The organism is Vibrio natriegens NBRC 15636 = ATCC 14048 = DSM 759, from assembly GCF_035621455.1.
GTDB lineage: Bacteria > Pseudomonadota > Gammaproteobacteria > Enterobacterales > Vibrionaceae > Vibrio > Vibrio natriegens.
The window spans coordinates 173,015-230,685 of sequence record NZ_CP141823.1; the positions used below are offsets into that span (position 1 = coordinate 173,015).

Sequence of the window (57,671 nt, forward strand, 5' to 3'; positions counted from 1 at the left end):
AGACTTTCATTTCTCAACGAAACCCGAGTTCAATCGACTCAATTGCGGCCAAGTCTTGGGTGATGACAATTTCGAACAGAATATCAACCTACCTACATTTACGATCTTAGGATATGACCTGCTTGCAAGACCTATTTTAACCAATTTATGTCAAGAGCCTAAACTCATGGAAGATTTTGGTGATATTGAGTATAGATGGATTAATGTAAATGACCTTTCACCTCAGGATATCTATCAACAAAAAGTCGACCTGATGTGGAGTAGAGACTACTTTTTAGCTGGTTTAACCCCTGACTATAAGCACTACTATCGCGAAATAGTATCAATGCCAAGTTACGATATCTTTTGGTTTAGCCATGAAGCCCTACCTGTGGATGACATTGACTCTTTCTTTACAACTCATCGCGTTGGATTATTGAGTAACAACTTTAGCCGTTCTGCATATCAAGCGCCTCTAGAATGGTTGAAATCACGACAAATAAACATAGAGTCAGTTGAGATTAAGTATTACCCGACTCGCCAAGCTTTTCGACAGGCTCTGCTTGAAAAAGAAGTCGATATAGTTGCGGATAGTAATCATAGCCCTCTTTTAGATCAGATACCCCTTCTGTCACAAACGTTAATAGTCAGTAATCAGAGTGCCGGGGGCTGGTATTTACGTAGTGACTTAGTGGAAACCCTGCCTTTAGCTTTAATCAAAGACAAAATAATGACGGTGTTCACCCTTAAAGCAAAGGAACACCAGTTATGATCCTTCCGAACAATTACCATAAAGTACTCATTTTTTCGCTGAAACTACTTGTGGTTGTACTTGCTTTGTTAAGTATCAGTCTATTCTCAGGTCGGTACTGGACAATAAAACAATACGATGATTTTGCGAAAAGCTCATTCCCTTATAAGCAATTAGTGGAGTACACGAAAAATAATCCATCTTCTGCGCAAGTAGAAAAAAGACAAATATTTTTGGCTCAGTTGCAACACCATACTTCTAACGTTGTAGAAAACAACAAATGGCAACTTTATCAAAATTGCCAACTATTTTTGTCCGAAGGTAACCGAGACATTGTGTTGCTAGATCTTTACTTTCCACTGCTTAAAGACGACGTTAAGCACACTGATTTGTACGTAGGATGCAGTTTAAAAACTTCAAGTTGGTTCTTAAGTGTTTTTATTGCTAGCCTTTTAATCTTTCTACTTTGGATAACCGCACCACGCCCCCTAAACCAGCAAAACTTGATGCTGTTTCAATTGTTGACGCTTGATGAAAATTGTCGTCTTAGTCAATTTGAGATAAAAAGTGTGCTTTTACGCTTTACGACGAACGTACACATCAATTCACAAGACTTATGTTATCTACATTCACGATTAGATAAGCAAGCCATCACAACCCCGAAGGCACTGGAATTATTGTTACAAGACGTAGTATCGCCGTTAGAGCTCAAATTCTCTGTAAAAAATGATGAAATCCAAGTCTCTTTATCGAATTTGAACATCGAAATAGCTAGCACTCCCGCTATCTATTGGCTTTGGTACGCCAACTACAGAAAGCTGCATAAGTCTGAAGGGTGGATAACTAATCCTCCTTCTAACAGACCTGACACGCAACTTGCTCAAGAGCTTATCTCACTAATGAAGCAATACGGTGGACATGCACGAGCGTTAAAAGAGCTGGAGCAACATGGCTTGAGAGCAAAGACACTCGATAAAAACCGGAATAGAATTAAAGAAGCACTGAATAATCACCTGCCACCAGAGCTAGCTGGGCTTTGCGGCTTCGAAACAATTAAGAGACCTGACTCTAATCAATCTGCATACAGACTTCGAATGGAAGCCAAAAGTCTAATCCTCTTGTAATTCAAAAAACAAAATTTATATATTTTAGGCTTCTAGCAAGATGCACCATATTTGTGCAATGCTGCCTGCTAATTAATAGGCATTTGATTTACCCAATTTGAGAAACTGTTCACATCGCCAAATTTTACCAAAATAAACAACGACATAATTTATTTTCATATTTAACGTTATATAGGCACGAATCTAGCTTTCCTGTTTCACGATTGTTATGTACTACAAAAGGTGAATAGATATGTTGTCGGAAATGCTAACGAGTGATTATTCTGTCTGTAAGCCTAAACCGGCTGAGTTAATCACCCTAACCACCGATATCGACGACCATGCACATGATCATCTGCAAATTGTGATTGGAATACACGGGACCGTAGAGTTTGATATAAGTGGCAACGGTAATCGTATATTGCCTGGACAGGGCTGTATCATCACAGAAAGCTCTGACCACGCGTTTGGTGGAGTTAAGTCACCTTCAGATATATTTGTGCTCAATTTAATTGCACAAACTGAAACGAATAAGGCGGTCCTGCAAGAAATAAACGAACTTGCACACAATAATTACTACTTTCAGATAGACAGCCAGCTACGCCAGTTAATCAAACTACTAACAGCGGAAATCGCGTCCCACCCTGACGACTACCTGCTTGGTCAGAGCTGCAACAACACTATCATTGCGCTATTAAATAGACACATTCAGATCTTTCAGTCGCAGAAACGCTCACGTCGACTAGATATTGAGGCTATTGACCGCTATATCGAGCAACATATAAACAGCATGATATCGGTAAGCCAGTTGGCAGGCAGCGTATTTCTGAGTGAAAGCCAGTTCCATCATCAGTTTAAAGAAAGTATCGGCTTAACGCCCCATCAGTATGTTCTTCAGAAACGAATCGAATATGCTAAGAGCTTAATGGAGCATGGCTCTTTTAGTCTCAGCCACGTAGCCCACCTATCCGGGTTCTCAGGCCATAGCACCTTTACTCACGCTTTCTCAAAACAAGTGGGTGTTTCACCATCCCAATACAGAAAAAGCTATTTATCGTAATGAATAATACTTCGTAGGTGGTTGCTAAACGGCAGCCACTTATGGTTATCCCTCCCCTTCTAGCCCTTCGTTTAACACCCTTTTTCGCTAGCTTTTTACAAACCTTCAAGAGTTTTCTGCAAGTTTTTATCTTTGGCATTCATACACTGGTTACTAAGTTCAAAAGAACATGGATGAGGTAACTAAAATGTTAAAAACAAACGAACTGCTGGGCGCAGGGATGACAGAAAAGCCCCTTGATGAATTGGAAGCGATTATTTCATCGCTTTATATGCCTAATGAAACCAAAATTTTGCAGGAACTCATTCCTCTGGCGACGCCGTCAAAATCAGAAAAGACTGAAATGGAGCAACAAGCGAATCAGCTGATCCTTGCAATTCGTGCCGATAAAACATCAATTCAAATGATTGATGCTCTGCTACTGGAATACAGCTTAGATACTCAAGAAGGTATCTTACTGATGTGTCTCGCCGAAGCTTTGATGCGAATCCCGGATGCAGAAACAGCCGATGCGTTAATTCGTGATAAGTTAGCCGTTGCCGACTGGAAGTCCCACCTAAAACGCAGTAACTCTTCTTTCGTTAACGCTTCTACATGGGGGCTCATTCTCACAGGCAAAATCTGTAGCTTAGAACAGGTAGAATCGACTCCCCCGGTTAAAGCGCTTTCAAGACTTGTCAATAAACTGTCTGAGCCGATGATTCGTCATGCGATGAACCAAGCGATGGCGATTCTAGGCCGACAGTTTGTTCTGGGTCGCACTATCCCGGAAGCGCAGAAAAATGGGAAACCACAGCAAGAAATGGGCTTTGATTTTTCTTTTGATATGCTAGGTGAAGCAGCCTTGACAAGTAACGATGCAAAAAAATACTTTCAGGATTACATGTCGGCAATCGAAACAATCGGTAAACAGGAAAAGCATAAAGGCCACCTGCCTTCTATCTCAATGAAGTTGTCTGCGCTACACCCTCGTTACGAAGTGGCAAACGAAGAGCGAGTCATGGACGAACTTTTCTCGACCCTGCTTACGTTGGCCAAAAGAGCCCGAGAACTTGAAGTACCTCTGACTATTGACGCAGAAGAGATGGACCGTCTTGAATTGTCCTTACGACTTTTCAAAAAGCTTTACCAACACCCGGTAATAAAAGGCTGGGGACAGTTTGGTCTTGTTGTACAAACATACGCTAAACGTGCACTTCCGGTATTCGCCTGGCTAAATAAACTAGCGGAAGATCAGGGCGATATGATTCCTGTACGGTTGGTGAAAGGCGCGTATTGGGACAGCGAGATAAAATTGGCACAACAAGGCGGCTATGATAATTATTCGGTGTTTACCCATAAGGAAGGAACTGATGTCTCTTATCTGGCTTGCGCTCGATTTGTTCTGAGTAAAGAAGTTAACCGCAATATTTACCCTCAGTTTGCCAGTCACAATGCTCAAACGGTTACCGCAATTGCCGTTATGGGTAAAGAGAGCCACTATGAATTCCAGCGCTTACATGGTATGGGCGAAGCGCTATATAACCATGTAATGACAAAGTACGGCTCTAATGTACGTATTTACGCTCCGGTAGGAAGCCACAAAGATCTCCTTCCTTATTTGGTACGCCGCCTGCTAGAAAACGGAGCAAACAGTTCTTTTGTGCACCGTCTTGTTGACCCAAGCTGCCCACCAGAGCTGCTCACTCAACACCCTGTGGAACAATTACTTAAAAAGCCGTCTTTTGACAATAAAGCGATCCCTCTACCCCCTGATATTTTCCCTGATAGAAAGAACTCGACCGGAATCAATATCGATATTGATAGCGAACGCGAGCCTTTTGAAACCGATGTCGCGGTACATATGGAAAAAGAGTGGACGGCCGCCCCAATTATCGGTGGCAAATCCTTGTATGAAAAGTTAGTTGCATCAGGTTCAGACGAAGTTACTGTTACCGCGCCCTATGATCGAACAATTAAAGCAGGCAGTGTCATCTATGCGAGCAAAGCGCATGTTGAACAAGCGATTGAGTCAGCATCAGCGGCATTTCCAGCCTGGCAGCGTACCCCGGTAGAGGAAAGAGCAAGTCACTTAAACTTATTGGCGGATTTACTTGAGCTCAATATGGCAGAACTGGTTGCTATCTGTCATAAAGAAGCAGGTAAAACTATCCATGATGCAATAGATGAAGTTCGTGAAGCCGTCGATTTTTGCCGCTTTTATGCGAATCAAAAGCACGTATTTTTGACGTCAAATACTGCCGGTTTCAACGGCGAGATTCAAACCGTGAGCCGTCATGGTCGTGGCGTGTTCGCGTGTATCAGTCCATGGAACTTCCCTCTGGCGATTTTCCTGGGGCAAGTAACTGCTGCGCTAATGGCAGGTAATAGCGTCATTGCGAAGCCAGCGGAACAAACCTCGCTTATTGCTGCGAAAGCGACTGAACTGATCAAACAGGCAGGCTTCCCTGACGGTGTTTTCCAGCTGTTACCCGGAACAGGAGCAGAAGTAGGCAACACCCTGACTTCTGATACAAGAATCGCAGGCGTAGCCTTTACGGGATCAACACAGACTGCGATGCGAATAAATCAGTCACTGTGCAAAAGATCTGTGGAACCCGTACCTCTGATTGCTGAGACGGGCGGACAAAATGCCATGATCGTCGACAGTACTGCCCTGCCCGAACAGGTTGTAAGAGACGTACTTCGCTCGGCATTTGCATCCGCAGGTCAACGCTGCTCTGCATTGCGTGTTTTATGTATTCAGGAAGATATCGCGGACCACATCATCGAAGTGATATCAGGTGCGATGGATGAACTGTCGGTTGGGCTACCCTACCTACACGAAACAGACGTGGGCCCTGTAATTGATAGCCAAGCCAAAAATATACTACTGAGCCACATCGACCAGATGAACAAAACACAACGCCTGGTTAAACAGCTTCCACTGAATGCTCAATGTGAAAAAGGCGATTTCGTCACTCCAACCGCGTTCGAAATCTCCAACTTATCCATCCTGAAAGAGGAGAACTTCGGCCCTATTCTGCATATCGTTCGCTTCAAGGCGAATCAACTTCCCCAACTGGTGGAAGAGATTAACGCGATGGGTTACGGGCTGACACTTGGCATACACAGCCGAAATGAGACCACTTACAGATGGATTGAGAAACATGCCAGGGTTGGCAACTGTTATATCAACCGCGACCAGGTGGGTGCGGTAGTCGGCGTTCAGCCTTTCGGAGGCCAAGGCCTATCCGGTACAGGACCTAAAGCTGGAGGCCCCAACTATCTATATAGATTCACACAAGTGAAGTATGACCCTATTAGCTCATCATCAAGCCAGCAAGGAGAGTGAAGATGAAACCACTATTAGATATTTATAACGCCTCTTCTTCTGCATTTGGGCAATGGAGTTTAACGGATTTTACGCTAAGAAAAGAGCAACTGGTTGGTTTAGGAAGTCAGCTGCCAAAAGCACTACAAAACGTATTGCAGTACCACCTCACTCACGCCGAATTATCCATTGCTCCGACGCAGTCATTGGTGAGTCCAACTGGAGAGACGAATGAACTCTATACCCAAGGCCGGGGAGTAAGCGTTTTACTGATCGATTCGGATGCACCAAATTGCCAACTGGCATTTATGGCAATGATGACAGCCCTTGTAGCGACAGGTAACAGCGTAATCATCTGCAGTAACAACCCATGGGTAGAAGATGTCATGAAAACGCATCAATATGAGCAACTCTTGCCGGAAGGCTTAGTTAGCCTCATCCCTAAGGATGGCTATCATGAGTTAATGACCCACGATATACGAAACTTCGTTTTCATCGGCAACGCTTCTAAGACGGTTGAAATAAATGAAGCGCTATCAATGCGTCCAAATGCGATTACTAGTCTGGTCGCGGAAACCGACCTTGAAGCGCTTATTCACGCTAAAGATCCAATGCTTGTGTTGCGTTTCATCACCGAAAAAGTACGTTCCATTAATATCACTGCCATCGGTGGGAATGCTACTTTGCTCGAACTTGGCAACACCACCCATTAATCAGTTCAGCGCTCTCAGAGAATCTCACTCAGAGAGCGCTTATACACTATCATGGAGGATAGTATTATGACCGACGACGCCTTCGCTATAACGTCCACATTTATTAGTTATCTACTTGTGATGCTTGCTATTGGGTTTATGGCGTACTTACGTACATCAAATTCCAGCGATTATTTCCTCGGCGGGCGCACATTAGGTCCCTGGCCTGCTGCTCTTTCTGCCGGCGCCTCTGACATGAGTGGTTGGTTGCTTCTAGGCTTGCCAGGTTATGCCTACGCAGCAGGGATTGAATCCATCTGGCTCGCGGCAGGACTGCTGGGAGGCACATGGATAAACTGGCTAATTAGCTCGAAACGGTTAAGAACGTACAGTATTACAACGGAATCATTAACCATCCCCGACTACCTCTCCCGCCGTTTTCACGACAAATCTAAATTGATTCAGACCATTTCTGCCTTTTTCATCCTACTGTTCTTCCTCTTTTACACCAGCTCTGGCCTTGTCGCAGGAGGAAAATTGTTCGAAACGGTCTTTGGACTAGACTATACATACGCGGTAACGCTCGGCGCTATTTGCGTCATTTCATACACGCTTTTTGGTGGTTTTCTTGCCGTTTCATGGACAGACTTGGTTCAGGGGCTCCTTATGGCGGCGGCATTGATGATTGTTCCAATTGCGGCGATGAACGGCAGCTTTTCAAAAATGGAATACGATCTTGCCGCTATCAACCCTGAACTGCTCACCTTGTGGAACAACACCTCCGGGGAGCCTTTAAGCGCTATTACCATTATTTCGCTGATGGCCTGGGGGTTAGGTTACTTTGGTCAGCCGCATATTCTGGCACGCTTTAAAGCAGCCCGTTCAAATAAGGATCTGACTACCGCTCGCCGCATTGCAGTCACCTGGACCTTTTTCTCAATGGTCGGTGCAATCCTTGTCGGCTTAGTCGGGCTACTCTATCAGGCCAACACCGTTGGCACACCTTTAGCGGATAGTGAAAAAATATTCATGGTGCTGGTCAACGTAACCTTCCATCCTGTGATGGCGGGCATCCTTCTGGCTGCAATTTTAGCCGCAGTGATGAGTACAGCCGATTCACAACTATTGGTGTCCTCTTCTGCATTGGCAGAGGACTTCTACAAACAGATATTTAAGCCCGATGCGACATCAGATGACGTTGTGAAAATTGGTCGGTTTGCTGTCGTAGGAATTTCAATATTGGCGCTATTATTAGCGCTTAGTCCAGACAGCTCTGTGCTTGGTCTCGTTTCTTACGCGTGGGCAGGTTTTGGTGCGGCATTTGGCCCTGTTATCGTACTCAGTTTGTATTGGCCACGTATGAACAGAAACGGCGCACTTGCCGGCATTATTGTCGGCGGCGTAACTGTCGTCATTTGGAAACAACTGACTGGCGGTTGGTTTGATGTCTATGAAATTGTACCAGGATTTATCTTATCTACGTTAGCCTGCGTATCTATGAGCATACTAACAAAACAACCTCATGAAGCCGTCGTTGAGCAGCATGAAACCTATAAGCGACTACTCGTAGAACTAGATTAATATCGCGCAAAAACATCCAAATAATGTTCATTATTTTTAATGCCGCTTGTATTTAAACAAGCGGCATTTTTTATTTCCTAATCCCCATATTTCTACAAATACACAAGAGTTTTCTGCAAGTTTTTATCCCCGCCATCAATAGAATTAAGGCTCAGCTCAACAGTAAATTCTAACGACACAATTACATTTTTAGGTAAAGAATATGATGAAAGGAAGCAGTACAGTTCGACAAGAAGAAGACTTGCTCGGAGTCAGGGACATTCCCAATGACGCTTATTATGGTATTCACACATTAAGAGCATCTGAAAACTTCAAAATATCAGCCGAAAAAATATCAGACATGCCAGAACTGATATATGGCCTTGTTTGCGCCAAAAAAGCGTCTGCAATCGCTAATATGGAACTAGGCTCGTTACCGAAGCCATTAGGTGAATGCATCGTTAAAGCCTGCGATTTAATCTTAGGCGATGATAGTTGGTTAGATCACTTCATCACAGATGCATACCAAGGTGGTGCTGGTACCTCCATTAATATGAATATTAATGAAGTTATCGCCAACGTAGCACTCGAGTTGATGGGAAGCTGCAAAGGCGCTTACCATCAACTAAGCCCTAATGATCATGTAAATATGGGTCAGTCAACCAATTGTGCTTATCCTACCGGGTTGAGAATTGCAATTTATAAAAGGGTAGAAACACTTATCAACACGGTAGAGTGTTTAAAAGGTGAATTTAAAGAAAAAAGTCTTAGATACTATGACGTAATAAAAATGGGCCGAACTCAGCTTCAGGATGCAGTGCCGATGACTGTAGGGCAGGAGTTTATGGCTTTTGGCACCTTACTAGATGAAGAAATTAAAAACCTGCGTTACTCCAGCAAACTACTACTTGAAGTCAATTTAGGTGGTACTGCAATAGGTACGGGTTTAAATACCGCTGATGGATTTCAGGAACTCGCAGTAAAACACTTAGCTGAGCTTACTGGCTATGAATGTACACTTGCAGAAAACCTAATTGAAGCAACCTCTGATTGCGGTGCATATGTAACCGTTCATGGCGCATTAAAACGATTAGCAGTAAAACTATCTAAAATATGTAATGACCTCAGACTCCTCTCTTCTGGCCCAAGAGCGGGATTAAATGAAATCAACTTACCTCAAGTACAAGCTGGTTCATCGATAATGCCAGCCAAAGTCAATCCTGTCATTCCAGAAGTGGTAAACCAAGTATGCTTTAAAGTCATAGGCAACGATACGACCGTCACTCTAGCGGCCGAAGCAGGACAGCTTCAACTGAATGTCATGGAACCCGTGATCTGCCAATCCCTGTTTGAATCAATGAGCCTACTAGATAACGCGTGTATCTCTCTTGCAAACAAATGCGTGAAAGGCATTACGGTCAATAAACAAGTTTGTGAAAGTTATGTACTCAACTCCGTCGGCTTGGTGACCTACTTAAATCCATACATTGGCCATCATTTAGGTGATTCTGTAGGTAAAGTCTGTATTGAAACCGGACGTAATGTAAAAGAGGTGGTCCTTGAGAAAAACTTATTAACTGAGGATCAAGTCAATGAAATATTTTCCATGAATAACCTCATTTACCCGAAATATAAAGCAACCATTACCCAATCGTGATCAATCTTTGTAAGTATTTAGAATTACAATAGCATTTCATACGTTAATTGGTTCATAGACATCCTATTTACTATGTTGGATGTCTGTGAATACACCTGTTCCATCAAGCACTCAAGTGGTTCAGCCGATGTCCTGTTGTTCTCGATCACTCATCTATAGTCTGGATTTATCGTAAGAAGTTTAAAGTGAGCTCAATCAAGAGGCACTGAATAACTTTAGAGACGGCTTTCTCGGGGCATAGATTTGGTACAAGGACTACGGCAAGGTGAATCGCAGTCCAATAGTCGACCTAACACCTTATCGGCTGAAGCAATTTTAACAATAAGAACAAACACGTAATACTTTTTAGAGTCAATTACGTACCCGTCACTTTCAACTACTTGTTATTTTAGAGAGATTACACCCCAATGAACAACGCAACTGGTATAAATCAATTTAACCAGCTCAGTTCTAACAGAGAAAAAATGGTTGATATTGTCTTAATCGGAGGAGGTATCATGAGCGGGACGCTCGGTACATTCATCCAACAACTAGAGCCCAACTGGACAATAGAAATGTTTGAGCGCCTTGATGATGTCGCTCAAGAAAGTTCCAACGCATGGAATAACGCCGGAACGGGGCATGCCTCTCTTGCGGAATCTAATTATACGCCAGAGATGCCGAATGGCCAGGTCACGATAGGTAAAGCTGTTGATATTTATGAACAATTTCAATTGTCTCGTCAGTTTTGGTCCTATCTGGTAAAGGAAGGCACAATTAGTAACCCTGGTAGCTTTATCAAAAGTGCTCCTCATATGAGTTTCGTCACTGGCGAAAACAATGTCGAGTTTCTGCGTAAACGCTTCAAATTGCTTCGAACTATTCCTCTTTTTGATGGCATGGTTTATTCAGAAGATGAACAACAGATCCGCTCTTGGGCTCCATTACTGATGGAAAACCGCGATCCAAGCCAGCCTGTTGCGGCCACCCGTTCTCGTTTTGGTACTGATGTGAACTTTGGCGCTTTGACACATCACATGGTTGACGCGCTGGGAACAAATCACAACTTCAAACTCAACTTGCAACACGAAGTCCGTTCACTGAAACACCAGACTGATGGTACCTGGAAATTAAAAGTGAAGGATTTTAGTAGCAACAAAACGCGTACTGTTCATACCAAATATGTATTTATAGGCGCAGGAGGCGCATCCCTTACGCTCCTGCAAAAGTCAGGAATTAAAGAAGCCAAAAGCTATGGTGGCTTTCCTGTCGGTGGTCAATTCTTAGTGACCGAAAAACCGGACATTGTTAGTGCCCATAAAGCAAAGGTATATGGCAAAGCGCCCGTCGGTGCCCCGCCCATGTCAGTGCCACATATGGATACCCGAGTCATAGACGGAAAAGAAGTGGTTCTATTTGGCCCCTTTGCAACCTTCTCGAGTAAGTTTCTGAAAAGCGGGTCCTTATTAGACTTATTTAAATCTGTACGCCCATCAAACTTACTGCCAATGACACAAGTTGGGCTGAAGAGCTTCGATCTTATTAAATACCTCATCGGCCAGTTAACACAAAGTAATGAAGACAGAATGAATGCACTGCGAGAATTTTTTCCGTCGGCAGAGATCAGTGATTGGTCTTTATTACAAGCAGGTCAGCGGGTACAGATCATCAAGCATGTACCCGGTAAAGGAGGTGAATTACACCTCGGCTCTGAACTTGTTCATGCAGAAGATGGTAGCCTCACCGCCTTACTAGGCGCATCACCAGGTGCATCTGTTTCAACTTCTATAATGCTTCAATTACTTGAACGTTGTTTTAGTGACGAGATGGCTTCAGATAAGTGGAAGCATAAGATTAAAGAAATGATTCCTTCATATGGGTTGTCATTAATCGAACACCCTCAATTGAATCAAGAAATTTTACGTAAAACGAGCGAAACACTGCACTTAGAGCAGGATTTACTTGAAATTCGCTCAAGTAAGGAAAGTATAGTGGAGCAAAACGAACCAGTTTTTGCCTACCGAGCTTAACGCCTTACGGTTTTGGTCGTTATACCCCCAACGTTAGCGAGAACGCGAAGTGGCAAGGTTAAATGTTAGGCTATTTCTCTAATGTGAAAGAAACTACCGCTTTCTATAAAACAGTAGCTTAATAGGTTCAAAAGCAAAGCTGCAAACGTATCAAGAGCAACGACGTTGCAGCTTTGTTTTAGGGGGATTAGCTTAAATCGCTACCGTTAGACGCGATAACTTTTTTGTACCAAAAGAAGCTTTTCTTGCGTTTTCTGTCACGAGTCCCATTACCGTTATCATCCTGATCGATATAGATAAAACCATAACGTTTTGAAACTTGGTTTGTACTCGCGCTGACGATGTCCATTGGTCCCCACCATGTATAACCAAACAGGTTAACACCATCGTTAATTGCTTCTCGCATCTGCTCGATGTGCTGACGAAGATAATCAATACGATAGTCGTCCTGAATTGAGCCGTCTTCTGACACTTTATCTGACGTACCTAAGCCATTTTCTGCGATAAAAATAGGCTTTTGGTAACGGTCATGGAGTTGATTTAGAGCCAAACGCAAGCCTTTCGGATCGATTTGCCATCCCCATTCGCTGCTTGGTAAATAAGGATTTTTAATACCACCCGTGATGAGGTTACCTTGAGCACCTTCTAGTTGTTCAGGGTTAGCACTAACAGTACTCGACATGTAATAACTAAACGAAATGAAATCGACGGTATACGCCGCAAGAATCTCATCATCACCAACATGTTTTTTAAGTATGACGCCTTTTTCTTTCAGCATGCGCTCTGCGTATGGAGGGTACGCACCACGGGCTAATACATCAGAGAAGAACAACGATACTCGTTGTTGCTCTTCACAAGCCTGCACGTCTTCCGGGCGACAAGTGTTTGGATACAACATTTGATAACTAATCATGTAGCCAATCTGAACCCCAGAAATAGTTTCTCGACACGCTTTAGCCGCTAATGCACTTGCTACAAACTGATGGTGGGCACCTTGGTATTTCGCTTGTTCAATATTTGGATGACCTTCTTCAATTATTCCCACGCTCACATAAGGGTGATGTTTGACACAGTTTATCTCATTAAACATCATCCAGTGCTTAACTTTATCTTTGTATCGCTCGAATACTGTGGTTGCAAACTTTAGATAAAGATCAATTACTTCGCGATTAGTCCAGCCTTCGTGGTTTACGGCCAAATTTAGCGGCATTTCATAATGAGAAAGTGAAACGATAGGAATGATATTGTGTTTTTCTAAACATTCAAAAACACGGTCATAAAACTCCAACCCAGCTTGGTTTGGCTCTGCTTCATCTCCATTCGGAAAAATACGAGTCCAAGCAAGAGACATACGGAAGCACTTAAAACCCATTTCGGCAAAGAGAGCAATGTCTTCTTCATAACGGTTATAAAAGTCAACACCATGACGCTTTGGATAGTACTTTGTTGAATTAGGGTCCATCGCCTCCTTTACTTGATCATGGGTCATCATAAACCATTGGTTAGACCAAGTTTCTTTTGGTGCTTTGTCGTCAAAAATGTAGACGTCAGAAACAGATAAGCCTTTACCGTCCTGATCTGATCCGCCTTCAATCTGGTTTGCAGCGGTCGCACCGCCCCATAGAAAATTATCTGGGAAACCTTTTAATGTGTTCATTGCTATTCCTTAATCTGTTGGTGCCTTAAGCAAAACTTGGTTGAGCGGCCAGTTTAATGACGTGTTCATCTTCTCGGATGCTCTCGTTAAGAGTGAACTCTTGATAGTCGGACGTATTGGTTACGACCATGATGACACTGGTATCAATCCCTTCTCTTTCAAGTGACTCTAGTTCAAATTCGACTAGTGGCTGACCGAGGGTAATAGTGTCTCCATCCTCAATATTGGAAGAAAAGTACCTTCCGTTGAGTTTCACCGTATCAATGCCAATATGGATTAGAATTTCTGCCCCATTGTCACTAGTAATTGCAATTGCATGTTTCGTTGGGAATATAGAAGTCACCACACCATTAACAGGAGAAGTTACAAGTCCTTCATATGGTTTAATGGCCAGTCCTTTACCAAAAGTTTCCGTCGCAAAGACCGGGTCGCTGACATTCTCTAACTTGACAAACTCACCTTTAACTGGAGGGAAGATAGTTTCTTGAGCAAGAGCTTTTACTGCTTCTTTTGCTTGCGTTACAACAGAAGCCGGAGTTTTGTTCACCGATGCTTCTTTCTCCGTGGAACTAGGTTTATCCTCAAAACCAACCACATAAGTAATCGCAGCTGCAGCGACAAAACTAATCAACATACTACCGATGGCATAGAAGAATGTAGGACCAGCTAATGCCGGTAGCCCTGGTAAACCACTCATTGTGAAGGCGTATGCTTTTACACCAGCTGTGACTGCGAAAGACCCACCTAGAGCTCCACCAATTAGTGCAGCAAAGAACGGTCTTTTCAAACGGATATTGACACCATACATTGCAGGTTCAGTAATACCCATTGCTGCTGTAAGACTCACTGAAAGAGCAAGCGATTTCATTTTTTTATCTTTTGTTTTTAAAAAGACGCCGAATGCAGCACCCGCTTGACCAAGGTTGGCCACAAAGAATAATGGCTTAATTGGATCAAATCCCATCGTACTGACGTTATTTACCATAACAGGCACAAGGGTGTAATGCATGCCGGTAATGATTAATACTGACATCGTACCGCCCAAGATCAACCCGGCAAGCCATCCCATGTTTTCCAATAACCACAATACACCGCCAGTAAGATTCCCACCTAAGAACAAACCAATTGGCCCTAATACGCTTAATGTAATTGGCGTAACAATAATAAGTGTGAATAACGGGACAAACATGGTTTTCAACGAGCCTGGCATAAATTTGTCTATGAACTTTTCAACATAAGACATGAGCCAAATAGCTAAAATAATTGGGATAACCGAAGATGCGTAAGATGCTGGCGTGATAGGCAGACCAAAGAAGCTAATGTCTATACCGCTTTGTTTACTTGCCGCAAAGAGTCCAGATAGGCTTGGATGAAACAAAGCGGCAGCAATTGCCATTGCTACATAAGAATTACATTTAAAACGTACTGAGCAACTGTGAGCCAACACAATTGGTAGCAGATAAAAAACACCATCACTGATAGCATTCAGTATCTGGTAGTTTTGACTGTCTTTTGGAAGAATATCGAATGTTAGCAATAACGCCAGTATACCTTTAAGGATACCAGCACCGGCAATCGCAGGGATAATCGGCGAGAAAATACCACTGATTGTTTCCATCAGGAAAGCTAGTTTCCCAGATTTCTCCGCAGTTTCGTTTTCAGCAGAGCCTTCTTGTGATGATTTACGTAAGCGTGGAATTGTTGTGTATATTTCATCACAAACTTTGCTGACTCTATCACCAAGAATAACTTGAAATTGATCGCCTGAAAGATTGGTACCAAATACACCATCGAGATCAGCGATAGCGTCTTTATTTGCCTTCGACAAGTCCTTTAAATTGAATCTTAATCGAGTAATGCAGTGAAAAAGAACGGTGATGTTATCGTCACCACCCACTAACCGTACAATTTGATTAGCTAACTCTTTATTTGACATGGTATGTCTCCAGAAAGAAATGAAAATTGGCTGCTAGAGCAGCAAATAATCCCTCTGGTGTTTGCCTGATTTAACAGTAACAAGCCTCGTGGACATAAATGTAACTATCTAACGTCGTTAAGGACTCTATCAATATGAATCACTAAATACAGTTTTTCAGAGTCACTCATTGGATGATCATATGTTTTCCTGACAAATTCGGAAATCGTATCAACACACTGATGAGTTTTAGTTAACTCTTTTATCAACAGGTCCGACAGTAAAGAATCGTGATTTGTAATAACCTCCTTTTTACCAATGCGCTGGGCAAAAAATTTAAGATGTGTAACGAATCGATGATAATTCGGTGAATTTTCATCAAGTTCTACATTAAAAACATACTTAACAATATTGAGTATTTGATAAACAATTTTTGTTAGAGACTTAAAATCGTTTAGATTACTGTTATCCGCATTAATAATATGCAAGGCAATACTACAGGCCTCAGATCTTTCTAACAGAACACCCCAATTTAAAAGTATCTTTTGAATAATGCCTTCGGCAAATTTAAATTCTTGATCGTAAAAACTGCGGATTTCCCATTCAAAAGGGTTCGGTATGCTTAGACCGTCTTTAGAGCGTTTAATGGCAAAATCCAAGTGATCGGACAACGACACGAACAAGCCGTTACCAAACTTTTTATTCAATGATTTTTCTGCTTCATTACAGATAAATTCTGTAATTTCAACAACTTCAAGAGGCAAACTCTCCATCAATACTTTGAGCCGTTCGGATGTGGCGTCGCCTTGATTTAATCTGAATACCTTCTCAGCAACACTAGGATCAATTTCCCCTCCAGGTAGAGCCTTAAAGCCAAGCCCTTTCCCCGTCAGTATCAACTCCTGTCCTTTCTCATCGGCGGCGCTGACCACGTTATTGTTTAGCACTTGTATTATTGTAAACATGCCTTTGTGCTCTCGTTATTGAAACTAAAAAAACAAAAAAGGCGAACCTGATATACAAAACACAAAGCTATACCTAGCTTATCTTGTGTGATGCATACAGTTTCGCCCTATTGGTAACAATCTGTATTACGTTTTAGATGATACATGGAATAATAAGGCAACGTCTATTCATTCCAATGATATCTGTGATTTGTATCCGATTTTTCTACCGGCTACATGTTTCTTTATTGCTAGTTCTGTACAAACGTTGTTTGCAGCGTTTTTCTGACCGATCTTAAGCGAACATACTAGTCCCCTATTGCAGTTGAAAGGTATACACTAACAAAGCAAGTGTTATAGGAGAAAATAGAGTAGAAAGCAAAATCACATCAGACGTTAAAGAACATTCACGTCCATAGTATTCTGCTACCATAAACGGCCCTGTCCCTGTTGGAAGCGCTGATAGCAACAAGACACAAAGTAACGCAGGCTCAGATAATGGAAATAGAGAGCTGACCAAAATGAAAACTAAGGTTGGGTGAACAATCAACTTTGTGAATACAAACAGCATCGTTCTCTTTGTCAAAAATGAACTGGCACTACTAACCTCTCTGCCTCCAAGAAACAACCCAATCGTGACTAATGCACAAGGTGCTGCTGAGCCGCCAAGGAGATCTAACGATGAACTAATAAAATGAGGTATATGTAAGCCCAGAACTGGAATAAAGGAAGCGACTACAGGAGCAACAATAATAGGATTACTAGACACTTTTTTAAGAACTGTCATTGCAATATCTTTCTGTTGTCGACCACGATTACTACCGCACTCAACAAGGATAATACTGATGGCAAAAAGTACACATACCGTAATGATTGTCGCACTTAGTGCATAAGTTTGAGACTCGTCCCCCACAATAGCAAGTAATAATGGAAACCCCATAAATCCAGTATTTGCATAACTACTATTAAGAGCATCGATTGAAGCATCCGCTAGCGCTCTTCCTCTTTTCATCTGAAATAGCAGAATTAACGTAAACAGTACAAAAGTCGCCAATAGAAAAGCAGCGATAAATTCGGGGCGCCATAGTTGGTGCCATTCAGAAGTGGCAACAATATCGAATAACAGAGCTGGCAGAGCAAGAAAAACCACATACTTGTTTAACTCAGTTGTCGCTTGATCGCCCACCCAACCCTTGTATCTAAGTAGCCAACCACAGAAGATTAGAGCAAAAATAGGAAAAATAATAAGAAATGTAGATACCACAGCAGAACCATTAATCTGAAGAAAGATTAGACTCTATCCAAACAACACTATTTAATCTAATATCATTTATAACACTACTTGATACCTTTTTTGTATGAATGTTGATATTAAACAACTTAAATATTTTATCGCTGTCGCTGAGATTGGGAACATAGGTCGGGCTGCAAAAATGCTTCATTTAACCCAACCTCCCCTGAGCAGACAAATTAGCCTTCTTGAGAATGAGTTAGAAGCCACCCTTTTTGTTAGACATCCAAAAGGCGTCACATTAACCCCTGCCGGAGAACGCTTTTACATGGACTCAAAGCGAATTCTGGCCGCTATATCTGATGCCTATCAAAACGTGCAAGACATAATAAAAGGCAAAGCTGGGCAACTATCGATTGGTTTCATGATGCACGCGGCATACAACATCATTCCACAGCTTACAAAAAAGTATTTGGCTCTCTACCCAGATGTGTCTTTACATCTAGAAGAAGTGATACCAACAGAACTCGTCAAGCTTATTCAATCAGGAAAGTTCGACGCCGCCGTAATGCTAAAAACACCATATGATGTAGGCCTGAATTCGTTAAAACTTAAAGAAGAGAAGCTATGCCTTGCATTACCTACATCTCATGCTCTGGCAAAAATGGATACGATATCAGGTTCGGATCTAGCCAACGAATCATTTATTGCAACTCCGTGGAGTGTCGCACCAGAGCTGCGGAATGCCATAAAAGTTTATGCAAATCAGTTCGGTTTTGAGCCAAAAGTAATTTTAGAAACTCAACTTCAGCAAACAATCATCAACATGGTTGCTGAAGAGTTGGGAGTAGCATTAGTACCAGAACCTTTAAAGAAAGTTCAAACCCCTAATGTCACTTTTCGAGATATAGCTAATGCACCGACGGTTGAATATGTCATCGTCTGGAGGAAAGATAGCCTTAACCCCGCGTTAGAAAAATTGATTGATGGTTTAAAAAATCTACAAATATAATTCAGAAATAGATTCCAGTATAAGCGCTCACAAGAAAACAGCGACTATCCTTAAATTTTAACTAAATTGGTATCCCTCAACAGCTCGACATTGGGCATACCACTCTCTGCTATTGACAGCGAACGATGCACATAAAAAACAAGTAATCACTTAGTTGTTTTTTATGTACGTAAGCAACGAACGTAAAGACGCACTCATTGTATTCCTTTTGTATATCATTGAGATATCAATAGCGATATCCCCTATGCCTTTTAATGGGATATAAACAATTCCCGCATGATTAAGCGTAGTTCGCATCACTTCAGGAACAACGGAAATACCTAACCCGCTAGAAACGATAGCCAACACAGACATTAAATTGGATGTTCTCTGGACAATATTCGGCTCAAAATTGTGAAGAGCCCTGAGCGCTTTGCCATCATCCCTATCGGAATTTGAGTACACAACAAAGCTTTCATGAACAAGATCAGACATCAGTACTTCGGTTCTTGTTGCTAATCGGTGCGTAGAAGGAACAACAATACATGGCGGCCAACTCACCAGCTTTTCAGCACACAGTTCTTCAGAAACCTCCAACCCAAACGTGGTGCAAAATCCAAGATCAAGCTTCTCGTTCTTCAGGGATTCCAATTGCGAGAGAGGGTTCACTTCGGTTAAGTGGATATCAATATCCGGCATGTGCTTCCTGAAAGGTTGAATGTATTGACCGAGTAATCCCGAATAAGCAACGCTCCCCGAATAACCAATATTCAATCGTCCCATCGTGCCATTCAATACAGAACGGGCGACCAACTCAGCCTTTTCGAGTTGCCTGACTGCAAAGTAGGATTCATGTAAGAAATGAGTTCCCGCCGAAGTCAATCGCACGTCACGACTAGTCCTCTCAAACAAACGTCCTCCGAGCTTTTCTTCCAACGTTTTTATCTGAATGCTAAGTGCTGGCTGGGCGATGTGTAAACGTTCTGCTGCTTTTCCAAAGTGCAGTTCTTCGGCGACAGCAATAAAGTAACGTAGTTGCTTAATCTCTAACATTGATTCAATTTTTATTATCAATAATGTCGTTATTATATATTGGTGATTATCAATAATCACTCGTAAAATGTGATTTAACGCAATTTATAGTCAGGGGTCACAATGCCATCAAACTCAAATACTATGAATCTACCCATCGAAAAACGTGGATTCCTTACCTTGGTACTTGCAGCGCTTTCTATATTCGCTCCGTTTGCCACCGATATGTACTTATCTGGTTTTACTTCTATTGCTGCAGATTTGAATACGGATATCTCCAATGTCCAATTTAGCCTTTCGACTTTTTTTATTGGTATGGCATTAGGGCAACTCCTTTATGGTCCTCTCGCGGATAAGTACGGGCGACGCATACCATTAGTCATAGGAATAGTAATATTTATTGTTTCTTCTCTTGCTATAGCTTTAGCGCCAAACATTCAGATGTTTAATGGGTTTCGCTTTATACAAGCGATAGGAGGATGCTCTGGAATGGTGATAAGCCGTGCGATTATTCAAGACGTCTATGATCAGAAAGAATCTGCGCAAGCGTTATCACTAATGATGGTTATTCAAGGAGTTGGACCTATCGTTGCTCCTGTTCTAGGCGCTTATTTACTGCTTAACGGTAGTTGGAACGTCATTTTTTACTTTCTGGCAGGCTTTGGATTACTTTGTCTGGCTCTTACCTATAAATACGTACCTGAATCATTACCAAAAGAACAACGACAAACGCAAAATATGGCGGGCATTTATCAGGGGTTTAAAGCGTTATTAACCGACAAGTCATTCATTTTACCTTCATTGTCAGGTGGGTTGGCCCTCTCTGTTATGTTTTGCTTCATCACAGGTTCTCCAAATATCTTGATGAACATTTATGGTTTATCCCAGCAACACTATAGTTGGGCATTCAGCGGCACTGCGTTATTCATGGTTTTTATGAGCCAATTAAATCGTATGTTGCTGGCAAGGTTTTCACCGCAAGCTATTTTTAATAGCTCTGTATTCATCAGCTCACTAGTCGCTTTGATACTGCTTTTGCTTCGAGATACTGCAAACATTTTTGTGTTTCTGGTTCCGTTAGCGGTATGTGTTGGACTCGTCCCTGTCGTCAGCGCCAACGCCATGGCATTGGCGATGTCTTCTCGAACAAAAGATGCGGGTAGCGCATCATCTCTTATCGGGGTAGTTCAATTCGGGTTAGCCGGAGGCATCAGTGCATTGGTCAGCGTCATGGATAACGGTACCGCTCTCCCCATGACAGCAATGATTCTTACATGCTCTGCTTGTGCGTTCGTTCTAAACCGTCTGCGCTAGAGGAGAAAACAAATATGTGAATACCGATCGATATAGCTCGTCTTGCTCTGCGGGCTATCGAAGTCTCTTAACTGTTTATCAGCAAAAATAACTATATCAAATAGACTTTAAATACACCCTTAATTGCAATTGCCGGAGAAAAATATGGTCAGATCTTTCAAGATCTTTTGGGTTTGTACATTCGCAGCCACGCTTAACTGGCTCTCAATTGGGAACGCCTTAGCGCAGGAGGCGCCCCAGAACGATAATGCGATGGAAGTCGGTGCTCTTACCCTTAAGCGTCAGCTCGTCCCTACTGTGTATAGTCTTCCTGGTAGGACTGTCGCTTATGAGCAAGTCGAAATACGTCCCAGAGTCGATGGTGTAGTTACGAAAGTTGTCTACCAACCTGGCCAAACGTTAAAAATCGGTGAACCTCTTTTTGAATTAGATGATGCAGCTTATGTGGCATCGGTTGAATCATATAAAGCCGATCTTGCGGCTGCCGAAGCAGATTTGCCAGTTAAAAAAGCGGCATATCAAAGGTCTTTAAAACTAAAAGGAAAAGGGTTCACTGCCGCTGAGGTGGAAAGTGCCCAATCGGAACTTGCAGCCGCTCAAGCAACTTATGACTCAGCGAAGAGCAACTTGAAATACGCAACAACTCAGCTTTCCTGGACAAAAATAACCAGCCCGATTCAAGGGAAAGCAGAGGTATCGGAGGTGTCTGCGGGTGATTTGGTCACGGCAGGTCAATCTGACTCTATGACCACGATAACTCGATTAAATCCTATCTACATGGATATGCTAGAAACCTCGTCTAGAATTCTCTCAATAAGACGCAAAATAGACCGTGGAACGTTAATCCCAAACGAAAAAATAAAAGCGAGCCTCATCCTTGATGATGGAGAGGTTTATCAAGGGATAGGTTCTCTAGTTACTGCGAGCGCTACGACGTCTACTTCAACTGGGACCGTCACCATTCGATTTGCATTCGATAACCCTGAAGAGCTGCTACTACCTGGGATGTTTGTTCGAGCATCGGTCGAACTAGGCAAAACAAACGCTTTTTTAATTCCTCAACGTGCGGCGCAGAGAAACAGTGCCGGTGAACTGATGGTATATGTCATTGAAGACGGCAAAGCCAAACAGGTAGAGGTTACCGCTGAAGGTAGCTATCAAAACAATTGGATTGTGACTAAAGGAGTCAAAGAGGGACAAAGCCTTATTCTCGATGGATTAAAAACAATGTCTGATGGTGTATCGGTCGTTCCTGTTCCCGCTGAAGTTGATGAATTCGGTTTAGTGAAAGACAAGCAAACCGATACCAGCGTTGAGCCTTCCTCAAACCAGAACGATACCGTTTCTGAAAATCCAACTAATGAATAGAAGGGTTTATGTCTAGATTCTTTATACATCACCCAGTCTTTGCCTGGGTTATTGCTATTGTCGTGATGCTGGCTGGCTATTTTGGCTTGTCTAGCATGGCCATATCACAGTATCCAAATATTGCTCCGACGACGGTTCGTATTTCCGCAACCTATACCGGCGCAACCGCTAAAACGGTACAGAATTCAGTAACAACCGTCATTGAAGATGGCATGACTGGTTTAGATGGCTTGACTTACATGACGTCAACATCATCGTCTGGCAGTTCGTCCATTTCTCTCGTGTTTGATGGGAGCATTGAACCGGCTATGGCTCAGGTCCAGGTTCAGAATAAACTACAGCTGGTACAGGCTTCTCTTCCTAGTACGGTTACAAGTACCGGTGTCAGTGTCACGCGTTCTACCTCATCAATACTTTTGGTTGGTGCCTTAGTCGATGAATCAGACCGCTACTCTCAGGTAGAATTAGGCGATATTCTCGACCGTACGATCAAAGATCCTGTTCAGCGTACATCTGGTGTTGGTTCCATCGATACCTTTTCTTCACCCTACGCGATGAGAATTTGGTTAGACCCAGATAAACTGCATAAATATGGATTAACTGCAAACGATGTGACAGATTCGGTTTCTGATCAAAACAGCAATGTGTCTGTTGGGTCACTGGGATCTCTGCCTACCGAAAATGGGCAACAAATCACGGTGCCTCTGAATGCTCAATCTCAGCTGTCGACGGTGAGAGAATTTGAAAAAATATCGTTATCTACCACCAGCGATGGATCTACCGTTTACCTGGGTGATGTCGCCAGAATAGAAATTAACTCTGAAGATCTCTCTTCGACTTCTCGCTTCAACGGAAAGCCAGCGGCTGGTTTTGGCGTGAATCTCGCGAATGGTGCAAACGCGGTCGATACAGCAACAGCCGTTAGGGATAAACTAAGCACTCTATCTCACTCTTTGCCCAGTGGTGTAAAAGTCGTTTACCCCTACGATACTTCCCCTTTTGTCGAAGAATCCATTAGTCAGGTTTACCACACTCTGGGAGAGGCGATTGTTCTGGTTTTTTTAGTTATCTTTGTTTTTCTGCAAAGTTGGAGAGCAACCATAATCCCCACTATTGCAGTACCTGTCGTGCTTCTGGGTACATTCGGTATTCTTTCTGTTTTTGGTATGTCTGTTAACACCTTGTCTATGTTTGCATTGGTGCTCGCTATCGGCCTGTTGGTGGATGACGCGATTGTCGTGGTTGAAAACGTAGAACGGGTGATGGAAGATGAGAAAATTGATGCCGTGACAGCTACCGAAAAAAGTATGAAAGAAATTTCGGGCGCATTAGTCGGCATTGTTCTTGTGCTTTCTGCAGTATTTTTACCAATGGCATTTATGTCGGGTTCAACGGGTGTTATCTATAAGCAGTTTTCCGTTACGATAATTTCCGCCATGGTTCTGTCGCTGTTCGTGGCTCTCATTCTGACACCGGCAATGTGTGCCAGTTTACTCAAACCCTCACATAGTCAGTCCGAGTTTATTGCCAGCAAATTATTTAATCAGGGTTTTGACCGATTAAACAACAAATACATCAGCGGCGTTGGTCATTTTATAACACGTCCAGTTCGTATGTTGCTGATATTGGCCGCAATCGTCGTCGCTATCGGTTTCACCTATCGAGTGCTCCCGTCGTCGTTTGTTCCGACAGAGGATCAGGGCGTAATGATGGGAATGGTGACATTGCCGGAAACAGCCACCCAGGTACAAACGGAAGAAGCTCTCGAAAATATTGAGACGTATTTGCTCAATGACCAAAAAGATTATGTCGACGCTGTATTTTCTGCGGTGGGCTTTAGTTTTAATGGCTCTGGCCAAAACAGCGCCATGATGTTTATAAAACTTAAGGACTTTGAACAACGAAGCGATATGCCCGCAGGACAGATCGCTGCCAATGCGAACCAGCACTATTTGAACAACCGCATGGGGCAAATTATTTTCATGCAGCCCGCAGCGATACAAGGTATGGGTAACTCATCTGGCTTTGATTTTTATCTGGTTGATGATAATGGTAACGGTGCTGAGGCCTTACACAACGCGGCAGAAACACTAGTTCGCAATGCACAGCAAACTGAAGAAGTCAGTGGCCCTCGTGCCAGTTCTTCAGCAATGAAGTCTTCATTACAACTGAATATTGATCGTGAAAAGGCTCAATCGTTCGGGCTATCACTTGCTGATATTAATTCAATGTTAACCACCATATTTTCCGGTAGTTATGTCAATGACTTCACGCTCAATGAAAAACTTCGTGAAGTGATCGTACAAGGTGATTCACCATACCGAATGCAACCTGAAGACGTTTTCCGTTGGCACGCGGTCAACAGTGATGGTGAGGCCGTTCCTTTTCGCTCGTTCATGAGTCAGAGTTGGGAGCAAACCTCTTCAACGCTATATCGCTATGGTGGTACGAGCGCAATAGAAATAACAGGTGATGCAGCCGAAGGGGTTTCTACCGGTGAAGCCATGGATCGCATGGAACAGTTAGTGTCGGAACTTCCTGGTAATTACGGCATTGCATGGGTAGGGTTATCGCTTCAGGAAAAAATGTCAGGCAGTCAGGAATCGATGCTTTATGCCTTATCGGTGTTAATTGTATTTCTTTGTCTTGCCGCACTGTATGAAAGTTGGTCTGTGCCATTTTCGGTGATGTTAGCCGTTCCTGTGGGGCTACTTGGCGCACTCTGCGCTGCCTTACTTTTCGATCAGTCAAATGATGTCTATTTCAAAGTGGGCATGCTGACGACAATCGGACTAGCAGCCCGTAACGCAATTTTAATCGTTGAATTTGCCGAAAGCCTGAAAGAACAAGGCTACTCTTTGGTTGAAGCCTCATTACAAGCAGCCAGGCAGCGTTTACGACCTATCTTAATGACCACGTTAGCGTTTATGTTCGGTGTTTTGCCCCTCGCGATAGCAGCAGGTGCAGGTGCGAATGCTCAAAACTCTATTGGTATTGGTATGCTAGGTGGCATAATCTTTTCTGCCGTATTTGGCATATTTATGGCTCCGGTCTTCTACGTATCGGTTATGTCTGCCGTACAAAAGATCAGAAGTAAGGAGAAATAAAATGAATTTAATCAAATGTATCCCCATTTTATTTGTTGCTGGCTGCACGACTGTTGGTCCTGATTTTCAACAGCCAGACATTGATATCTCTCAGAGCTATATCGGTGTTGAACAAAATGCTCAACGCTCTGAACAATTGACGGTCAATGCGTGGTGGTTGGAGTTTAATGATCCGGTCCTCAATGGCTTGATAGAAAGAGGGCTAAAGCAGAATCTGGATATCGCAGCTGCAAAGGAAAGGATACGAGAAGCAGAAGCCGTCATGAGAACCACGGGGATCAATGCGCAGTTAGATGGTTCAGCTGATACCGATTACCTTCGCAGTGGTGGCGAAGGCACATCTACCGACAATGTTTCGACTACCAGCCTGAGTGCAACGTTCGTTATTGATCTGTTTGGTGGCATAAGCCGGGAGCGAGAGGCAGCAATCGCTGACTTAGCTGCAGCTGAAGCTGACTTGGAAACAACCAGGCTCGCCTGGCTAGCTGACTTAGTTTCCGCTTACTTAGATGCTCGCTATTATCAAAAGACACTGACACTGACCAACGAAACCATACGCTCCAGAATGGATACGGTCGATATCACTGACTTGCAGTATCGAGCAGGTGCTTCAACCGAATATGACTTAGTGAAAGCGCAAGCTTTACTTGAATCTGCCCGAGCTGACTATCCCGGTTACATAGCAAGCTTGAATGCGAATATTTTTTCGATAGCGACATTGCTCAATGAACCTGCAGATAAGATCATGCAAGAGGTGCAGCAGAACACTGTTGAGCAAAATATACCGTCTACTCCGGGCTATGGTGTGCCTGCTGATTTATTGCGTAACAGACCCGACATTCATTATTACGAGTCGCTACTTCATGCAGCAGTGGCCGACGTCGGCGTAGCTACTGCAGACATGTACCCTTCTCTAACTTTAACCGGTGATATCAGTACTATCGATGGAGACGGAAGCTGGTCGTTTGGCCCGGCGCTTTCATTACCGATATTTAATCAAGGTGCACTGAGAGCGCAAAAGGATGTGAAACTGTCTGTAGCAAAACAAGCAGAAATAGATTGGCGTTCTGCAGTCATTGATGCCGTTGAAGATGTGCAAGTTTCTATATCGAATTTCACACAATATCAAACACAAAGTGACGCGTTAAAAAAATCATCCGATTTTTATTCCAAGGCATTGTTATTAGCACAGCAAAACTTCCGTGATGGGGCAATAACGTTATTGGACTTGCTCGATACGGATCGTTCTGCCGCATCAGCAAAAATTAGTGCTGCATCAGCAATAAACGAAACGACCAAAGAATGGGTTACCTTGCAAATTGCCATGGGTGCGGGCTCAAAAGTCATAGAGTAAAGCTACAACTTGCGGTTGTATAAAATATCACTTTATAGTTCTAATTATCACTTTATGGTTGCATCAACAATTCTGTTAAAAAACCATAAAGTGATATTTTTAATTCCCTAATAATCAATTCCTTACCCAAAACATAACCATATATTGATATCGTCTAACCCAATCATAAGTTGATATTTTTGTGATACTAATCTTTAAGACTCCAAGATGTAGCAAGAACTTGACTTGCAAAAAATAGTTCTATTACTTTCCAATAGTAATATGTAAACCGACAAAATCTTTTGGTAGTGAAAGTACGACGGAATCGCTTGGTGATAACACGCTAAAGTTAAGTATCATAAATCTGAAATGGACAGCGTTTTAGAACTGGTGACCTGCCCCCGAGAACTAATCCAAAACTTCATTAGTAATGCTTGTTAAATTACCGCTGTTTCGTGCCGTTCTTGTTGTCGCAGCAAACTCAGAAGGAGTTAAGTAACCCAGAGCTGAGTGGGGGCGATTTTCATTGTAATCCATTCGCCAGAGGCTGATTAGGTCACGAGCATGACTCAAATCCCTAAACCAGTGCTCGTTTAAACATTCATCTCTGAACTTACCATTAAAACTTTCAATATAAGCATTTTGTGTCGGTTTTCCTGCTTGGATTAATTTTAAAATCACACCATGCTGATAAGCCCATTGGTCAAGCGCTTTCCCTGTAAATTCTGGGCCTTGATCCGTTCGAATTGCTTCTGGATAACCTCGAAACGCAGCGATAGACTCCAGCGTGATCACAACTTCATCCCCCGAGATCCCCGTAGCAACAGGAATATCTAGGCACTCCTTTGTGTAGTCATCCACAATCGTCAGGCATTTAATCCGTCTGCCGTTACTGAGCGCATCCATCACAAAGTCCATAGACCAAGTGTGATTTGGTACTGAGGGAAGCAAGAGAGGCTCTCGCTCAACACACTGTGATTTTCTACGTCTCCGTTTGCTGACCGTTAAGCCTAATTCGCAGTACAAGCGATAAACTCGCTTATGGTTAACATCAAAACCTTCTCGTTTCAGCAAGCGATGGATTCGACGATAACCAAATCGACGTCGTTCCAATGCCAACTCTTTTATACGAGCCTGAAGCTTATCATCTTCGCGATTAGCTTGAGGTTGATATCGCAGTGACGCGCGTTGAATACCGACGAGCAGACAGGCTCTGCGTTCTGAAAGCTGGGTGCCTTTCTGAATGATTTTAACAGCCTTGCGCTTGTCCTCGACGGTCAGTACTTTTGGCTAAGAGCGATTTTCAGGGCTTCTGCATCCAGCAACGTCTTAGCCAGCAGCTTTTTGAGCCGAGCGTTCTCGTCTTCCAGTGCCTTAAGGCGACGGGCTTCAGAGACATCCAGTCCTGCGTATTTTTTGCGCCATGTATAAAACGTCGCATCCGATATCCCATGCTTGCGGCAAAGCTCTCGGGCGGGAATACCTGCTTCCGCTTCCTTTAAAATGGCAATGATTTGTTGTTCATTGAATCGCTTTTTCATGTTCATCATCTCCTTGGTTGGATGAACATTACTAAGTGTAGACTGGACTAGATTAAGGGGAGCAGGTCAGTTGTACTTCGATTGTTTTTTTAATCCAGACACGCTCATATTGGTTAACTCAGCGAATTGTTTTTGAGTAAGGTGATCAGTCCCAAAGTAATCACTTAACAAATGAGATGGCGTGTGAATATTGATATGTTGTCGCATGATTTCGAGCGACTGATTTTCTACAGATGAGAGTAAAACTCGTAGCACACTTCTCCAAGCTAAATCCGAAATCTGCCTGGATTGAAGATCACTTTCAATCAAGATCACGGCATCATCAAGATTAAAATGTTGCAACGAAAAACTGAAAAATTCGAAGCCAGAAATCAGTTCAAGTTGGTCTGGTTTTGATAAAACAGCGCGGTAAATTTGATCACATTGAATCGCATTAATTGCTTCCAAACCTACCTGAACTTTATCGAACTTAAACACCATTGAATGAAAAAAATTGAAGGCATCGAGAGCCTCTGGGTGAACTCGAGTGGATAAGTTTTTCTTCTTAGATTTTGCTAATAACGTTGCCACTTCATACCTAATATCTAAAATAAAGGTACCAAAAGTGTCTTGTTCACAACTATGAATTGGTACCATAGTTAACTTTAATATGGCATTAAATGGTGTTAATGTAAATTGAAAAAATAGTCTTAAACCCTTATCTAATAAAGATTTTATTGTTTAACCAAGGCTTACTTTTCACTAGGGTTACATCCTTCCAAGCTGATGATGCGGGTTCGATTCCCGCTGCCCGCTCCAAGCTTTCTTGCTTAAGTTTTAAATCCTATTGTTCACCATTCCCAACAAAGCACTTGATTTACTGTCAGTAACGTCATCATGACAATCTAGCTTTAATCATATTATCCAAAACCGATACGCTCCATAGAACAAAATTGCATAAAAAAGCCACTCTCACGACAAGAATGGCGTTGTGCCTATGACAGTTAAGTTCGGCAAAATAACAAAAAACCACAAGCTATCAGTTAATTACTGATATTGGGTTAATAGCTTTATTTTTATTCATAGCTCCATTTCAGCTTTAATCTGCTCAACCCAACCTGCAATACGCTGCTCAGTCAGACTTGATTGATTATCTTTGTCGATCACTAACCCGACAAAGTCATCGCCGTCAACCGCATTAGAGGCCGTAAACTCGTACCCTTCTGTGGGCCAAAAACCAACCATCTCTGCACCGCAGTTGGCGACATGATCATATAGCTCACCAAGTGCATCCACAAATTCGTTGCTGTAACCAACCTGATCGCCCAATCCATATAGCGCAACTTTTTTTCCCGATAGATCCATGTCCGAGAAGTTGGGTAGAAACTCTTCCCAGCTCTCTTCTTGGCAATCTGCTGATAGTCCTGGAAGTTGTCCCTCTCCTAACGTTGGCGTACCGAGAATCAGATAGTCATAACTGGCAAATTCATCGGCGTCGACGCGATTAATGTTTTTCGGTTTATCCGCAACCTCGTCACCAAGTTGTTTTTGGATCAACTTGGCCATTTTGCGAGTGCTGCCCATATCAGTACCAAAGAAAATTCCCACTTTGCTCATAATTAGCTCCTTGCTTAAATTTTTGTCATGGCAGGGATACGCTGCAAAATATCTACCACACATTTAGTTCTATATTTTCAATAAGTTAAAAATTTCCTTTCAAACAATGTCTGACCTAATGTCGCAAAGGTGACAATTAATCGTCATCATCCTCATCTTCGTCGTCGTCAGGCTGCCAAATTAACGGGCGATATATTTCCACACGGTCACCTTCTTTTAGCTCACTATCCAACTTTGTGGATTTGCCAAAAATACCCACTTTTTGTTTGTCGAGATCGATAGCGGGAAACATATCTAGAATATTCGAAACCTGAATAGCGCTAAGTACGGTTGCGCTATGGTCAACATCGACCGACAACCATACCTGTTCATCCGGTAAGGCGTAGACCACACTTACTTTCATAGTTACCCCCTAGTGCTATGTGCTAACGCTGGCGTTGTGTTTGCCACCATGGATTCGTATTTCTGTTTTAACGCCAGAACCAAGCCCAAAACCAGAAAGCCTCCCGGCGGCAAAATAACCAACAACACCCCTTGGTAATCATCAATAATGACCATTTCCAGAAACGCAAAACGTTCGCCCAAAAGAAGATGCGCATTGCTAAACAAGGTTCCACTACCGAGAATTTCGCGTATCGCGCCGAGCATAGTCAGTACCCAAGTAAAGCCTAACCCCATAAACAGACCATCCACGATAGAGGGCATGACAGCGCTTCTACTGGCAAACGATTCGACACGCCCGAGGATGGCGCAGTTTGTAACAATCAACGGTATAAATAGACCGAGAACTTTGTGAAGAGAATGGAGGTAGGCGTTCAGCAATGCATCGGTCAGCGTGACAAGTGTGGCGATGATGATGACATTCACTGGAATACGTACGGTTTTGCTGATGACACCTTTCGCCATCGAGTTAAGCGTATTTGCCGCAACCATCACGACCATAGTGGCCAGGCCAAGACCAAGGCCGTTCGTCGCACTGCTGGTTACGGCGAGTAAAGGACAAAGCGCAAGGGACTGCTTGAGTACAATGTTATTGCCCCATAAACCTTGTGACATAGTGCTTTTGTACTGGTTTGATTCACTCATTGTTCGCTCCTTGATAAGATTCAAGCGCTAGCAACGCCTGATGCACGCCTTTTACTACGGCTCTCGGTGTAATTGTTGCGCCGCTAAATTGGTCAAAATCACCCCCATCCTTTTTCACCGCCCACACACCTGTGCTCTCTAAAGTGCGTTTGGCAAAACTGAGTATCCAACTGCTTTTTTCCGCTTCGATTTTGTCACCCAGTCCTGGCGTCTCACTGTGACTGATGATTCGAACGCCGATAATCTCACCACTGATTTTTAAGCCGATAAGAAAGCGGATCGTGCCACTGTATCCTTCCTGCTCACCCCGGATCACCCAGTTAATCAGTTGCTGATTTTCATCTTCCACTCGATACAGTTCGAATAACTTACCTTCAAATTCGATTAGCTGGCGGTTCGAAAACACGTCATTCGCATAAGGTTGTCCCGCCAGCACCTCCCTCAATAGCGCGTTCTGATCTTCTAAGATACGCTGAGAGATGATTGGCTTTGTCGCCCAATTCGTAACAAACAAAAGTAATGCAGCGAGCGCACATGCACTGGAAAGCAATATGATTTGATACGAAATACGCTCTTTAAATGGCTGTAATCTGACTTCCATGATTATTTCTCCGTCACTCGGCTAGTACCAAACACATTTGGGCGCAGGTAGTAATCAATTAAAGGGCTAACCGCATTCATAATCAGTACCGCAAAAGCCACGCCTTCGGGGTAGCTACCAAAGGTTCGAATCAACCAAACAAGCAGCCCACACCCCAGCCCATAGATAAGCTGTCCGCGAATACTGGTTGGAGAGGTAACAAGATCTGTCGCGATATAAAATGCGCCCAACATGGCAGCGCCGCTAGTGAGGTGAATCCACGGCGCTAGGTAGGCTTCAGCGTTGATCAAATGACTGACTAAAGCAGGTAGTGTCAGACCAAGCATGAAGGTCACAGGTATCGCCCAGTGAATAATGCGTCGCCAAATCAGATAACCACCGCCACACAAGATAAGGAAAGCACTGGTCTCACCAAGGCTCCCAGAATGCTGCCCAAAAAACTGCTGAGTAAACTCAACCGGCAAGGTTCTTTCAATACTGAGAGCCGTCGCCGCCGTCACGCCGTCAAAACTCAGCCATCCATCCGGTACGGTGACTAAGTTGTTGCTAAAATCTATCGGCGTTGGAGCCGCCCATTGGGTCATTTGAACCGGAAAACAGATCAGTAGCATGACGCGCGCGAGCATGGCTGGATTGAATAAGTTCTGCCCCAGCCCGCCATAGATTTGCTTACCCAAAATAATGGCAAACATACTGCCCAAAACCGCTAAGCTAATTGGGAACGAAGGCGGTAAACTCATGGCGAGTAGCAGCCCGGTCAGAATCGCTGAACCATCAAAACACGCACTAGGTTTCTTTTTCATTGCCAACAAACATAAACATTCGCTTATGATGCTGGTTAAACAACACACGACTATCAGTGCCAAACTGTTGCGACCAAACTGAAAGCCAGCAAATACACAAGCCGGTAATAACGTTAAGATAACGAGATACATGATTCGTGTAGATGAGCTCCCGTTGTGAGCAAATGGGCCAATTATTGAGTCATATTTGATCATAACTGTTGCTCCTTCTCAGCGGCTTTTTCTTGGCGAGATACTCGCGCTGGACGAGGTGGGCGTGCCGGTCTCTCTGGACGAGTCGGCTTTTCCGCTCGCTCAGGTCGAGCATTGCGGGTTGGTCGCGTGACTTTTTTCGCGGCTTTGGCTTTCTTCTCAGTGGCCTCAAGGGCGAGACGCTGTTTTCTGGATTCATTGAGCACTTTGGTCTGAGCCGCTCTTTGCTCCATAAAGGTATGCGATGCAATCACACCCTTTGCGTGCATAAAGTACTGAACTAAAGGAATCGAAGAGGGACAAACATATCCACATGCACCACAAGACAAGCAATGATTCACACCCAGTTCCTCGGCACGTTTTAAATCGGAAACGCGGGTGTACGCGGCCATTTGAAATGGCATCAAACCCATTGGACAAGCACGAACACATTGACCACAGCGAATACACTCTTGATGTTTGGTTTCAATAAACACTTCGTCTTCGGTTAACGCCAGTATTCCGCCAACCGTTTTATCAACAGGCACCTGCATTGAGGGAATAACCTGCCCCATCATAGGTCCGCCCAGAAGTAATCGTTCCGTCGAGTCACTCACCCCGCCGCAATAGTTGATTACTTCGTTCACCGGGGTTCCAATTGGTACCTCGACATTTTTAGGTTCCGCGATCCCCTTACCACTGACCGTGACAATCCGCGAAACCAAAGGACGACGGAATCGAACCGCGTGGTACACCGCCCTAACCGTGGAAATATTGTTAACTAAAATACCGACCTGAGTGGCACGCCCTCCTGGTGGAACATCTTTTCCAGTAAGCGTTTTTATTAAGTGCTTCTCGGATCCCATCGGATAAATACTCGGCACCTTACGCACGTCAATCGTGTCGACTTCACTCGCGGCATAATGGAGCGCACTTAAGGCATCCGGTTTGTTATCTTCCACGCCGATAATGGCCCTTTGCGCACCGCTTGCAATCAGCATCATCTGTATCCCAGAAATAATTTCTTCCGGGTAGGTTTGCATTGTTAAATCATCACTGGTCAGATACGGTTCGCATTCACCTCCATTAATGATGATGGTGTCTACGTTGGCGCTTCTTGAAAATCGCAACTTGACCGCGGCTGGGAAACCAGCGCCACCTAGCCCGACTATGCCCGCTTCCGCCACGCGATCAATAATGGTGTCGGCATCTAAGTTATGGATATCTTCACCCGGCGAAGATACCCCCCATTGCTTATCGTCATTCGCGCGAATCACTACCGTGTCACACTTCACTTTCGCCGGGTGAGTTGTGATATGCGGAACAATCGCCGTCACCACACCATTCACAGATGAATGCAAAGGTGCAACGAAGTCCGTAAGTCCAACAGCAACCAACTGCCCTCTGTGCACTGACTCACCAGGACCAACCAATACTCTTAACTTTGCTCCGGAACGCGTCTGCAAAGGTAAGTAGATATTCCGAGGCCAGAAATGGCGATCAATGCGTTGATCTGACGTTAACTCTTTATAGGCTTTGGGATGAATACCGCCACTAAATGGTTTATTCCACAAACTAACACTGCTTAAACTGGACATGATTCACTCCTAAACCGACAATGAAGGCTTTGGCCAATACCATGTAGACACCGACGGCGTCACTTCGGACATGGTCAAGCAACCTCGTGTACAGGCTTTTTCACATAACTGACAACCGGTACACACGTCTTTTAGTACCGTGTGTAACTGTTTCGGCGCACCGACAATTGCATCAAAAGGACAGGCTTTGTAGCAGCGGTTGCACCCGTTACACTGCGTTTCATCAACTCTTGCCACCAGCTCAGTCTCTTGATCACTTGTATCAATAGAAACACCGAGCAACTGTGCAACGTTTTGAGCAAGTAGCGCTCCGCCAGGTGGACAACAAGCCGGGCTTAGTTCACCAGTGACCATTTTTTCGGCGGCCTGGCGGCAACCAGCCTCTCCACACTGACCGCATTGGCCACCCGGCAGTAATGCTTCAACTTTATCTATCCTCGGGTCGCCTTCCACATGGAACACTTTTGCAGCGTACCCAAGCGCAAGCCCAAGCAATGCTCCGAGCGTGACAAAAAATATAAGCGTCGTAAGTAACATGACTTAGTCTCCTCTATGCCATTCCCGAAAAGCCCATGAAGGCCATCGACAAAAATCCCGCCGTGATGAATGCTATCGGAGAGCCTTTAAATGCTGCCGGAACCTGACTCAACATAAGTTGGCTACGTAAACCAGCAAAAATAGTGATGACGAAAAAGAAGCCCAGAGCAGAACCAAAGCTGAACATCAGGGTGTTGAGAAATGACAAATTGTCTTGAACAGCCAGCAATGCGACCCCAAAAACGGCACAGTTGGTGGTGATGAGCGGTAGAAATACGCCCAGAGACTGGTACAACTCGGGAAATGATTTTTTAACGTATAATTCAGTAAACTGAACGACCGCAGCGATGACCAAAATGAAGGATATGATCCTCATAAACTCCAGATGCAACGGCTTCAAAATCGCAAACTCAATAATCCAGCTTGATACCGTCGCTAAGGTAAGCACGAAAATCGTCGCGATCCCCATTCCCACCGCACTGGTAATTTTGCTCGACACTCCCATGAACGGACACAAGCCCAGAAATTTGGCTAAAACGACATTGTTTACGAATGTCGCACTCAGAAAAATGATCAATCCTTCGGACATAACAGCACTCCACTAGCTTCCTTTCTCGAAGGTGGTGCATAGCGTATGCCACGGAGCGTTTTTGCACTGGAATGAATCAAACAACCCCGTCAATACAGTGCTAGCGCGCAGGCTAAGCGCTTTTCTTTACCAAAATAGCTGTGTCACAAACCCAACAAAGTTCGCTTGTTCGCATGAATAATTGTCCGAAATCAAACAAACCTTCATTTAAGCGGGCCCGTCATACCTGGCTTGAGTGTTTGGAATAGGAAATGCATCGACGGTCTTATATCGCCAAACGTATAAGGAAAGACGTATGGAACAACTTGATAGCCTGCTACCCGATAGCAATTCAACGGTGTTTGACATGCAAGCGTTCGAGCAGATCGTTGCGCATGCTCCTGTCGCCATCAGCATTACCGACAAATATGGCAACATACTTTTCGTCAATAAGACCTTTAATCAGATCACTGGCTATAGTTCACGCGAACTGATTGGTAAAAACTCGTCACTGCTTTCGTATAAGGCAACACCTCAACGCGTATATCAAAATATGTGGCTAGCCATTACCAACGGTGACCATTGGCAAGGTCAGTTGGTCAACAGAAAGAAAAATGGTGAGCCGTATATTGCCGAAATTTCGATTTCTCGGCTAAAAGAGAAAAGTGGCGAGACACGATATTATGCCATCCATCGCGATATTACAGAGCGACACCAACGTATCACTGAGCAAAAAAATCAGTTCACACTCTTTCAGGCGGTGTTGAATGGTTCTTCGACAGCCATTGCACTGGTTGATGCCTCCAACAAGCTGCTAGTCAGCAACAAAAAGTATCAACGGATACAAAACAGCATTCACCACAGCCCTATCGACTTATTGCTGCAAAGCATTCAGAGAGACTATCAACAGACGAGTGTGGTTGAGTTCATCGGCGAACATAAAAACCGTACGCAAAATATCTCTGTTCGAAATGAAGACGGCACATGCGAACGATGGTTTGAATTTACATTGGCGAAAATCCCGGTTTCAACCATCAACATTGAACATTATTTTCTTCCAGACAGTGATGATGACTATAGCGTTATCTCTATCACTGAGCGTACCAAAGAGAAGCTCTTGGTCGAGGAACGACGTATTAATGCTACCAAGCTTATGGCGAGGGACAATAAATACGTCCACGCCATGCAAGAAGCATTAATGGGAACACTGCATCAATTGCAGGGACCGTTCAATGTCATTGATTCCGCTGTAAATATTCTCAAACGTACTAATGCCTCCTGCCCAGGTTTAATCGCGATGGATGACGCAATGGCGAATGCAAATGCAGCCATGCAAGAAATCATGCTCGCCATCCCAGAACGAGAAAGAGAAGCGCGTCAACCAGTGAATCTCAATGAAGTGATTCGTGACTCATGCAGCATCAGTAATGATGAATTGATGAGGCTATCGATCAACTTAGAACTTGATCTATCGCCAAAGCTGTCCTCAATCAATGGCACGCCTCATCGACTTATTCTTGCCATAAAACAGCTCATCGATAACGCGTTAGATGCTATCAAATATGCTAAGCCATCAGATCGGACTCTGTTCATTCAATCTTATGAGAAAAACGGAGAGATAGTGGTTGATATCGAAGACAATGGCTTAGGGGTGAAAGAAGATCTTCGTCTGACCGTATTCCAACCATTTTATAGCACCAAGCCAAAGCACCAGTCTGGCTGTCGCGGTATTGGGCTTTCTATCGTGCAACAGGTGCTCAATGAACATTCAGCCACCGTAACGATCTCAGACAGCCGCCAGCTAAACGGCGCCAAAGTCTGCTTAACATTTCCAATTAATAGCGGTAAGTCATTATGATAGAAGATCATTCTCTTTTAGATTTAGAGCGTCAGTTATTGGCGGCAATGTATCGAATATCTAGTGTTCTAAACGCTAGCTTAAATTACGTTGAGTCGTGCGACAAAATACTTAAAATTCTGCACGATGAGTGTCGTTTACAGTGTGGCATGCTCACTATTCTTGACCACCAAAAGAACATTTTATTGGTTAAGTCTGTACATAGCCCACTTAGCGACAGTAGCCGAGAACAAAAGAACGTTTACTATAAGACCGGTGAAGGTATTGTCGGAGAGGTCCTCAGCCAAGGGAGCTCTATGGTAATTCGTAATCTCGGTAGCGATATGCGTTTTGCGGACAAATTGGCACTTTATGACTATGACAAGCCTTTCATCTGTGTCCCAATCAAAGACAGTAATAGTAAAGTTCTTGGCGCACTTTCAGCCCAACCACCTAATGTCAGCGACGAGCACCTTACGTTGTTGTCGAAATTCCTCGATATGATTGGCAACTTAATCGCCAAGAATATTCAACTGTCTCAGAACGTTGAGCGAACCGAAAAAGAGCTTGTTGATGAGCGTGACGGATTACGCCGTAAAGTCCGTAACAACTACAGTTTTCACAACTTAGTGGGACACACCAAAACCATGAGACAGATTTTCGATCAAATTCGTCTGGTGTCTCGCTGGGATTCTACGGTGTTGGTTCGCGGTGAATCGGGGACAGGTAAAGAGCTTATCGCCAACGCGATTCACTATAACTCTCCTCGTGCTGATCGTCCGTTCATCAAACTCAACTGCGCAGCACTGCCTGATAACTTGCTCGAATCTGAACTGTTCGGTCACGAAAAAGGCGCATTTACAGGTGCGGTCAAGCAGCGTAAAGGGCGATTTGAAATGGCACACAATGGCACTATTTTCCTGGATGAAATTGGCGAAACCAGTGCAGCGTTTCAAGCAAAGTTGTTACGAGTATTGCAGGAGAAAGAGTTTGAACGAGTCGGGGGGACAACAACTATTTCGGTAAACGTGCGTATTATCGCCGCGACTAACCGACACCTGGAAGAGGAAGTGACGCAAGGTAACTTCCGTGAAGACCTTTATTACCGCCTCAATGTTATGCCAATGCACTTACCTCCTCTTCGCGATCGCATTCAAGACATTCCAGAGCTGGCCGAGTTCATGCGCAAAAAGCTCAGTAAGCAACAAGGCCGTAACCTCACCATCAGTGATGATGCGATACGTGTGATGATGAATCACACTTGGCCGGGTAACGTGCGTGAACTAGAAAATACCTTAGAACGCGCTTCGGTATTGTGCGAGTCCGGTGTCATTGATGCCAGTTTAATCAAAATCAACCAGTCTGAACCCAGCTTTTCACCGCCGGTTCAATCCGCTTACACACCCCCACTTTCTGCCGCTGCACCACTTCGCGCTGCAGAAAGTCAGCTTATACATCGGGAGAAAAGCAAACCGGCTGACGAGAGAGAACTGGTAATCGACGCGCTTGAGCGATCTGGTTGGGTAAAAGCCAAAGCAGCAAGGCTGCTCAATATGACGCCGCGTCAAATTGCTTACCGAATTCAAATATTAAATATCGAGATGAAACAAATCTGACAATTTTTGAAAGCCAGATATTGTCGGCAAACGGACAATTGTTACTAGTTAGAATCCTTAGCTTATGTAAAACAATACTTTAGTTAAGGAACAATGATTGCAATGAAGCTTATTAAAGGCATTTAATCATAAGGGGCAGACATGGAAAGTCCTTCATCAAGTGTAAAAAGTGACGATTGTGCACAAGATAATCTTCATCACTTTTTCAATAAACAAACGCAGGATAAAATTGCAAAACACCCGTGCTATTCAAAACAGGCTCATCAATACGCGCGTATGCATTTACCTGTAGCACCAGCATGCAACATACAATGCAACTACTGTAACCGGAAATATGACTGCAGTAATGAGTCTCGCCCGGGAGTCGTGTCACACGTTATGGATAGTGCTGCGGCACTCAAACAGTTTTCAACCATTAAAAAGCGAGCGCCTAACTTGACGGTAGTTGGAATCGCAGGCCCTGGTGATGCTCTCGCAAACCCACAAGCCACATTTAAAACGCTTCGCGATATTCATAAAGCCGACCCAAACGTACAGCTTTGTATCTCAACCAACGGACTTGCACTTGCTGAACATGTTATGACGCTGGCGGTATTAGGCGTTAATCACCTCACCATTACGATTAATTGTATTGATGCTGATATCGGAGAAAAAATCTACCCTTGGATTTTTTACAACCGAAAAAGACTTAAGGGCAAAATCGCGGCACAAACACTTATCGAGCGTCAATTGCTCGGATTACAGTTAGCAGCGAAGGCTGGCATGCTGGTGAAAGTGAACACGGTACTTATCCCGGGCATCAACGACCATCACATTGCTCAAGTATCAGAGAAAGTGAAATCTCTGGGCGCGACGTTACATAACATCATGCCCCTGATTTCCGACCCAAGTCACGGCACCTATTTTGGGTTGAGTGGTCAGCGGGGGCCAACCGAAGATGAACTGCAACGCGTCCGAGAAGAATGCGGTGTGCACATGCCGCAAATGACCCATTGTAAACAGTGCCGAGCAGACGCTGTTGGAATGCTTAGTGATGACAAGGCCTCAACATGCGGCTCGTCTTCTAAACCATCGGTATATAAAGTCGCGGTTGCCAGCCATGGAGAGGCCCACATCGGATTGCATTTTGGCCATGCCAAACGCTTTGAGATCTACCAATATGACCAACAATCACAGCAATTCCTTTTTGAGGAATCACGTAACGTTGCTCAATACTGCACAGGCCAAAGTGAATGTGGTGAAGAGTCTGAAAAAGAAGCCTTGTTCGACACAATCGCAGATTGCCAAGTGGTTCTCAGTGCGAGAATCGGAATCTCACCGTGGCGTGAATTAGAGAAACGTGGAGTGATTCCCAATGTTGACTTCGCCTTCCAACCAGTAAGCAGCAGCTTAGAAGCAATCGCCAAACAATACTGTCGTGAAACTCAGCAAGCGGAGACAAAACATGAGCTTTTCAATCAACAATAAATGTGTCGGCTGTCATGCCTGTATGACCGTGTGTCCTAATCAGGCGATATATAAAAGCGACAGAGCAGACAAACCATTCGCGATTCATTCTAAGCGGTGTAATGAGTGCTCTTCTTTTTGGCACGAGCCACAATGCGCCAGTATTTGCCCTATCGAAGAGGCGATTGTTGACCACACCAGTCGCCCCCTAAACCCTTTAGGCAGCTTGAGCCCGCAACATGATAGGAGCTCAGTATAGTGAACGCTGAAAAATGCAAACAGTACTGGCGACCAATCGTCCACTCTTATCTGAGTGGGCGATCTTCGCTGCCACTTTACCTCGGATTGAAGAAAAGCCACTTTATTCAACTTATTGAATTTTTTGGCCTTGAGGTAAGTTTAGCCAATCTCGAAACCAAACAAGCTAGGTTACGTAGCGAGTTAATGGCATTACGAACAGAAGAATACGATCAACTACGTCAACTGTTATCTCAGAACTTGGATAACTCACACCCGTTTGCAGAAGAAATGGCCATCGTTATATCAAGTGGTTGTACGGGAAGCCAACACCTCTGGCATGACTTAGGACTACCCGAACGGGCTCTACTGACACAATTATTTTCTGACTATTTCCCTAACTTATCTGCTAAAAATGTTAACAACATGCGCTGGAAACGGTTTTTATACCGTCAGTTATGTGAAAACGGCGGCGACTATGTATGTCGCTCGCCAAGTTGTGAAACCTGCTCAAGCTACAGTGAATGCTTCGATACTGTGTCGTAATCTCACTCAATATCGTTTAAATATTGAGCTACCATTGCCGAACGTGTAAGTTCGCGGCTTTTAACATTCAGAGACGTGTAGATCCCAAAAAAATAAATACAAATAATCCTTTACATGTGATCACTAAAAGACAATAATGGCGCCGCTCTGTTGTTCAGAGTTATTAAATGAGACATCACGTAGTAAAAGTAAAACCCTTAGAAAACCAAGTTGTTATCCTCAGTGTTTCCCTTAGCTTCAAAGATACATTAAATAATTCAAGCTACTAGCGCATTCAAATAATTAATTTTTTCAATTTATATAAGGGACATATCATGTCTAATAAAACAACTGGTTCTGTAAAATGGTTCAACGAAACTAAAGGTTTTGGTTTCCTAACTCAAGACAACGGCGGCGCAGACGTATTCGTTCACTTCCGTGCAATCGTTTCTGACGGTTTCAAAACTCTTGCTGAAGGTCAAAAAGTGACTTTCGAAGTAGAGCAAGGCCAAAAAGGTCTTCAAGCTGCTAACGTTGAAGTAGCATAAGATTTTAAGTAGGCGCAGGCTGTAGGAAACTACGGCTTGCGTCACTTATCTCTGATTATTATAAATACCTCCCCCTTTTAAACTCCTCAATTCTCTTTATCTGATTCCCTTTCTTCTATTGATTTTGCCTTATAGCGAGCATCTTTCACGCTTTTAAGCTATTACATGTCATACCCATACAAAATCCCAATCTTGATGAGTAAATGGTCAGATTATTGTGGGAATTGGTATTATGCCTATATTTAAACACGAGCCCCCGAGGTACAGATCATGACTGATGAAGAAAGAATTGAACTTCAAAAAAACAACCCTCTCCATGGTCTTAAACTAGAGACGATGATCGCAGAACTAGCGGATTTTTATGGATGGGATATCTTAGATGCAGCAATGCGATTTAATTGTTTTCATACCAATCCCTCAGTCGCGAGTAGCGTGAAGTATTTAAAGAAAACAGATTGGGCAAGAGAGAAGTTAGAGAACTTTTATTTGTACCGATTTAAGCGCATGCCGAGAGCATCGAGTGAAGAGTTCGAACTGCCTCCACGCGCCCGTACGTTTCCAAACGGACTTAAACCTAAAGAGCCAATGGAACTGACGGTTGAGTCAATCTTGAAATCACAAGCTAAAGCCGCTTCAGCACATAAAGAACGCTCGTCTCGAGGCCGTTCTAAACGTTAATATCTGTGTAACTCATTACCCCGTAGTGCTGACAAACATAAAACCAATTCGGTTGTTCGGGTTGTTGGAATAGCAAAAAAGTGGAGGAGTTGTAATCTCCCCCACTTCACTGTTATTGCAGCGACAAATACAAGCTATTCTCTACTCCCATACAAGGCCTTCAGGTAAATCAGGAAGCGCCCAATTATGGATATAGTTGATCACTCTTAACGAATCATCGGCCGCTTGTGTAAAGCCACGTGCATAATTCGTATTTACTTGGTCAACCGTAAAGACCTGAGGGTTTCCTGCTATATCAAGAAGAGGAACCACCTGATATGACAAAGTTGAAATCACCACTGGGGCATTAATATCCGGCTCTACGCCTGGAAGAACTAGCCCCACTTCAATTCCGGAATACATAACATCACGGTAATAGCTATACCCCATAAAATTGAAATACCCGTTGTCATTAATACCTAGAGTGGTGTTGATATTAATAACTAGATCGAGAGTGATAGATCCAAACTTATCTCCAGCCCCTGCTAAAAGCGCTGCGGCCGTATCCAAGTCTTCCGAACTCAATGCTTCAACACCGTTACCAGCCAAATGTCTAAGACCACCTAACTGCTCATCTGACAAAGTAAGATCAGGTAGATGACCATTTAGCATCAGTGCTTTATAGAGTGCCAAGTTTTCCAGTGGCGAATCGATGGTTTTGAATACATCCTCCGTAACCTCCACCTCAATTCGTCCAGCCGGGTCGATTCTCACACTAATCGCATTGTTAATATTAGACATCGCTTCATTGTAGGATGAGTCGATCACATCAACGGGTGATCTCGCAACACTCAAGCGACCAAAGTCCACTTCTTCAGCATAGCTTGCAAAAACGTAGTCCTCATATCCCACTAAGCTTTCGACAATTTCACAATCACTGTTAAGTGGAATCAGTGTTAATCCATCTTCTGTTTGAAACTCTTCAGGAAGTAAAGGTAGCGGCTCCCCGGTGACTACATCGGTAGCCTGTTCATTTGCGATTGGCTGGAAGCAACCATTATCATCTTGTTGCGATATGTATAACGTTGCGTCCAATTCATCCCAGTCCCAGGTATATTTCACTGGCTCACCATTGTCATTGCGGACAATAATAAGCAAGTCACCGTAAAGGTCGCCTTTACTCACGCCCGGATCATTATTACCTCTGCCTGGCTTTCCATCTCTACCTTGATTCCCAGCCCAAGAAGGACGATCTGAGCTATCATCAGCGGACAGAGCGAAAGGAAGCGACAAGAATAATAGTAGCGCGAGCGCCATACTCACAAACATAAGTACATTCATGCTTATGCTTTTAATTGGTGTGTAGTCTTTCATCATCTGCTCCTTAGCGTATGGATACGCTCCCATCGCAATACATTGCTTAAGAGAAAAAAGACTGTCTGACTTAATTAAGTTTTTAACACCACCAAATTAACTGTAGAGTAGAATTCATAAGCAACCGCTAATATACGCAAGCGTTTTGATACGGATCAATTGAATATCAATTAAGTTTCTTAGTAGACGCTACAATGTTGATACAGAAACGGTCTCAGAGGATAAAGGTTTCGCCTTCAGAAAACCTTGTACAAAGTCCACCAGCCTTGGGCCGGATTAACTTAAGCTTGCTAGCCTTGCTGCAAAGCCCATAAAGAACATACCTAGTAACCCGTTGCCTAACTTTGCTAACACTTTATTATCTTTGAATAATTGAGTTAATGATGAACCCAGAAAGATCAGCGTACTCAAATAAATGATGCTAAAAACTTCTAAGATAAACGCCAGGATCAAGTATGAAATCCACGTGTGTTCGTACGTATAATCGATAAACTGGATAAAGAAAGAGACGTAAAACAGGATTGCTTTTGGATTGGTCAGACTTAACGTCAGCGACTTAGCAAACACATTTTCGCGTTTCTTAGGGCGAGCGACGTCTGATTCACCATCATCACTTTTGCTCATTAACTGATGAATGATTTTCACCCCTAAATACAGCAAGTACGCGGCACCCAAGTAGCGAATGATCGTGAACAGGACGGGAGAAGCTTGAATTAACGAAGCAACACCTAGGTAAGAGAGCAAAATTAAAACCGCGTCACCAATAAGCACACCAGAAGCTGCTTTATAGCCCGCCTTAACACCCAGCGATGAGCTCGATTTCAACACATAGAGAGAGTTTGGACCCGGAGCAAGAATGATCATGGTCAGACCGACCAAATACGTCCATATATTAATTACGCCAAACATCTCCAACATGACGAACAACCCTTCTACCAAATGACATCGAACAGAATTACGAGATATAACTGAAACAAATAGCAAAGTCTATCTCAGCGCGAAGAATTCCATCGAAAATATATAAACCCTCATTCATAAACAGACATCTCATTCATGTTAGAAACTAATTAAAGATGTTACGGAACGTGATCAAACTCGTAGATTTCAACCGATGTTACCGGTAACTTACGAAATGTTCCCGGTAACATTCGGGCGTAGTAGGAATACAAGTAGATCCGATAATAAATTAAAGGACGAATGAATGAACATCATACAAAAATCCCTAACCTCAGCTATCTCACTAGCGTTGCTATCCACTTCCGCTTTCGCTGCTGACTTTAACTTTAAGTTTCAATCCAGTGACCCATCTGGTGACAAGAACTTTCAGGTTCAAAAAGAGTGGACGGAACGCGTAGAGCAAATGTCTGGTGGTCGTATTGAAATCGACCTACTGCCTGTTGGTGCTGTGGTTAAACACACAGAAACCTTAGGCGCTATCAAAATGGGCGTTATCGATGGTCACATTACCGCAACAGGTTACTTTACTGGCCAAGATCCAGCGTTTGGCCTGATCGGTAATATGGTTGGTGCATGGTCAGACACTCGCCAACTACTTCAATACATCAACTACGGTGGTGGTTATGAGTTAATGACTGAGCTCTATGCACCATACGGCGTGAAATACATTGGCGGTTCAACAACAGGCGTAGAGTCGTTTGTATCTAAGGTGCCACTAAATGGCGTTGATGATCTAAAAGGTCTTAAGCTTCGTGCTCCGGAGGGTCTGGTTCAACAAGTATTTGCGGCTGCAGGTGCGACCCCAGTAAACCTACCAGGTTCAGAGGTCTTTACGGGTTTGAGTAAAGGCGTTATTGATGCTGCTGACTACACCGTTTTCTCTACTAACCATCAAGCAGGCATGAACGATATCGCAACTCACCCAGTTCAACCTGGCTTCCACTCACTGCCAACGATTGATATCTCAATGAGTCAGAAAAAGTGGGACAAACTACCAGCCGATCTTCAAGAGATCATGACGGTATCGGTTCGTGACTTTGCTGAAGATATTACGACTCAACTGCGTATTGCAGACCAGAAAGCCGTTAAAGAAGCTGAAGCGAACCCTAACATTACCATCCACGACTGGTCGGAAGAAGAGCGTAAGAAGTTCCGTCTGATAGCGATGGGCGAGTGGGAAAAATATGCTGAACTCTCTCCTAATGCGAAAAAAGTTTACGATTCTATTACGACTTACCTAAAAGACTCGGGTCTTCTATAAGTTGTTAAAAAAAGGGAGGTTTACTCCTCCCTATTTCATTTGGAATTAGACATATGAAAGAATCAGACACAAATCTAGCGGCTGAAATGCCCCAGAATATTCTCGACAAAGCAATAACCAAAATCAGTGAGCTGTTTAGTTTATTGTTTGTTGCCACCGTCATCATTTCATTTTACGAAGTAGCAAGCCGCTATTTGTTTAACTCACCAACCATGTGGGTGCACGAAACCGCCTCCTTTATTGGTGGAGCACTGTTTGTGATCGGCGGGGCCTACGCTCTCGCAACCGACAAACATGTAAGAGTCGTTCTCGTTTACGATGCGGTATCGCAAAAGACAAAACGTTACCTGAATGTCTTTCACCATCTAGCAGGGTTACTGTTTAGCGGGTTATTGATTTATGCAGCGTGGCAAACTGTGGCTAACTCTTGGTTTGCTCCTTGGGGTGGATTGAGATTAGAAACCTCGGGCTCCGCTTGGAATCCTCCATTTCCTGCCCTGCTTAAAGGCATCATTTTATTTACCGTTTGCCTGATGTTTATTCAATTCATTTTGCATTTGATTAAAGAAATTCAACAACTAAGGGACGAAGGCGATGAATAACTTATCTTCTACAAAACCTTCTGTTGGGAGCTACAAACCAGTGTTCCTTGTCATCGGCCTTCTGACCTTAGCGGCTGCTTTAGGATGGGTTGGTGTGCAAACCTTCACATCGAACTTGTCATCAATTGGTATCGAGTACGGCAGCTTGCTGATGCTGGTGTTGATGATTGGTCTATTGTTGACTGGTATGCAACTCGCTTTCGTAACAGGCCTTGTCGCACTGATCTTTACCTTAGGCTGGTTTGGCGTTGATGCACTACCGCTTATTACGAGCCGTATTTTCAGCTTCGTCAGCGGTTACGTATTCCTTGCGGTACCAATGTTTGTACTGATGGCTGCGTTGCTCGACCGCTCAGGAATTGCCCGAGACTTGTTCGATGCAATGAAGAGCGTCGGCCGTAAAGTTCGCGGTGGGGTTGCGGTTCAAACCTTGCTTGTTGCGGTGATCCTTGCATCTATGTCGGGCGTTATCGGCGGTGAAACGGTACTGCTTGGTATTCTTGCTCTGCCACAAATGCTAAGACTGGGCTATGACCGTAAGTTAGCGATCGGCACCACATGTGCTGGCGGTGCACTAGGCACCATGCTACCACCGAGTATCGTTCTGATTATCTATGGTTTGTCGGCTTCCGTATCAATTGGCGAACTATTCAAAGCGGCATTCTTACCAGCGTTTATTCTGGCAATGTTCTACATGGCTTACGTACTGATTCGCTGTAAGCTGAATCCCGACCTTGCTCCGTTACCTTCAGAAGAAGACCTGGCTAAAGATGCTGAAGCTCATCCAAGTTACTTCAAAGCGCTGTTCTTCCCTTTGCTATCGGTAGCGACGGTTCTAGGAAGTATTTACACCGGTATTGCATCAGTTACCGAAGCCTCTGCTCTGGGTGTGGTTGGTATTGCTATCAGCGCGGCTATCCGCAAAGAACTTAATTGGAAGATGATCAAAGAGTCTTCTATCGCGACGATGCGTACCTGCGGCATGATCATGTGGATTGGTATCGGCGCTTCAGCTTTGGTTGGCGTATACAACCTAATGGGCGGTATCGACTTTGTAGAGGAAACGATTCTCGCTCTAAGTGGCGGAAACGCGATGTCTACCTTGCTTATCATGATGGCGATTCTGTTCGTTCTGGGTATGTTCCTGGACTGGGTTGGCGTTGCACTACTGACTATGCCGATTTTCGTCCCGATCATCACAGGCCTTGGAATGGACCCAATCTGGTTTGGTGTGGTGTTCTGTCTAAACATGCAGGTCGCGTTCTTGTCGCCACCTTTTGGTCCAGCAGCATTTTATCTTAAGTCTGTTGCGCCTAAAGACATTAGCCTTGGTGAAATATTCACTGCACTACTTCCGTTTATAGCACTACAAGTTAGTGTTCTTGCTCTCGTGATTGTTTTCCCAGAGCTTGCATTATGGTGGCGATAAATCTGCCCATTAAGCCTAATTATGAGTTGATACTATGAATAAAAAATATGTCGTTATGGGTGTTTCTGGGTGCGGTAAATCTTCTATCGGTGACTCGCTGGCAAAATCGCTGAACATCCCTTTTTTCGATGGTGATGATTACCATCCAACGGAGAACGTTGAAAAAATGAGGAATGGCATCCCTCTTACCGACGAAGACAGAAAAGAATGGCTGTTAACCTTAAATGCGTTAATACAGGAACAGGAAAACTTGGTACTGGCATGCTCTGCCTTAAAACCAGAATACAGAGAAACATTAAGAGCAGGCTGTAATGATCTCACGTTCTGCTATTTAAAAGGTGATTTTGACACGATATGGGCTCGTCTAAAGGCCAGAGAAGATCACTATTTCCAAGGTTCAGCGATGCTAGAAAGCCAGTTTAATACTCTGATCGAACCCACCGAGCAGGAGGCAATCTATATCGATATCAATCAGCCACCGGAAAAAGTGGTTGGAGATATCCTCGCAAAAGTTTGATCAAAAAGGGCTGGTACTCCAGCCCTTTCTTTTGATCCTACCTGTTAGCTTGTAACAGTTGATTATTCGTCATCACTCCATGCCCTTTGCTGAACCGACTAAACATGGCGAACTCTGGTTTGCAACAAGTGCTTGAATAACTTGGAAGCAAAGCTATTCATCAACGAGGCTATGATGATGAGTGCAATTCCGACGACCTGATAGATAGAAAAGCTCTCTTCAAAAAACAGCACTTGCCATATCGCGGTGAACAACAAACTGGTAAAGATCAACGGTGCAACTTGAGAGTTATTTTCGGCCAGCTTATACGCTTTAGAGCGGAAAATTTGATTGCCTACGACGGATATCGAGAGCCCGAAAAGGCATATCCACACCAATAAATTTCCCTGCGGCGCTAACAATATCTGCATGTCTGGTTCTGACAAACCAGATATGAAAGATAATGGCAGAACGCTCAGAGCAGCAATAAGAAATGTCCAGCTATTAAGAACAGAAGGCGTCACCTCCCTTTTGCTAGCGCGAAACAGACTCACCTGTGACCCTGCACTGAACAGTCCCGAAGCTAAACCAATTAACAGCTCCGGTCTAAACTGAATCCCGGACACTTCACCAGCCAGCATTAAAACGCCAATAAAAGTCGCGGCTAAACCGAATTTCGTTTCTGTTTTTATCTTTACTTTAAAAAACAGCTTTTCTAAAACGGCAATAAAAAGCGGCCCTGTTGCAAAAAGTACCGAGCTTTCGACCAGGGATAACGTATTCAATGAGGCAATGAAGCACAACTGGCATGCAGCGATGCATAGCCCACGAATAATAATAGGCTTTACTACTTTACGTGGCGGCATAGGTAACTTTGAAGCCACTACAATTGCAAAAAGCAACAAGGTTGGCATAAGAAAACGGAGAAACGTAAGCAGCTCAATACCCATCATTTCGGTAAGTTTTTTTAATAGAAGTCCAGTTAATGACAAACTGAACGTTGAAATTAGCATATAAGGTACAGCGTGGTTCTTCGACAAGATAGTATCCTCCCTATTGACGAGCCCATACTAGAGCAATGACAACAGAGAAAAAAACGAATATATTTAAACAAACCTGTTAGATAAACTTACAAATGAATAAACGACCACCTCTGAAATCTCTTTACGCATTTGTTGCGGTCGCAGAAACCGGCAGCATGACTGAAGCCGCTGGTGTACTTAGCGTGAGCCACTCTGCAATCAGCCAAGCGATAAAAAGCCTTGAATCAATCATCGGGCAACCATTGTTTCAACGAGTCGGCAGGCAGGTTCAACTCAATTCAGTTGGCCAGAAGTACTACAATGACATTGCTCCGGCATTAAAAACGATCGTTGATGCGACGGAAGCCGTTACTCACCAGCCACAATCAAATCGAATCACACTGAATATGATTAACTCTCTGGCAATCCATTGGTGGGTACCAAGAGTCGATAACTTCCAACAATACGCCCCGAACGCGGACATTCGTCTGTCTAATCTAATCGGTCCTTTTGATTTAAACCAAGAAGGTGTGGACGTAGCAATCATTCACGGTAAGTCCGATGAATGGGAAGACTACTATTGCGAAAAGCTCGGAGATGATGAGCTGTTACTGGTGTGCAGCCCTGACCTGTTGGATTCATCACAAGACATCCCGTCCGCTGCTGAATTATTGCAACGCTATCCTGCGATTTATGCTGAAAACCTGCGTAGAAAGCAGGACTGGAGTGTTTGGTGTCAGGGTAACTCTCTGCCCGTTCCTAAGAAGCAAAATAATTTGAGTTTTATCGCGTCAATACACGCCGTTCAGGCCGCAATCCGAAAGCTGGGTGTTTTCGTTACACACCGATTATTCGTCCGTGATGAAATTAAGCACGGCTTGTTGGTAGAAATAGGGTCGCCAGTTAAAAACCCGCATTTGGAGTTTTTCTTTGTTTGCAAACCAGAAAAACTGCGTAACGAAAATGTTCTTAAGTTGAAATCTTGGTTGAGTAAGGAATTTAATAACACGTCGGATGAATGATGACTAAGAGCGCGCCATTTGGCACCACACCACCATTCGGTTTAGTTTATCGGCAATTATAAGAAAAGCCCGGCTATAGGAAACTGTTTACTTCCTGGCCGGGCTTAAGTGACTGTGATTTAAGTGACATTACTTATCTGGAAGGTAAAACTATCCATACAAATAAAATCAACCTAAAAACCTTCACTTCAATAAACACTTATGTCTTAGTTACCACCTTGAAACCACGGTTTCTTAGGCTTGTTTTTGTTGTCGGACTGGTTGTGTTTATTTTTATGTTTGTTGTGCTTGTTAGGATGATTCGGGTGCTTTCCAGGCTTATGTTTATCATCATTGCCAAATGCAAGCACAACGATCGCTGGATCATGATCAGACGCTCGGTAAATATCAGAATATTTCGGTAAGTCACCTGAGTACTCTGTTGTGTAATCAACATAAGTCGATTCAGGCGAGTTGATATTCCAATCGATAGCTGCAACGACGTTGTTTTCTGCCGTTTCTGCATCTGCCAAAATATAATCCAGTGTTCCTAGAGTGTCGTCGTACGAATAGCTGTATGAATTCGGATGCCATTCTCTGATAACATTTCTGTAGCCAAATGATTGTGAGAGGCTTTCAGGTTGAGCACCATCCATTTTTTGATCACCAATAAACGTATCACGAGCTGGTGTCACCGAGTAACCTTCCGGAAGCTCTGTTAACAACAAAATCGGGTCTTCGCTGGCGTAAGAGTTCAAGTCACCTAGGATCAACTTGTGTCCATCAATTTTAGCTAACTCAGTACCCAAGTGTTGTGCGGCAGAAACTCGGAAATTTTCACATGAGCCCTGTCCATCTACATCTTGCTTGTTCTGCAGGTTTACATCTTCCCAGCAGGTTGAGCCCTTTGACTTGAAGTGATTAACAGACACCGTGATGGTCTCGTCAGTGCCATTGATACGGAACGTAGGAGTAATGGCATCTCTTTGATAGTTGTCAGTATCCTCACCTTCGGTCGCGTGTTGCTCCGGCATTTCAATCAGTCGGTAAGTATCAAGTGTGACTTTAGCAGGTTTAAAAATCACCTGGTTAGTGATGGCATCGGTTCCAACATAGTCGTAATCTTCGCTGGATACGTACGAATACTGGTCAGACTCATCTTCAATCAAAAGATTAATTTTATTAACCAGATGCGCTACAGCAGACGCTTCGCCAAAACCGTTGTTTTCAATCTCCATCAGACCAACGATATCTGCATCCATCGCGACGATGGCTTTGGCAATTTTATCACCCTGACGTTCAAACTCATCGACTGTTTCCGCACCACGGTTGTCACCATATGGGTTTTCAGCCCCGCCAAATGGAGAGTTAAAGTAGTTAAGTACGTTGAAAGTCGCGACGCGCAGGTCCCCATCGACAAGATCCGGCGTCGAGGTACGGTCATTATTGTGAATAAACGTGTCTTGCGTTGCTTCATTGGTAACGTACAGACGGAAATCACTGTATGAGTACCCCAATACGCCCTGAAGTCCGTTAATAGTGTCGTCGATGCGGATATAGTCATCACTGGTTGTTGTACCGTCTTCCATTGGAACCGCACTTTCTGTCAGAAAATCACTGTACCAAGGCACAACACCGTTAGCCGCTTTTTGGAATGACTCAATATAGATTCGGCGATCTTTATTTTCATTGTCCTTAGCTGCGGCTTCGACGGACCCCGCTACATTTTGCTGGTTCATATGTAGGTTAACCCGTTCATACGATGCCATCATGTTGTAGCGATATGCGTCGTAATCAAAGCTGAACGTTCGCGTGATATGCATATCTGCTGCTTCGTCCAGCTCAACAAGCATGCCTTCATGACGTTCCAGAGTGAAGTCGAAACTGTCATCCGTGTCCATAGTACGCAGTGGCGTTGGAGTTATCGTGATTTGGGTAGGCTCAACATTATTAACATGCGTATCAATCAATTGAGTCCAGCCATAGCTTTCGTAAGCTTTACCCTGCACCGTAACGGTATTGCCGACCTCAATACCACTAATATCACCTCTGATGAAAATTGCATCAGAGGTATTCTCGTTACCGTCCCCATATTGATCTTGCAGGAAGAATCCTACTGGCAGGTCATTGCCTAGTGCAGACGTTTGAATCGCTGTCACGATACCTGTAACTTCGTAATACCCTTCTGATTCATAACCAGATTCAATCAGAGGTGAACTCCAGGCATCCCCCTGTATTTCCATGATAGTTGTTGCTGTCGCGTCTGGAATGGTGTTATCTACACCTTCATCCGACAAGCTTCCCAAACCGTCAAAGGTATCTTTGGCGTAGCTAGTCCAGTCACTCTCATCGAATACTGTGCTCGCAGAACGTCCTATACGGCGCAGCGTGATGTCTTTTCCCCAACCACTGGTCGTTGGTACATCGCCAACAATATCAACTACATTGCCATCATTAAGAAGCGCAACCGCATCACCACCATTGTGTACCAGAGCAGAAGAAATGATAGTGGCGACATCAGCCGATAGTGACAGCTCTGCCTGACTGTTTTGTACAACCAACAGCTCTTGTGGCGCTAAAGTACCAGTCAAATTCAACATTTGTGTCGGGATTTCAGAGCCATCTTTATAGCGTGCTAACGTGTAATTAGAGAGCAGAACACTTTCCGAGCCATTGTTGTACAGCTCTATTGCTTTATTATAGCTGCCGCCTTCAACATATTCCGTAATCAAAACTTCGGCGTTGGCAACGTTAGAAAGTGCCAGACCCACCGATAATGTAATCAGTGTTTTTTTCATCTTGTATCTCATCCATGTTTTATAGATTGAATGTTTAATATCGCGGAGACTTACTTGTAGTGGTTAACCGTATATTTAATATTAAATTAGCATTTAAATATGACTTTTAAGTTAATGAAATTCATAGAGATAGCTAATTAAGGAAAAGGTAATATTATTGCATTTTAATTAGTTACATTCCGATCAGAGTGTCATTGTTAAGTTAAAATAATATGAACATTTAATTATTCTATCCACCTTAAATTCAAGACAATTAAATATAATAGAGTGTAATCGAATACATTTATTCTTCAGATTCAACGATGAATATTAATTAAAATTAAACGTAAATTTCGAGTTAGGGTCGATACAACGGAGCATCAACAAAGCACTGGTTGGGATAATATTTTAAGATTAACAGGAATAGACATAATAAATTAAAGGTTTCTGGCTCATCTATCTACGAGAAGCGTATGAGCAACCTCGAATCTTATTTTTTTATGCACTCAAGCACACATTTGGTGCAAAGATGTTTAATTTCTGTTAGCTTACGCAACAGAACGCAACAATAATTTTGCAACACATTGAGCAATCAATAATCATGCGGTAAAACAACTTACTCATTCCTGAATAAGTCCGCTCGTAACTACGCTAACAAGCTCACGTGTTTTGAAATACCAATCACAGTAAGTAAGTGATCAGAGGTAGCGTAGGAAAAATGCTGAAGAACAAGGCAAAATTTTTCGATAAGTAGTTATCCTACAATCAAAAATTTTAACGCCGTTATCGAGCATTTTAACAAGCTAGAATGACCAGTTATTTACTACGATTGGTATAAGTACCATCATCAATTTGAATCGCACTCGAAAATAATTATGCACACTAGAACCAATACTCCTTTTGGCGTGACTCTCAATATCATCGGGTCGGCCCTCTTCGCAGCTATGTTCGCTTACACGTCTTTACTCGGTGAACTAGATGGAGAAGAAATTTATGGATGGCGTATTTTAATCACTTTCCCTCTTTTAACGGGTTTCATTTTGCTAAACGGCAATTGGCATCAAGTTGTGGGTATCTTTCAGCGATTATTGCAATTTAACTTAATGTTCATCTTAACTCGGTTCTTGACGTCTTTTTTAATTGGAATCCAGTTGTGGCTATTTTTGTGGGCACCCGTGAACGGCTATGGACTTGCGGTATCGCTTGGCTACTTTATTATGCCGATCACGTTAGTTTTGGTGGGACGTTTGGCATTTAACGATCAATTGTCGCGTTTTCAAAAGTTAGCGTGCTTTTTTGCCATGCTGGGCATTCTCAACCAAATGGTCATTTCGCAGACATTAGCCTGGCCTACACTGGTTGTCTGCTTAGGTTACCCAATCTATTTTTGGCTAAGACAAAAAACTGAGACTAACAATATTGGTGGTGTTTGGTTCGATATGATGCTGAGCCTGCCTGTCAGTCTCTACTTTATTTTTGAAAGCGGCTACATTCTTCAAGAGATCAATGTAAGTTCTGATCTCCTGTGGTTAATTCTTGGTTTGGGGTTAATCAGTACGTTAGCCCTGGCATTTCAATCTTTGTCTGCGCCACACCTTAACCTCAGTTTGTTTGGTCTGTTGGTCTATGTTGAACCCGTTCTTTTAGTTGTGGTGGCGATTTTGTTAGGTGAGAGTATCACAGCGAAAGAGTGGCCAACGTATATTGCAATTTGGCTCGCTGTTTTTGTACTGATGGTAGAAGGTTACTTAAGTTTGAAGAAAGCCCGGTATTAAATGGTGGGCGTAATAGATTGTATAAACGCGTCTTGCCCACTCAACGTAATTGATATGACCTAAGTGGGATTTCACGAGCATCTGTCTGTAAAAACATTATTCAGATAGCGCTGGTTATTTTGTTTCCATCGTCGCCGTTAGGATTGGATCCTGCGACTCTTCTGACTTCAAAATAGCCTGCTCTTGCTTCTGCTTTGCATGCAGTGCTTCGATAAGCTGACGGTCTAACTTCGCAAAATAGAGGTCTTCTTCCGCCTTACCTTTTAGCCGAAGTTTTTCTGTAAAGTCCATGGCAGCCACCTCTCCATCATGACTATCTATTGAAAGTATAGATGAACGAATAAAAGTGGTGTCTCACCCAAAAGTGCGCTATTCGGGCATTTAATCTATTGCTCTTAGCTAATCTATCGCTCTTAACAAATCGCGACAGCTTTAATGAGCGCCCAGACACGCTGATCTCGCTGTAAGTCGAGTTCATGAAGCGATTTAACAGTTACTCTGGCGAGTAAACGTTGTTGATTAGCGAGTTCCAATACAACTAAAGCTTCACCAGATTGAATGGACTTCGATTCAATCTCGATAATCTTTGCCGGTAACCGGTTAAGTACTGTGGTGGAAACTGGTTCATCCAATGCTATCCCCACATCGCTGGCCAGAATCCGACATCGCTGGCGCTCTCCAGTATTCGCTGTTTCGCCGGGCACATAAAACGTGACATCGTCACAACTTAACTCGGTCATTGCGTACTTTTCGCAACGGCTTTTCACCACTGTGTCAAATACGCTGCCCATTTCCTCGCCAAACAGATGACTAAACTGAGCGTCAGACATTACCTGTTGAGCACCACCACTGGCGACAATGCTGCCTTGATTAAACAACACAATATGATCGGCTAACCTTGCTAGTTCCTGTACCGAGTGAGTGACATAGATGATAGGCAGATCCCACACCCTCTGAAGGCGTTCAAGGTAAGGTAAAAACTCTTCTTTTCTGGCATGGTCCAGTGCCGATAACGGCTCGTCCATCAGCAACAATTGGGGCTGTGTCAGCAAAGCACGCGCAATCGCCACTCGCTGTTTCTCTCCTCCGGAAAGTTGTGATGGATAACGATTCAACAAGTGATTGATGCCTAATAGCTGCAAAATGCTGTCACGTTTAAACAGCGTTGGTTGTGTCTTTACCCGCTTCTCGGCATAAGCGAGGTTTTGATCAACGTTTAAATGCGGAAATAGACTTGGCTCCTGAAAAACGTAACCGATTCGGCGTTCAAAGGTAGGAAGAAAAACTTTTCCATCCCAGCTTTGCCACTGTTCGCTGTTGACTCGTACTTCGCCTTGTTCAACTCGGACAAGCCCCGCAATTGCTCTCAAACAAGTGGTCTTCCCACAACCTGAATGCCCAAAAAGAACGGTCACACCTCGACTGGGCAGATCTAACTCTGCCTTGAGCTGAAAGTTTTCATAGTTGATGTTCAGCTTCGCGCTTATTGAAGCTTCATTTTCAGTAAATATCACGCCTTCACTTTCAATAACTGTCGCGTTGATCATACGAGTCCTCCTACTCCATTCTGGCTTTATGCAGATTGTTGAGCCAATGAATCAACAACAACGCCAGAAAAGAAAAACCGACTAATCCGGCTGATAAAATATGGGCATTTAGGTAGTCGAGTGCTTCGACATGATTGTAAATTTCGACCGACATAACCCGAGTTTGTCCCGGTATATTTCCTCCAATCATAAGCACCACGCCGAACTCGCCTAGTGTGTGGCAAAACCCCATGACAGCAGAAGATAAAACACCCGGCCATGCCAGAGGTAATGTGACCGTAATAAACGTATCGAGTGGCGATGCACGTAATGTGGCCGCGACTTCCATTGGTCTTTTACCGATGGCGGCGAACGCGTTCTTAAGCGGTTGGAGGACGAACGGTAGCGAGTGTATGGTGCAAGCCACCGCAATACCTGTGAAAGTGAACGGCAGTTGTTGCCAGCCCAACTGATATAAAATTTGTCCCACACTGCCCTGCGGTCCAAGTAGTACGAGCAGGTAAAAACCGAGAACGGTCGGCGGCAGAACCAAAGGTAGCAGCAGAACAGACTCTATCACCGGCTTAAAACGCGATTTACCATGACATAACCACCAAGCGGTGGGTATGCCAATCACCAGCAGTGCACACGTTACGACAAAAGCCAACTTGAGTGTTGTAACAATCACTAAACCATCCAATGGCGTATTCCTCACTCTTTCTTTTAGTCGGTCAAATAGCCATAGCTGCGAATGATCGCTTTAGCGCGGTCGCTTTTCAGGTAAGCAATAAATTGCGTCGCACTGGCTTTACCTTTCCCCAACGTCAGCGTCACTGCATCTTGCTTAATTGACTGGTAATCACTCGAAGGCACTTGCCAAACGCTCCCAGACTGAAATTCTCCTTGCTGATAAACCTGTGATTTCGCCAGCAGTCCGATTTGTGCATTACCAGTAAAAACAAATTGATAGGTCGCGTTCAACCCTTTACCAATTACCAGTTTGTTCTGAACACCTTGCCACTTTTGATGCTTCTCAAGCATCTGCTGTGCTGCCAACCCATAGGGAGC

At 43.7% G+C, this 57,671-nt stretch carries 49 protein-coding genes (1 of these 49 cut by a window edge); 26 read left to right on the forward strand and 23 right to left on the reverse strand.

Annotated elements, in window-relative coordinates; all coding sequences use genetic code 11:
• Positions 1–166 precede the first annotated feature (166 nt).
• The 8 genes from VER99_RS15330 to mqo all read left to right on the forward strand — a co-directional run bounded on the left by VER99_RS15330 (position 167) and on the right by mqo (position 12,124).
• A complete protein-coding gene (locus VER99_RS15330) occupies positions 167–751 on the forward strand; it encodes a type 2 periplasmic-binding domain-containing protein (protein WP_152490550.1) in 585 nt (194 codons plus the stop codon).
• 50 nt (positions 752–801) lie between these two features.
• Entirely contained in the window at positions 802–1,854 is a 1,053-nt protein-coding gene (locus tag VER99_RS15335; RefSeq protein WP_155521829.1) for a hypothetical protein, read from the forward strand.
• Between the two features lie 232 nt (positions 1,855–2,086).
• Positions 2,087–2,893 (forward strand): AraC family transcriptional regulator, encoded by an 807-nt coding sequence (locus tag VER99_RS15340; protein ID WP_020333862.1) that lies wholly within the window; start codon positions 2,087–2,089, stop codon positions 2,891–2,893.
• 187 nt (positions 2,894–3,080) lie between these two features.
• The gene (gene putA / locus VER99_RS15345; RefSeq protein ID WP_024372956.1) at positions 3,081–6,227 is read left to right on the forward strand and encodes a bifunctional proline dehydrogenase/L-glutamate gamma-semialdehyde dehydrogenase PutA; all 3,147 of its coding nucleotides are present in this window, start codon (positions 3,081–3,083) and stop codon (positions 6,225–6,227) included.
• 2 nt (positions 6,228–6,229) lie between these two features.
• On the forward strand, positions 6,230–6,919 hold the full coding sequence (locus VER99_RS15350; RefSeq protein ID WP_020333859.1) for a hypothetical protein: 690 nt from the start codon (positions 6,230–6,232) through the stop codon (positions 6,917–6,919).
• Positions 6,920–6,985: 66 nt separating this feature from the next.
• Positions 6,986–8,479 (forward strand): sodium/proline symporter PutP, encoded by a 1,494-nt coding sequence (gene putP / locus VER99_RS15355; protein ID WP_020333858.1) that lies wholly within the window; start codon positions 6,986–6,988, stop codon positions 8,477–8,479.
• Positions 8,480–8,681: 202 nt separating this feature from the next.
• Positions 8,682–10,115 (forward strand): aspartate ammonia-lyase, encoded by a 1,434-nt coding sequence (gene aspA / locus VER99_RS15360; protein WP_020333857.1) that lies wholly within the window; start codon positions 8,682–8,684, stop codon positions 10,113–10,115.
• 407 nt (positions 10,116–10,522) lie between these two features.
• Positions 10,523–12,124 (forward strand): malate dehydrogenase (quinone), encoded by a 1,602-nt coding sequence (gene mqo / locus VER99_RS15365; protein WP_020333856.1) that lies wholly within the window; start codon positions 10,523–10,525, stop codon positions 12,122–12,124.
• Positions 12,125–12,311: 187 nt separating this feature from the next.
• On the opposite strand, the gene VER99_RS15370 is transcribed toward mqo, so the two are convergent.
• The 4 genes from VER99_RS15370 to VER99_RS15385 all read right to left on the reverse strand — a co-directional run bounded on the left by VER99_RS15370 (position 12,312) and on the right by VER99_RS15385 (position 17,904).
• Complete coding sequence (locus VER99_RS15370; RefSeq protein WP_020333855.1) at positions 12,312–13,781, reverse strand: glycoside hydrolase family 1 protein; 1,470 nt, start codon at positions 13,779–13,781, stop codon at positions 12,312–12,314.
• Positions 13,782–13,806: 25 nt separating this feature from the next.
• Positions 13,807–15,717, reverse strand: a complete 1,911-nt coding sequence (locus VER99_RS15375; protein ID WP_020333854.1) for a beta-glucoside-specific PTS transporter subunit IIABC — start codon at positions 15,715–15,717, stop codon at positions 13,807–13,809.
• A 104-nt stretch (positions 15,718–15,821) separates the two neighbouring features.
• On the reverse strand, positions 15,822–16,661 hold the full coding sequence (locus VER99_RS15380; RefSeq protein WP_020333853.1) for a PRD domain-containing protein: 840 nt from the start codon (positions 16,659–16,661) through the stop codon (positions 15,822–15,824).
• A gap of 295 nt (positions 16,662–16,956) precedes the next feature.
• A complete protein-coding gene (locus VER99_RS15385; RefSeq protein ID WP_020333852.1) occupies positions 16,957–17,904 on the reverse strand; it encodes an AEC family transporter in 948 nt (315 codons plus the stop codon).
• A gap of 94 nt (positions 17,905–17,998) precedes the next feature.
• Here VER99_RS15385 and VER99_RS15390 point away from each other — a divergent pair, with 94 nt between their 5' ends.
• On the forward strand, positions 17,999–18,883 hold the full coding sequence (locus VER99_RS15390) for a LysR family transcriptional regulator (protein WP_020333851.1): 885 nt from the start codon (positions 17,999–18,001) through the stop codon (positions 18,881–18,883).
• Between the two features lie 150 nt (positions 18,884–19,033).
• On the opposite strand, the gene VER99_RS15395 is transcribed toward VER99_RS15390, so the two are convergent.
• Positions 19,034–19,915, reverse strand: a complete 882-nt coding sequence (locus VER99_RS15395; protein ID WP_020333850.1) for a LysR substrate-binding domain-containing protein — start codon at positions 19,913–19,915, stop codon at positions 19,034–19,036.
• Between the two features lie 102 nt (positions 19,916–20,017).
• Here VER99_RS15395 and VER99_RS15400 point away from each other — a divergent pair, with 102 nt between their 5' ends.
• From VER99_RS15400 to VER99_RS15415, 4 genes are all read left to right on the forward strand, one after another.
• Complete coding sequence (locus VER99_RS15400; protein WP_024372602.1) at positions 20,018–21,208, forward strand: multidrug effflux MFS transporter; 1,191 nt, start codon at positions 20,018–20,020, stop codon at positions 21,206–21,208.
• 144 nt (positions 21,209–21,352) lie between these two features.
• Positions 21,353–22,576, forward strand: coding sequence for an efflux RND transporter periplasmic adaptor subunit (locus tag VER99_RS15405; protein WP_020333848.1), 1,224 nt, complete (start codon positions 21,353–21,355; stop codon positions 22,574–22,576).
• A gap of 8 nt (positions 22,577–22,584) precedes the next feature.
• On the forward strand, positions 22,585–25,683 hold the full coding sequence (locus tag VER99_RS15410; RefSeq protein WP_020333847.1) for a multidrug efflux RND transporter permease subunit: 3,099 nt from the start codon (positions 22,585–22,587) through the stop codon (positions 25,681–25,683).
• 1 nt (position 25,684) lies between these two features.
• Entirely contained in the window at positions 25,685–27,037 is a 1,353-nt protein-coding gene (locus VER99_RS15415) for an efflux transporter outer membrane subunit (protein WP_020333846.1), read from the forward strand.
• 387 nt (positions 27,038–27,424) lie between these two features.
• Here the strand turns inward: VER99_RS15415 and VER99_RS15420 are convergent.
• The 10 genes from VER99_RS15420 to rsxA all read right to left on the reverse strand — a co-directional run bounded on the left by VER99_RS15420 (position 27,425) and on the right by rsxA (position 35,538).
• Positions 27,425–28,557, reverse strand: a protein-coding gene (locus VER99_RS15420) for an IS3 family transposase (protein WP_373423025.1) whose coding sequence is annotated in 2 segments (ribosomal slippage) — positions 27,425–28,305 and positions 28,305–28,557 — 1,134 coding nt in all. Because the reading frame shifts where the segments join, the coding sequence is not laid out codon by codon here.
• Positions 28,558–28,623: 66 nt separating this feature from the next.
• Complete coding sequence (locus VER99_RS15425) at positions 28,624–29,127, reverse strand: hypothetical protein (RefSeq protein ID WP_152490549.1); 504 nt, start codon at positions 29,125–29,127, stop codon at positions 28,624–28,626.
• A 489-nt stretch (positions 29,128–29,616) separates the two neighbouring features.
• Positions 29,617–30,153 (reverse strand): flavodoxin, encoded by a 537-nt coding sequence (locus tag VER99_RS15430; RefSeq protein ID WP_020333842.1) that lies wholly within the window; start codon positions 30,151–30,153, stop codon positions 29,617–29,619.
• A 136-nt stretch (positions 30,154–30,289) separates the two neighbouring features.
• On the reverse strand, positions 30,290–30,556 hold the full coding sequence (locus VER99_RS15435; protein ID WP_020333841.1) for an RnfH family protein: 267 nt from the start codon (positions 30,554–30,556) through the stop codon (positions 30,290–30,292).
• Between the two features lie 2 nt (positions 30,557–30,558).
• Positions 30,559–31,239, reverse strand: coding sequence for an electron transport complex subunit E (locus tag VER99_RS15440; RefSeq protein ID WP_020333840.1), 681 nt, complete (start codon positions 31,237–31,239; stop codon positions 30,559–30,561).
• The gene (locus VER99_RS15445) at positions 31,232–31,840 is read right to left on the reverse strand and encodes an RnfABCDGE type electron transport complex subunit G (RefSeq protein WP_020333839.1); all 609 of its coding nucleotides are present in this window, start codon (positions 31,838–31,840) and stop codon (positions 31,232–31,234) included. The genes VER99_RS15440 and VER99_RS15445 overlap by 8 nt, the downstream gene beginning before the upstream one ends.
• 2 nt (positions 31,841–31,842) lie before the next feature.
• Positions 31,843–32,838 (reverse strand): RnfABCDGE type electron transport complex subunit D, encoded by a 996-nt coding sequence (locus tag VER99_RS15450; RefSeq protein WP_020333838.1) that lies wholly within the window; start codon positions 32,836–32,838, stop codon positions 31,843–31,845.
• Complete coding sequence (gene rsxC / locus VER99_RS15455) at positions 32,835–34,412, reverse strand: electron transport complex subunit RsxC (protein ID WP_020333837.1); 1,578 nt, start codon at positions 34,410–34,412, stop codon at positions 32,835–32,837. The genes VER99_RS15450 and rsxC overlap by 4 nt, the downstream gene beginning before the upstream one ends.
• A gap of 9 nt (positions 34,413–34,421) precedes the next feature.
• Positions 34,422–34,949, reverse strand: coding sequence for an RnfABCDGE type electron transport complex subunit B (locus VER99_RS15460; RefSeq protein ID WP_020333836.1), 528 nt, complete (start codon positions 34,947–34,949; stop codon positions 34,422–34,424).
• A 13-nt stretch (positions 34,950–34,962) separates the two neighbouring features.
• Positions 34,963–35,538, reverse strand: coding sequence for an electron transport complex subunit RsxA (gene rsxA, locus VER99_RS15465; RefSeq protein WP_014234038.1), 576 nt, complete (start codon positions 35,536–35,538; stop codon positions 34,963–34,965).
• 295 nt (positions 35,539–35,833) lie between these two features.
• On the opposite strand from rsxA, the gene nifL reads away from it, so the two are divergent.
• From nifL to VER99_RS15495, 7 genes are all read left to right on the forward strand, one after another.
• Positions 35,834–37,375, forward strand: coding sequence for a nitrogen fixation negative regulator NifL (gene nifL / locus VER99_RS15470; protein WP_020333835.1), 1,542 nt, complete (start codon positions 35,834–35,836; stop codon positions 37,373–37,375).
• The gene (gene nifA / locus VER99_RS15475) at positions 37,372–38,970 is read left to right on the forward strand and encodes a nif-specific transcriptional activator NifA (protein ID WP_020333834.1); all 1,599 of its coding nucleotides are present in this window, start codon (positions 37,372–37,374) and stop codon (positions 38,968–38,970) included. The genes nifL and nifA overlap by 4 nt, the downstream gene beginning before the upstream one ends.
• A gap of 141 nt (positions 38,971–39,111) precedes the next feature.
• On the forward strand, positions 39,112–40,437 hold the full coding sequence (nifB, locus tag VER99_RS15480; RefSeq protein ID WP_236614651.1) for a nitrogenase cofactor biosynthesis protein NifB: 1,326 nt from the start codon (positions 39,112–39,114) through the stop codon (positions 40,435–40,437).
• Complete coding sequence (locus VER99_RS23015; protein WP_076633454.1) at positions 40,415–40,675, forward strand: 4Fe-4S dicluster domain-containing protein; 261 nt, start codon at positions 40,415–40,417, stop codon at positions 40,673–40,675. The genes nifB and VER99_RS23015 overlap by 23 nt, the downstream gene beginning before the upstream one ends.
• Positions 40,675–41,199, forward strand: coding sequence for a nitrogen fixation protein NifQ (locus VER99_RS15485; RefSeq protein ID WP_020333832.1), 525 nt, complete (start codon positions 40,675–40,677; stop codon positions 41,197–41,199). The genes VER99_RS23015 and VER99_RS15485 overlap by 1 nt, the downstream gene beginning before the upstream one ends.
• 314 nt (positions 41,200–41,513) lie before the next feature.
• Positions 41,514–41,726: a transcription antiterminator/RNA stability regulator CspE gene (cspE, locus tag VER99_RS15490; RefSeq protein ID WP_014234032.1), complete on the forward strand. Its 213-nt coding sequence runs from the start codon at positions 41,514–41,516 to the stop codon at positions 41,724–41,726.
• Between the two features lie 270 nt (positions 41,727–41,996).
• Positions 41,997–42,404: a VF530 family protein gene (locus VER99_RS15495; RefSeq protein WP_014234031.1), complete on the forward strand. Its 408-nt coding sequence runs from the start codon at positions 41,997–41,999 to the stop codon at positions 42,402–42,404.
• Between the two features lie 141 nt (positions 42,405–42,545).
• Here VER99_RS15495 and VER99_RS15500 read toward each other — a convergent pair whose 3' ends face one another.
• Both VER99_RS15500 and leuE read right to left on the reverse strand, forming a co-directional pair.
• The gene (locus VER99_RS15500) at positions 42,546–43,760 is read right to left on the reverse strand and encodes a hypothetical protein (RefSeq protein ID WP_236614650.1); all 1,215 of its coding nucleotides are present in this window, start codon (positions 43,758–43,760) and stop codon (positions 42,546–42,548) included.
• A gap of 273 nt (positions 43,761–44,033) precedes the next feature.
• Positions 44,034–44,675, reverse strand: a complete 642-nt coding sequence (gene leuE, locus VER99_RS15505; protein WP_020333830.1) for a leucine efflux protein LeuE — start codon at positions 44,673–44,675, stop codon at positions 44,034–44,036.
• Positions 44,676–44,958: 283 nt separating this feature from the next.
• On the opposite strand from leuE, the gene VER99_RS15510 reads away from it, so the two are divergent.
• From VER99_RS15510 to VER99_RS15525, 4 genes are all read left to right on the forward strand, one after another.
• Entirely contained in the window at positions 44,959–45,975 is a 1,017-nt protein-coding gene (locus VER99_RS15510) for a TRAP transporter substrate-binding protein (protein WP_014234028.1), read from the forward strand.
• A 53-nt stretch (positions 45,976–46,028) separates the two neighbouring features.
• Entirely contained in the window at positions 46,029–46,577 is a 549-nt protein-coding gene (locus VER99_RS15515) for a TRAP transporter small permease subunit (RefSeq protein WP_014234027.1), read from the forward strand.
• Positions 46,578–46,728: 151 nt separating this feature from the next.
• Complete coding sequence (locus tag VER99_RS15520) at positions 46,729–48,006, forward strand: TRAP transporter large permease (RefSeq protein WP_049794701.1); 1,278 nt, start codon at positions 46,729–46,731, stop codon at positions 48,004–48,006.
• 34 nt (positions 48,007–48,040) lie between these two features.
• Complete coding sequence (locus tag VER99_RS15525; RefSeq protein WP_020333829.1) at positions 48,041–48,523, forward strand: gluconokinase; 483 nt, start codon at positions 48,041–48,043, stop codon at positions 48,521–48,523.
• A 98-nt stretch (positions 48,524–48,621) separates the two neighbouring features.
• Here the strand turns inward: VER99_RS15525 and VER99_RS15530 are convergent, their stop codons facing one another.
• On the reverse strand, positions 48,622–49,542 hold the full coding sequence (locus VER99_RS15530; protein WP_152490548.1) for a DMT family transporter: 921 nt from the start codon (positions 49,540–49,542) through the stop codon (positions 48,622–48,624).
• Between the two features lie 95 nt (positions 49,543–49,637).
• Here VER99_RS15530 and VER99_RS15535 point away from each other — a divergent pair, with 95 nt between their 5' ends.
• A complete protein-coding gene (locus VER99_RS15535; RefSeq protein WP_020333827.1) occupies positions 49,638–50,546 on the forward strand; it encodes a LysR substrate-binding domain-containing protein in 909 nt (302 codons plus the stop codon).
• 206 nt (positions 50,547–50,752) lie between these two features.
• On the opposite strand, the gene VER99_RS15540 is transcribed toward VER99_RS15535, so the two are convergent.
• The gene (locus VER99_RS15540) at positions 50,753–53,323 is read right to left on the reverse strand and encodes an ExeM/NucH family extracellular endonuclease (RefSeq protein ID WP_020333825.1); all 2,571 of its coding nucleotides are present in this window, start codon (positions 53,321–53,323) and stop codon (positions 50,753–50,755) included.
• A gap of 854 nt (positions 53,324–54,177) precedes the next feature.
• On the opposite strand from VER99_RS15540, the gene rarD reads away from it, so the two are divergent.
• Entirely contained in the window at positions 54,178–55,077 is a 900-nt protein-coding gene (gene rarD, locus VER99_RS15545) for an EamA family transporter RarD (RefSeq protein WP_020333824.1), read from the forward strand.
• Positions 55,078–55,191: 114 nt separating this feature from the next.
• Here the strand turns inward: rarD and VER99_RS15550 are convergent, their stop codons facing one another.
• From VER99_RS15550 to modA, 4 genes are all read right to left on the reverse strand, one after another.
• Entirely contained in the window at positions 55,192–55,368 is a 177-nt protein-coding gene (locus tag VER99_RS15550) for a hypothetical protein (protein WP_014234020.1), read from the reverse strand.
• 122 nt (positions 55,369–55,490) lie between these two features.
• Entirely contained in the window at positions 55,491–56,624 is a 1,134-nt protein-coding gene (gene modC / locus VER99_RS15555) for a molybdenum ABC transporter ATP-binding protein (protein ID WP_020333823.1), read from the reverse strand.
• Positions 56,625–56,634: 10 nt separating this feature from the next.
• Entirely contained in the window at positions 56,635–57,318 is a 684-nt protein-coding gene (gene modB / locus VER99_RS15560) for a molybdate ABC transporter permease subunit (RefSeq protein WP_231119409.1), read from the reverse strand.
• An 8-nt stretch (positions 57,319–57,326) separates the two neighbouring features.
• A protein-coding gene (gene modA / locus VER99_RS15565; RefSeq protein ID WP_020333821.1) for a molybdate ABC transporter substrate-binding protein crosses the window boundary here: on the reverse strand, positions 57,327–57,671 show its 3' portion. The gene runs 405 nt beyond the window's last position; only the last 345 of its 750 coding nucleotides appear in the window; its start codon lies off the right edge, out of view; its stop codon occupies positions 57,327–57,329.

What these genes read in the sequence shown, in the direction of transcription:
- VER99_RS15330 (WP_152490550.1), top strand. Translation starts at nt 167, where the DNA reads ATGGAAGATTTTGGTGATATTGAGTATAGATGGATTAATGTAAATGAC.
- VER99_RS15340 (WP_020333862.1), top strand. Translation starts at nt 2,087, where the DNA reads ATGTTGTCGGAAATGCTAACGAGTGATTATTCTGTCTGTAAGCCTAAA.
- putA (WP_024372956.1), top strand. Translation starts at nt 3,081, where the DNA reads ATGTTAAAAACAAACGAACTGCTGGGCGCAGGGATGACAGAAAAGCCC.
- VER99_RS15350 (WP_020333859.1), top strand. Translation starts at nt 6,230, where the DNA reads ATGAAACCACTATTAGATATTTATAACGCCTCTTCTTCTGCATTTGGG.
- putP (WP_020333858.1), top strand. Translation starts at nt 6,986, where the DNA reads ATGACCGACGACGCCTTCGCTATAACGTCCACATTTATTAGTTATCTA.
- aspA (WP_020333857.1), top strand. Translation starts at nt 8,682, where the DNA reads ATGATGAAAGGAAGCAGTACAGTTCGACAAGAAGAAGACTTGCTCGGA.
- mqo (WP_020333856.1), top strand. Translation starts at nt 10,523, where the DNA reads ATGAACAACGCAACTGGTATAAATCAATTTAACCAGCTCAGTTCTAAC.
- VER99_RS15370 (WP_020333855.1), bottom strand. Translation starts at nt 13,781, where the DNA reads ATGAACACATTAAAAGGTTTCCCAGATAATTTTCTATGGGGCGGTGCG.
- VER99_RS15375 (WP_020333854.1), bottom strand. Translation starts at nt 15,717, where the DNA reads ATGTCAAATAAAGAGTTAGCTAATCAAATTGTACGGTTAGTGGGTGGT.
- VER99_RS15380 (WP_020333853.1), bottom strand. Translation starts at nt 16,661, where the DNA reads ATGTTTACAATAATACAAGTGCTAAACAATAACGTGGTCAGCGCCGCC.
- VER99_RS15390 (WP_020333851.1), top strand. Translation starts at nt 17,999, where the DNA reads ATGAATGTTGATATTAAACAACTTAAATATTTTATCGCTGTCGCTGAG.
- VER99_RS15395 (WP_020333850.1), bottom strand. Translation starts at nt 19,915, where the DNA reads ATGTTAGAGATTAAGCAACTACGTTACTTTATTGCTGTCGCCGAAGAA.
- VER99_RS15400 (WP_024372602.1), top strand. Translation starts at nt 20,018, where the DNA reads ATGCCATCAAACTCAAATACTATGAATCTACCCATCGAAAAACGTGGA.
- VER99_RS15405 (WP_020333848.1), top strand. Translation starts at nt 21,353, where the DNA reads ATGGTCAGATCTTTCAAGATCTTTTGGGTTTGTACATTCGCAGCCACG.
- VER99_RS15410 (WP_020333847.1), top strand. Translation starts at nt 22,585, where the DNA reads ATGTCTAGATTCTTTATACATCACCCAGTCTTTGCCTGGGTTATTGCT.
- VER99_RS15415 (WP_020333846.1), top strand. Translation starts at nt 25,685, where the DNA reads ATGAATTTAATCAAATGTATCCCCATTTTATTTGTTGCTGGCTGCACG.
- VER99_RS15430 (WP_020333842.1), bottom strand. Translation starts at nt 30,153, where the DNA reads ATGAGCAAAGTGGGAATTTTCTTTGGTACTGATATGGGCAGCACTCGC.
- VER99_RS15435 (WP_020333841.1), bottom strand. Translation starts at nt 30,556, where the DNA reads ATGAAAGTAAGTGTGGTCTACGCCTTACCGGATGAACAGGTATGGTTG.
- VER99_RS15440 (WP_020333840.1), bottom strand. Translation starts at nt 31,239, where the DNA reads ATGAGTGAATCAAACCAGTACAAAAGCACTATGTCACAAGGTTTATGG.
- VER99_RS15445 (WP_020333839.1), bottom strand. Translation starts at nt 31,840, where the DNA reads ATGGAAGTCAGATTACAGCCATTTAAAGAGCGTATTTCGTATCAAATC.
- VER99_RS15450 (WP_020333838.1), bottom strand. Translation starts at nt 32,838, where the DNA reads ATGATCAAATATGACTCAATAATTGGCCCATTTGCTCACAACGGGAGC.
- rsxC (WP_020333837.1), bottom strand. Translation starts at nt 34,412, where the DNA reads ATGTCCAGTTTAAGCAGTGTTAGTTTGTGGAATAAACCATTTAGTGGC.
- VER99_RS15460 (WP_020333836.1), bottom strand. Translation starts at nt 34,949, where the DNA reads ATGTTACTTACGACGCTTATATTTTTTGTCACGCTCGGAGCATTGCTT.
- rsxA (WP_014234038.1), bottom strand. Translation starts at nt 35,538, where the DNA reads ATGTCCGAAGGATTGATCATTTTTCTGAGTGCGACATTCGTAAACAAT.
- nifL (WP_020333835.1), top strand. Translation starts at nt 35,834, where the DNA reads ATGGAACAACTTGATAGCCTGCTACCCGATAGCAATTCAACGGTGTTT.
- nifA (WP_020333834.1), top strand. Translation starts at nt 37,372, where the DNA reads ATGATAGAAGATCATTCTCTTTTAGATTTAGAGCGTCAGTTATTGGCG.
- nifB (WP_236614651.1), top strand. Translation starts at nt 39,112, where the DNA reads ATGGAAAGTCCTTCATCAAGTGTAAAAAGTGACGATTGTGCACAAGAT.
- VER99_RS23015 (WP_076633454.1), top strand. Translation starts at nt 40,415, where the DNA reads ATGAGCTTTTCAATCAACAATAAATGTGTCGGCTGTCATGCCTGTATG.
- cspE (WP_014234032.1), top strand. Translation starts at nt 41,514, where the DNA reads ATGTCTAATAAAACAACTGGTTCTGTAAAATGGTTCAACGAAACTAAA.
- VER99_RS15495 (WP_014234031.1), top strand. Translation starts at nt 41,997, where the DNA reads ATGACTGATGAAGAAAGAATTGAACTTCAAAAAAACAACCCTCTCCAT.
- VER99_RS15500 (WP_236614650.1), bottom strand. Translation starts at nt 43,760, where the DNA reads ATGATGAAAGACTACACACCAATTAAAAGCATAAGCATGAATGTACTT.
- leuE (WP_020333830.1), bottom strand. Translation starts at nt 44,675, where the DNA reads ATGTTGGAGATGTTTGGCGTAATTAATATATGGACGTATTTGGTCGGT.
- VER99_RS15510 (WP_014234028.1), top strand. Translation starts at nt 44,959, where the DNA reads ATGAACATCATACAAAAATCCCTAACCTCAGCTATCTCACTAGCGTTG.
- VER99_RS15515 (WP_014234027.1), top strand. Translation starts at nt 46,029, where the DNA reads ATGAAAGAATCAGACACAAATCTAGCGGCTGAAATGCCCCAGAATATT.
- VER99_RS15520 (WP_049794701.1), top strand. Translation starts at nt 46,729, where the DNA reads ATGCTGGTGTTGATGATTGGTCTATTGTTGACTGGTATGCAACTCGCT.
- VER99_RS15525 (WP_020333829.1), top strand. Translation starts at nt 48,041, where the DNA reads ATGAATAAAAAATATGTCGTTATGGGTGTTTCTGGGTGCGGTAAATCT.
- VER99_RS15535 (WP_020333827.1), top strand. Translation starts at nt 49,638, where the DNA reads ATGAATAAACGACCACCTCTGAAATCTCTTTACGCATTTGTTGCGGTC.
- VER99_RS15540 (WP_020333825.1), bottom strand. Translation starts at nt 53,323, where the DNA reads ATGAAAAAAACACTGATTACATTATCGGTGGGTCTGGCACTTTCTAAC.
- rarD (WP_020333824.1), top strand. Translation starts at nt 54,178, where the DNA reads ATGCACACTAGAACCAATACTCCTTTTGGCGTGACTCTCAATATCATC.
- VER99_RS15550 (WP_014234020.1), bottom strand. Translation starts at nt 55,368, where the DNA reads ATGGACTTTACAGAAAAACTTCGGCTAAAAGGTAAGGCGGAAGAAGAC.
- modC (WP_020333823.1), bottom strand. Translation starts at nt 56,624, where the DNA reads ATGATCAACGCGACAGTTATTGAAAGTGAAGGCGTGATATTTACTGAA.